Source organism: Arthrobacter koreensis, from assembly GCF_009193255.1.
Taxonomy (GTDB): domain Bacteria; phylum Actinomycetota; class Actinomycetes; order Actinomycetales; family Micrococcaceae; genus Arthrobacter_B; species Arthrobacter_B koreensis.
Genome location: NZ_WACG01000001.1, coordinates 287,903 through 343,724, shown reverse-complemented (window position 1 = coordinate 343,724; position 55,822 = coordinate 287,903). Strand labels below are relative to the sequence as shown.

Sequence of the window (55,822 nt, the reverse complement as noted above, 5' to 3'; positions counted from 1 at the left end):
CGAGGAAGTCGGGAGTGTCGACCAGCCGCGGACCACCCTCCGCGACCAGTGAGGAGCCCGCACCGCCAACGAAAGCAAGGCGCGCGCCGTTGGAGCGCGCGGAGTCGATCAACGCCGGGACATACGTTGTGAGGGGAGCACCGTCGACGTCGGCTCCGTGCACAGCCACAACGAGGACATCGGCGTCGGCCGCTGCTGCGGTGACCACGTCCGGGGAAGCCAGGGAACCGGTGCGGTACTCGACTCCGGGGAGCGGCTGTTCCGGTGCATTGCGGGAGTAGGAGATCACCTCGTGCCCTCGTGAGACCGCCTCTCGGGCGATGTTTCCGCCGGCATAACCGGTGCCGCCGAAGATAACTACTCGTGCCATGTGCGTTTCTCCTTGCAGTAGGGAGCCGGCGATGCCCCGGCGAAGATGGAACCTGCTGCGGATCCCGCCTATTCCCCGAACCCGGTATCGATCCGGCACCGTCCGCCCGGTGGGAACGCAGCCGGCCGCCGGCCCACCCCACCGGCCTTTGCAGTGAATGGGCCGGGCGATGCCGCAAACGGATTGCGTCCGGGACCGGGCAGCCGGACAATCGCTCCATGGGCTCCCTGACTTTCAGCTACAACGTCACCCTGGACGGCTGCGTAGACCATCAGGAGGGAATCGCCGACGACGAGACCCACACGCATTACACCCGGCTTTTGGACGAGTCCGGAGCCATGCTCTGGGGCCGCACCACGTACGAGCTGATGGAGAGCTACTGGCCGCTCGTTGCTCGGGGAGAGGTCGAGGCGCCGCCGACGATCCGCGAGTGGGCGCTGACGCTGGAGGACAAACCCAAATACGTAGCGTCGGCGACGCGCAGCGACTTCCCGTGGAACAACAGCCACCTGCTTGAAGGCGACCTGGGTGCGGCGGTGCAGGAGCTCAAGGACCAAACGCCCGACGGCGTCCTCCTCGGCAGCGGCAAACTCGCCTCGGCGCTGGACCGGCTGGACCTCATTGACGACTACAGGTTCCTGGTCCACCCGATGATCACCGGGCATGGCCCCACTCTCTATGGAGGCCTTCTCGACCGCACTCGCCGCCTGGAACTGATTTCTGCCGAACCGATGGGCAACGGGGCGGTCTCCGTACACTACCGCCGGGCTGCCTGAGCGGAGCGGCAGTAGCATAAGGAAGGGAAGAGTCCATGAGTGAACAACCCGGCGGCCCACCTCCGTTTACCGCCGATGATTTCGCGCAGCGGCTGCGGCGGGCGGCAGAAACAGCCGGCAGAGCCGGACTGGACGGCCTCCTGGTCACTCCGGGCCCGGACCTGCTGTACCTCACCGGGTATGCACCTGTTGCCATCACCGAGCGCATCACCATGCTGGTGGTACCGGCAGATGGTGAGCCCCGCCTGCTGGTTCCGAAGCTCGAACGGCCGGACGCGGAAGCGGCCCCCGCCGGCTCCAACCTTGGGATTGTGGACTGGACCGACGGAAGCGATCCCTACGCCGCAGCGGCCTCCCTCCTGGGCGGAGACGGCCGTTATGCGATCTCCGACTCTGCCTGGGCCATGCATCTGCTCGGGCTGCAGGACCACGTTCCCGGTGCATCGTATGTCTCCATGACCACGGCGCTGCCCATGCTTCGGGCCATCAAGGACGCTGATGAGATTGAACGGCTGGCTGCGGCGGGTGCGGCCGCTGATTTGGCCTATGAGGAGATCGTGAAACTGCAGTTCGCGGGGCGCAGCGAGAACGACGTCGGGGCGGAGCTGGCCCGGCTGCTCCGCCGGTTCGGCCACTCACAGGTGGATTTCACGGTTGTGGGTTCCGGGCCAAACGGCGCCAACCCGCACCACGAAATCGGCCCCCGGATCATTGAGGAGGGGGACATGGTGGTGCTCGATTTTGGCGGGCTCAAAGACGGCTACGGGTCGGACACCACACGCACCGTTCACGTCGGGGAGCCAACTGCCAAAGAACGGGAAGTACACGACGTCGTACGCCGGGCACAGCAGGCAGCATTCGAGGCCGTGCGTCCCGGCGTGGAATGCCAGGAGATCGACCGGGTTGCTCGGGCTGTCATCACTGAAGCCGGATACGGCGAGTACTTTATTCACCGCGTCGGGCATGGAATCGGACTGACGACGCACGAGCCGCCTTACATGGTCGAGGGAGAAACCCAGATCCTGGAACCCGGCATGTGCTTCTCGATCGAACCCGGAATCTACCTTCCGGGCCAGTTTGGCGTCCGTATCGAGGACATCGTGACCGTCGTCCCCGACGGTGGACGGCGGTTGAACCAGACTCCTCAGCGGATGCAGATCGTCCATTAGCTGACAATCGTCCCGCCTTACGGGCCGCACCCGTTTGACCCTGACAATCCGCTGCTGTGAGGATCAGGGAATGGGGGAAACAACAACGGCCGGCAGCATGAGCATTTTCTCGTTCCACCTCGCGCACCTGCCGCGGCTCACCGCCGCCGCAATCCTGCTGCGCCCGCCCAAAGTGCAGGGACTGGTTCACTGCGAGGTGTTCGCCGGCATGGAGCTGGGCGCACCAATCGTTTCGGCCCGCAGGATGCAGCTCAAGCGCACTGCGGTGTTCGCAGAGTGGGAAGACGAACAGTCCCTGATCGCTTTCCTGGCAGAGAATCCGCTGGGCCGCAAGCTCGAGAAAGGCTGGCACGTCAGAATGAGGTTCCTGCGCCGCTGGGGTGCGGTCAGCGAGTTCTCCGGCTTGCCGGAATCGGCAGAACCAGCCAACCCGCACGAGCCTGTAGTGGCAGTAACCCTCGCGCGGCTGCGCCTTCCAGAGCTGCCCCGCTTTATTCACTGGGGGCGGCCGGTGGAAAGCCAAATCCGTGACCACCCGGAAGCAGCGCTCGCCCTGGCGGGCATCCGCCTGCCACGGACTGTTTCCACGTTCTCCATCTGGACCAGCACCCGGGCCATGACCGGAATGGTGTCCGGCCGGGACGGCGGGAAAACGGGACGCCGCCACGCACGGGCGATGGCTGAACGCGAACGCCGGGACTTCCACCACGAGTTCACTACGCTGCGCTTTCGCCCTTTGTCCGAGCACGGAAGCTGGGAGGGCCGCTCGCGGTACATGCCGTCGGCCAACGGCACGGCAGACCCGCGGAAGAGTAGCCCGGCCGACTAGCCACCGCCCAGGCTCCAGTGCAGGTATGCCTCGGCAAGCTGCTCCGGTACACCGGGGGCAGCGCCGCGGATAGGGGAGACCTGGGGGCGGGTGATGGTCGCGACGGCAACAATCACGTCCAGCGCCGTAAGGTCCCCCCGAACAGCCCGGTGCCGCCTGAGTTCCGCAAGCACATTGTTGAGGGCATCCAGGGCAGGCTGCTGGACCTGTGCCAGGGGAGTGGAGTCCAGATCCCGGGCGGCGCCTGCCTGGAGCGCCAGCCCGTCCGTCAGCGCCCCCAGCTTCATTGACATCAGGCTGGACAGCAGGTTCTTCCAGGCGCCGGACGGGTCTGCATCCAGGCCTGTCCGGGCCCGGTCCACGGCGCGAATGATCTGTTCCACGATGTCCTGGACTACGGCCCGGACAAGGTCCTCCCGGGACGGGAAGTTCCGGTACAGGGTGGCGATGCCGACGCCGCCGGCAGCCGCCACCGCTTCGAGGGCGACGTCCCCGCCCCGTTCCGCGAAGACGTGCTTGGCGTGCTCAATGATGTTCTGCCTTCGGCGTGCGGCATCAGCCCTCATTCGTTCTCCTTCAATTTGACCTCCAGTCTAAACCGGAGGAATATCTTCCGGTAGAAGCGGAGGAAATTCCTCCGTAACAGAAGGATTCTCCATGACCGCCGAAACCCGGGAAACGGGCTCCCACCGCAAGCACGCAGCAATCTGGGCAGGCCTCACCGTCGGACTCTCCGTCATCCTCCTGGCCCTGCTGATGCTCTTCATCTCTCCCTCCCTCCTCTCCGGGCCCCGCGACTTGGGCCTGGGCGTGGTAGGCGCCGAGCATCAGGCCGAGTCGATTGCCGCAACCCTGGAAGAACAGTCCCCGGGTGCGTTCGTCGTCGAGCCCTATAACAGTGCTCCAGAGCTGGAACAGGCAATCCGCGAACGTAGCATTGTGGGAGGCATCGACTTCTCGCCGCCGGACATGAGGGTCTACGTGGCAAGTGCAGGATCAACTGCCGTCTCCGGAACCATCAGCAACGTTGGGACCGCCATCGCCGGAAGCACGGGCCGCAGCGCCGAGATCATCGACGTCGTGCCCCTGCCCTCGGCCGACCCGACCGGTGTTGGCATCGGCGGACTTGCCTTCCCGCTGGTGTTCGGCGGCATCGTGCCGGCAGTGGCGTTCCGCTCCATGCTCGCAGGCAAGCGCTGGTGGATTTTCGCGGGCCTCACCGGCTTTTCAGTCGCCGGCGGATTCGTCGTTGCGGCTGTCCTCAAATACCTCTTCGGCAGCATCGAAGGCCCGCTGGTCCCGGTTGCCGCCAGCGTCGCTCTCGGCATTGCTGCACTGGCACTGCCGCTGGCGGGCCTCAACGAGTGCTTCGGCACCAAGGGCTTTACCATTGCCGCCATGTCCATGATGTTTGTGGGCAATCCGTTTGCGGGCATAGCCACCAGCGCCCAGTGGCTCCCCGCCGGCGTCGCACTGATCGGACAGCTGCTCCCGCCGGGAGCCGCAGGCACGCTGGTCCGCTCGGTGGCTTATTTCGACGGCGCCGGCGGATCAGGCGCCGCCCTGACCTTGGCCGTATGGGTGCTCGCGGGGATCGCGCTGTGGTTCGCGGGCCCGCGTATTAAGGATGCGGGCCGGGAAAACACCGCTGCCGCAGTCGGCGGCGGCGGGCTAGGGACGCGGGCTGCGCGTGAGCTGGGAACAGGGGTCTGCCCCAAGCCAAGCGGGCCGCGCCCTACCCAGGCAGGCGCCAACCCAGGCAGGCGGGCTGCCTAACTGCTAACGCCCACGGCTTTGCCGATGGACGCCGGATCTTCGAGCAGGCCAAGCATGCATGCGGCCAGATCGGCGCGGGGAATCGAGCCGCGGAGGGTTCCGCTGTCCCCGGTTTCCAAGGCCTGCCAGGAACCGGCCGGTTCCTTGTCGGTCAGGCCCGTGGGCCGCACGATCGTCCAGTCCAGGCCGGAGCCCTGCACGGCCGCTTCCTGCTCGGTGTGGTCTGCGAGCGGCTTGGCCAATGCCACTTTCATCGCTATCCGAAGCGGGGCCGGCATAAGGGAACCGGAGTCCCCGGCACCCAGGGAAGACTGGACCATCAGCCGCTGCACGCCCTGCTCCTTCATGGCATCAATGACCGCGCGTGTGACGGCTGCCCGGTGCCGGGGGTTCCCTTTCGAGCTGCCCACCGTAACGACGACGGCGTCCGCACCGGCCACGGCTGCCGCCGCGGCGGCCGGACTTCCGGCGTCCCCGGTCAGCACGCGTACGTCTTTGGGGCCCTGACCACTGCGGGAAAGCACCGTAACTTCGTGACCCGCAGCCTGTGCCAGGGATGCCAGCTGGGCGCCGGTTCCCTTCGAGCCGCCAATAATCGTGAGCTTCACAAGAGTCCTCCGGGACGTGGATGGGGACGCGTTCATGTCCCAGCTGAAATTTTACCGCCCACTGAAAGCCCTTCCCGAGTGTGTGCGGGGGCACAATAGCGCCTTCAATAGCATCAGACCAGAGGAGTTGTCGTAATGATAATTTTCAGGTTGCAAACGTGTAACAACCGTGTCGCGTCGGGAACCAAGTTACGGGCCGGTAGCGGTCCGCGGTCTACTCTCTTAGTCATATGCGACGAGGCACGCAGGATCTGCGCTGTCCGTGATTCCGGTAATCCCGCCGGAGACAATGACGCACTGAGAAATAGGAGGCGGAATGCGTTTTGCACGTATTTCCAAAGCAGTGGGTGTGGCAGCTGTAGCTGCCCTCGCGCTGAGCGCCTGTGCAGCGAATCAGGGGACCACCGACGGCGGTTCAACTGACAGCGAGAGCACCGGCGGTTCTGTCCGCGTTGTGGAGGTTAACGCCTTCAGCTCGTTCAACAGCAACACGGCGAACGGCAACGTAGATATCAACGGCAAGATCGCGTACGCCACGCACTCCGGGTTCAACTACATCACCGATGAACTCAAGGTTGAGCCGCTGGAAGACTTCGGCACCTACGAAAAGGTTTCCGACGATCCCCTGACGGTCAAGTACACCGTCAATGAGGGCGTCAACTGGTCCGACGGCGAGCCTGTCGACGCCGATGACCTCATGCTCCTCTGGGCCGTCAACTCCGGCCACTTCAACGACGCCACCCTGAACGAAGAGGGCGAGACCGTTTCCGGTACCACCTACTTCGACTACGCGGGCGACACCTCAGGCCTGAGCCTGACCGACGTTCCCGAAATCGGCGACGACGGACGCTCCATCACCATGACCTACTCCGAGCCCTTCGCGGACTGGGAAATTGCCTTTGGTGCCATGACCGACGGCGGCGTCCAGACCCCGGCGCACGTTGTTGCCGAGAAGGCCGGACTGGCCGACGGCGACGCGCTGATCGAACTCATCCAGAACACGCCCGCGGGCGACCCGGCAAACCCGGCTCCCGTGAACGAAGAGCTGAAGGCTGTTGCCGACTTCTGGAACACCGGCTTCGACACGAAGTCCCTGCCCTCGGACGCTTCCCTGTACCTCTCCAACGGTCCGTTCATTGTCTCGGCGATCGATCCCGAGAACTCCATGACCCTGACCCGCAACGAGGACTACAACTGGGGTCCCGAGCCCAAGATCGACGAGATCATTGTCCGCTACATCGGCGATGCTCCCGCTCAGGTCCAGGCTCTGAAGAACGGTGAAGTGGACATCATTGCTCCGCAGGCCTCGGCCGACACCGTGGATCAGCTCGAAGCCATTGATGGTGTAACCATTAACTCCGGCAACCAGCTCTCCTACGACCACGTTGACCTTAACTACACCGGCGTCTTCGCTGACCAGAATGTGCGCACCGCGTTCATGAAGGTCATCCCGCGCCAGGCGATCGTTGACTCGATCGTGAAGAAGCTCAACCCGGATGCAGCCCCGCTGGACTCGGAGATCTTCCTCTCTGACCAGGACGGCTACGAAGACTCCGCAGCCAACAACGGCTCCTCCGAATTCGCCGAGGTTGACGTTGAAGGCGCCAAGGAACTGCTGGCTGGTGCCACCCCTGAAGTACGCATCATGTACAACAAGGACAACCCCAACCGCTCTGACGCCTACACCCTGATTGCACAGTCCGCCTCCGAGGCCGGCTTCAAGGTCGTCGACGGCGGCCTGGGCGCCTCTGACTGGGGCTCCGCCCTGGGCACCGGCACCTACGACGCATCCATCTTCGGCTGGATCAACTCGGGTGTTGGCGTGACCGGCGTTCCGCAGATCTTCAAGACCGGCGCTGCCTCCAACTACAACGGTTTCTCCAGCCCCGAAGCTGATGCCCTCATGGACCAGCTGATCCTGGAAACCGACGTCGAGAAGCAGAAGGAACTGCAGATCCAGATCGACAAGCTGATCTGGGACTCCTCCTACGGCCTGCCCCTGTTCCAGTCGCCGGGCGTTGATGCGCACAGCGACAAGATCGGCGGGATCAACTCCTACATGCCGAACCAGACCGGTGTCTGGTGGAACTTCTGGGAATGGGAAGTTCTGGACTAATCCTTAGCCGCAACAGCTAAGCATTACCCGCAGGGCGCCGGGGCCTTTACGGTCCCGGCGCCCTCGCCTTTCCCCCACCCCCCCACGGCAGCGGATAAGTGATTGGGATTAACCAAATTCCCCGCACTTATGACCTGCACTACACTTCAGCGAGTGCCGGGAGAACCCCCGGACCCGTTCTAATGAGGCTGACACTCTATGGTTACCTACATCGTCCGGCGGCTTTTGACCGCCGTGCTAATCCTCTTCGGGGCTTCGTTCCTGGTCTATCTCCTGACAGCGGCGTCAGGTGATCCCCTCCAAGACCTGCGCGAGAATCCCGCCCCCAACCGCGACGAACTGATCCGCGCCAGGAGCGAGCTCCTGAACCTTGATGTCCCGGCGCCGCTGCGCTACTTCTACTGGCTGGGCGGGGCCGTCAAGTGCCTCGCACCGTTCGCAGCCACCTGCGACCTTGGGCAGAGCATCCAGGGCGAGGCAGTCACCGACGCCCTCTCCCGGGCCATGGGCGCCACCATCCTGCTGGTCACCACCGCCACCCTCCTGGCCATCGTTGTGGGTATCTCCCTCGGCATCATCACGGCGCTGCGCCAGTACAGCTCCCTGGACTACGGCGTCACCTTCATGGCGTTCCTGTTCTTCTCCCTGCCGATCTTCTGGCTTGCTGTGCTGCTCAAGGAGTACGGCGCCATCGGCTTCAACAACTTCCTCGCGGACCCGCAGATACCGCTCTCCGTCGTCCTGTCCGTAGGAGCAGCGAGCGGCCTGATCTGGGTGGTCTTCGCCGGCGGTAACGCCCGCCGGAGGATCATCGCCTTCGTGGCAGGCTTCGCTGCCGCCGCGGGCCTGCTCTTCGTGCTGGGCAACACAGGCTGGTTCTCCACCCCGAGCCTCGGCCCGGTTGTCATAGCCGTGACCGGCGTAGCCATCGCCTACGGTGTGACCCTGCTCAGCGCAGGCCTGAAGAACCGCAAGGCCCTGTACTCCGCGCTGATCACCGTCGCGGTGGGCGTCATTGCCTACTACGCCGTCCAGCCCCTGCTGAACTCTGCCACCTGGCTCATGATCCTGCTGCTGGCCCTGGCCACCGTTGCCGTGGGCTGCCTCATTGGATACCTGATGGGCGGATACGACCGCGGGCAGAGCATGCGCGGTGCGGCCCTGACCGGCCTGCTGGTCGGAGGGCTCATTGTCCTGGACCGCTTTATGTACGCCTGGCCGGCCTACATGGACAACTCCCGGATCCGCGACCGGCCGATCGCGACGGTCGGTGCTTCCACCCCTGGCCTGAACGGCGATTTCTGGATCAGCGGCGTGGACACCTTCACGCACCTGCTGCTGCCGACCATCGCCCTTCTGCTCGCCTCCCTGGCCAGCTACAGCCGGTACTCCCGCGCTTCCATGCTGGAAATCATGAACATGGACTACATCCGCACCGCCCGTGCCAAGGGACTCTCCGAGCGCACCGTGGTCATGCGGCACGCGTTCCGCAACGCCCTCATTCCGCTTGCCACCATCGTCGCCTTCGATATCGGCGCGCTGATCGGCGGTGCGGTGATTACCGAACAGGTCTTCGCGTTCAGCGGCATGGGCCAGCTGTTCGTCCAGGCACTGCACCGGGTGGACCCCAACCCGATCATGGGCTTCTTCCTGGTCACCGGCATCCTGGCACTGGTCTTCAACCTGGTGGCCGACCTCGTTTATACCGTCCTTGATCCGCGCGTAAGGGTGAAGTCATGAGCACTACGTATTCCGCCGAAACTCCCTCCAACCCGCCCGGCACGGATCCGGAAACCACCGCAAAGGCCAAGACCAAGGGTCTTTCACAGGGACAGATTGTCCGCAAGCGCTTCTTCGACAACACCGCGGCCATCATTTCGCTGGTTGTCTTCGCGCTGATCTGCATCCTCGCGTTCACCTCCATCGGCTTCGCGGGCATCCCCGGCTGGTGGAAGTACGACTACCGGCAGTTCACCGAACAGATCAACGGCGGTGCACCCACCTTCGTGAACCTCTTCAACTGGGGCGAGCACCCGTTCGGCCAGGACCGCATTGGCCGTGACATGTTCGCCATGACCATGCGCGGCACCCAGCAGTCCATCATAGTAATGTTCCTGGTGGGCATCATCGCCTGCATCGTCGGCTCGGTAGTGGGCGCGGTAGCGGGCTACTTCCGCGGCTGGGTCGAAGCCGTCCTGATGCGCCTGACCGACGTCGTCATCATCATCCCGATCATCGTCATGGCCGCAGTCCTGGGCCAGATCGCCAACCGCCTGGTGGGTGAGGGAATCGGCGTCATCCTGCTGGGCATCTTCCTCGGCCTTGCAACCTGGACGTCGCTCGCGCGCCTGGTCCGCGGTGAGTTCCTGTCCCTGCGCGAGCGGGAGTTCGTCGACGCGGCCCGCATTGCCGGAGCCTCGAACAACCGCATCATCTTCAAGCACATCCTGCCCAACGCCGTCGGCGTGATCATCGTAAACACCACGCTGCTGATGTCAACGGCCATCCTGCTGGAAACCTCGCTCAGCTACATCGGTTTCGGCGTGCAGGCTCCGGATACTTCCCTTGGCCTGCTGATCAGCCAGAACCAGGAAGCATTCCAGACCCGCCCGTGGCTGTTCTGGTGGCCGGGCCTGTTCATCGTGGCGATCTGCCTGTGCATCAACTTCATTGGTGATGGCCTGCGCGATGCCTTTGACCCGCGGCAGAAGAAGTTCAATGCCAAGAAGGTCAAGACGAAGACGGCCGGCAACTAGTGGGACCGCTCTCCGCCGAAGCGGGGCTGGCCGTACTAGGCCAGCCCCGCCAGGGCGAACAGCACCGCGGCCGCCAGGGCCAGGCCCAGGAGCCAGCGCCAGTTGAAGCCAACCTCGGCGCGGGCAGCGTCCGTCTGGTCCGGATCGATCCGGCCGGCATTAACCAGGGCTTCCCAGCGTTCGCGGACCATGCGCGCAGCCTGTCCGGAGTCAGTGTTGCTCAGGTCTCCGGGACGGACCGAGCCACCGGCGCCGTACGTGGTGCCGGGAAGGTTCCGCAGGTGTTCGGGTTTGCCCGCATGGGTGCCCCAGACGCCTGGAGCGGGAGCCGCCCACGCCGTGTAGGCGCCCTTAGGGGTCACCAGCTTCAGGGCGAACTTGGTATCCACATGGATCAGGGCAGCCCAGGGAACCCGGATGGTGCGGAAGGGGTTGTCCAGCCGCACGCCCAGCTCCGAAACCCGGACACTGGGATACCAGAACAGCCAGGCAGCGAAGGCCGGAATCAGGAGCAGGGGAGCGGTGGCGAGCACACCGCCGGCCCCCGAGCTCAGGCCCGCGGAGACAATCCCGGCGGCCGTGAGGGCAACGGCAATACCCACGAACCACTTGGTGGTTCGAGGACGGAAGACTTCGGTTACGGGCTCGCTCTGCGGGTTCGGCATACCCCCATCGTTACAGCATTTTCAGGCGCCTCCGTAATCGGCCCGGTGATCCGGGGCCGGCGCGCAGCCTGGATGGAAGGAAACCACCGCCATGACTGAAACCATCAGCACAACGCAGGCGAACACCACCGCCCGGCCCCCGGTCCTGGAGGTCCGCGACCTCTCCGTGGACTTCGGCGTGGACAAGGAATGGGTGCCCGCCGCGATCGACCTGAACTACCACGTCAATGCCGGCGAAGTCCTGGCGATCGTGGGCGAGTCTGGTTCCGGCAAGAGTGCGAGCTCCATGGCCCTGCTGGGGCTGCTGCCCAAGAACTCCCGGGTTACCGGCGAAGTCCTGCTCGACGGCGAGCCGCTGCTGGGCCTGTCCCAGCACAAGCTGCGCCAGGTGCGCGGCAACGACGTCGCCGTGATTTTCCAAGAGCCCATGACGGCTCTCAACCCGGTGTACACCGTAGGGTTCCAGATCATGGAGACGCTGCGGCTGCACAATGAACTGTCTCCGGACGAAGCCCGCAGCCGTGCACTGAAGCTGCTGGCCATGGTGGAACTGCCGGATCCGGAGAAGGCCTTCAAGTCCTACCCGCACCAGCTCTCCGGCGGCCAGCGGCAGCGTGCCATGATTGCGCAGTCCCTCTCCTGCGATCCGAAACTGCTGATCGCTGACGAGCCCACTACTGCACTGGACGTCACGGTTCAGGCCGAGATCCTGGACCTGATGCGCAACCTGCGCAACAAGCTCAACTCGGCGATCGTCCTGATCACCCATGACATGGGCGTGGTTGCTGACCTCGCGGACCGCATCGCGGTGATGCGCCACGGCGTGATCGTGGAGACAGGCACGGCCAAGGAGATCTTCTCCAACCCCCAGCACCCCTACACCCAGGCGCTCCTCGACTCCGTTCCGCACCTGGGACAGGGCGCCGACGGCGACGGGGACGTCGACGTCGTTGCCGCCCTGGCAGCTGCCACGCACGTTGAGCTTGAATCCGTTGACCAGGCCGAACTCGAACGGCGCGAAGCAGAGGTCCTCTCCGGCCTGCGCACCGACGAGGCAGCCAAGGTTGACGAGGCAGGCGGCGAGCCCGTGCTGGTCCTCGAGAACGTGGCCATCGAATACCCCAAGCAGGGGCGGGTTGCCGCCTTCCGTGCGGTGGAGGGCGCGAACCTGCGTATCCTGCCCGGCCAGGTCATGGGACTTGTTGGCGAATCAGGCTCCGGTAAGACCACCATCGGACGTGCCGCCGTCGGGCTGCTGCCGGTAGCGGAGGGTGAGCTGCGTGTGGTGGGCACGGACATTTCCGAGCTCAAGCCCAACTCCAAGGCCATGCACGCTCTGCGGCGCCAGGTGGGAATGGTTTTCCAGGACCCGTCGTCCTCGCTGAACCCCCGGCTGCCCATCGGCGAGAGCATCGGTGAGCCGATGTTCCTGGCCGGAGAAGCAAAGGGAGCTGCCCTGCAGCAGCGGATCGAGGAGCTGCTGGACCAGGTTGAGCTGCCGCGCGCCTACCGGAACCGTTACCCCCACGAACTCTCCGGCGGCCAGAAGCAGCGAGTGGGCATTGCCCGCGCTCTCTCACTGAAGCCCAAGCTCATGGTGGCGGATGAGCCGACGTCTGCCCTTGACGTTTCAGTGCAGGCCAAGGTGCTGGAGCTGTTCCAGAACCTCCAGCGCGAACTCGGCTTCGCCTGCCTGTTCGTCACGCACGACCTCGCGGTGGTGGACGTCCTGGCCGACCACATCTGCGTGATGCGCAGCGGACGGATCGTGGAGCAGGGAACGCGTGACCAGATCCTGCGCAACCCGCAGGAGGAGTACACGCAGCGTCTCATTGCGGCGGTTCCGCTGCCGGATCCGGACAAGCAGCGTGAGCGCCGCGAACTCCGCGCGAAGCTGCTGTCTTCCTAGGCCGGTTCCCCGCACCACCAGTATTCAAACGGCAGAAGGACCCTCCTCGGAGGGTCCTTCTGCATATCCGATGTGATTTGTCTACGCTTTCGCGTGCTTGATCTAACATCGTCCTCGAATCGTTATATTCCGCAGAGCGTCTATATACTTTTTACACAGGGGGACAGGCTTCGAGAGCACCTGCACAACGGGTTGCTTCGGTGGGCATGTCCCCTTTTGGTTGCCCGGAAACCCCGGGGACCAAGACCATTTGCTGAGGTCTGAGGAAGAGTCATCTGGACCCTACCACCAGCTGCTGCCCGGACATCAGCGCCGGAAACTAGACACCGGCTTCCTTATCTATCCAGGAGGCGGAATGCGTTTACAACGCGTATCCAAGGTTGTCAGCGTGGCGGTGGTCGCCACCCTTGCGCTGGGAGCCTGCGGCGGAGGAAGTGGAAACTCAAACTCCGCTGCCAGCACTACGAGCATTACGGCCAACGGCACCGAGCCGCAGAATCCGCTGCTCCCGGCAAACACCAACGAGGTGGGCGGCGGGCGGATCATGGACCTTCTGTTCGAAGGCCTGCTGAGCTACGACGCCGACGGCAAGACCGTCAATGAAATCGCCGAGTCCATCGAGACCGATGACTCGCAGCACTACACGATCACCCTGAAGGACGGAAAGACCTTCTCCAACGGGGAACCTGTCACGGCGTCATCCTTCGTGGATGCCTGGAACTTCGGGGCTGCTGCCAAGAACGCGCAGCTGAACTCGTACTTCTTCGAGAGCATCGAAGGCTACGACGAGGTCAGCGCCGAGGGGGCAACCGCTGAGACCATGAGCGGACTGCAGGTCCTGGATGAGAAGACCTTTACCGTGACCCTCTCGCAGCCGGAATCCGACTGGCCGCTGCGCCTGGGCTACACAGCCTTCTATCCGCTGCCCGAAGAGGCCTTCGAGGATCCTGCGGCGTTCGGGGAGAACCCGGTGGGCAACGGCCCGTACATGCTGGCCGGTGACAACGCGTGGCAGCACGAGGTGCAGATCGACCTGGTAGCCAACCCCGATTACACGGGTACCCGGGTTCCGCAGAACACCGGTGTGACGTTCAAGTTCTACTCCTCCTACGATGCCGCGTACGCGGATCTCCAGGCGGACAACCTGGACGTGCTGGACCAGATGCCGGCCGCAGCCCAGAAGACCTTCACATCTGATCTGGGCGAGGGCCGCTACTCAGAGAAGCCGACGGCCCAGAACCAGACGATCACCATTCCCGAGTACCTCGATGAGTTCTCCGGGGAAGCCGGTGCGCTGCGCCGCCAGGCCATCTCCATGGCCATCAACCGCGAGGAAATTACCGACGTGATTTTCTCCGGAGCGCGGCAGCCTGCGGAGGAGTTCACCGCACCGGTCATTGAAGGGTTCAATGCAGAGCTTGCCGGTTCGGAGGTGCTTGACTACAACCCCGAGCGGGCCAAGGATCTCTGGGACGAAGCCGAAGCCATCTCGCCCTGGCCGGAGGGCAAGGCCTTCACCATTGGCTACAACGCCGACGGCGACCACAAGGAATGGGTAGACGCCGTCTGCAACTCGCTGAAGAACGTCCTCGGCGTGGATGCGCAGGGCAAGGCGTACTCCACGTTCAAGGAACTGCGTTCGGACGCCACGGCCAAGACCCTCAGCGGAGCGATCCCCACGGGTTGGCAGGCGGACTACCCGTCGCTGTACAACTTCCTCGGCCCGCTCTACGGAACCGGAGCCGGGTCCAACGACGGTGACTACTCGAACCAGGTGTTCGACGATCTGCTGGCACAGGGACTCGCGGCCACAACCGCCGAAGAAGGTGCTGCGATCTTCAACCAGGCCCAGGAAGTCCTGCTCCAGGACCTCCCGGTTGTTCCGCTGTGGTACCAGGTATCCCAGACCGGCTGGAGCAGCAACGTCACTGACGTGGAAACCGGCTGGAACGGCGTGCCTGTCTACTACAACATCGCACGCAAGTAGGCCCGGTCGGCGAGCCGGCGGCCGTTACCCGTTCCTGCGCACACCGCAGGAACGGGAAACGGCTCCGGCCGCCCGCCGTCAGAACAGGATGGTTTCCCATGTCCAAACCAGTCCTCCGAACTGACCAGGGCAGGTTCCGCTCATGACCAGATATATCGCCCGCCGGGTCCTGCAGATGATCCCGGTGTTCTTCGGGGCAACCCTGCTGGTCTATTTCCTGGTTTTTTCCCTTCCCGGAGACCCGATCGCCGCGCTGTTCGGGGACCGGCCGGTCAACGAAGTTGTCGCCGCGCAGCTGCGGGAACAGTACAACCTGGACCAGCCCTTCCTGGTGCAGTACCTCGAGTACCTGAAGAACCTGCTGACCTTTAACCTCGGCAACGACTTCTCCGGCCGTCCCGTGGCAGAAGTGCTGGCACAGATCTTCCCCGTCACCATGCGCCTGGCGGTGCTGGCACTGCTCTTTGAAGCAGTCTTCGGCATTGTCTTCGGGCTGATCGCGGGCCTGAAGAAAGGCCGCATCTTCGACGCCACGGTGCTCTTCGTTTCCCTCGTGGTCATTGCCATCCCCGTCTTCGTGCTGGGTTTCCTGCTGCAGTTCATCATTGGCGTCAAGCTCGGCTGGACCGCTCCCACGGTGGGAGCCAGTGCCGGCTGGACCGACCTGATACTTCCCGCCGTCGTGCTGGGCCTGGCCTCCTTCGCCTACGTGCTGCGGCTGACGCGGACTTCAGTTATCGAAAACATGAATGCCGACTACGTCCGCACCGCTACGGCGAAGGGGCTTTCCCGCCCGCGGGTGGTCACCGTGCACATCCTGCGCAACTCGCTGATCCCGGTGGTTACGTTCCTGGGAGCGGATTTGGGTGCCCTGATGGGCGGCGCAATTGTCACGGAAGGCATCTTCAACGTGCCCGGCGTCGGGCAGAAGCTCTACCAAGCCGTTATCCGCGGCGAAGGGCCCACCATCGTGTCGATCGTGAGCGTGCTCGTCCTCGTCTACGTGGTGGCGAACCTGCTGGTTGACCTCCTGTACGCCTGGCTGGACCCAAGGATCAGATATGAGTAAGAGTTCCCGGACCCAGGAGCACTTTGTGGCACCGGTGGATTCGGACGTCCTGCCGGAAACCGACGCCGTCCAGGACGGCCAGGCCCCGCTCAGCATGTGGGGGGAGGCCTGGCGGAACCTGCGGCGCAGGCCGCTGTTCATCATCTCCGCCCTGCTAATCCTGCTCATCATTGCCGTGGCGGCGTTCCCGCAGCTCTTCACCCAGACCCCTCCCGACGGCGCCTGCTACCTGGCGGACTCGAATGCCGGACCCCGTCCGGGCCATCCGCTCGGTTTTACGCTGCAGGGCTGCGACGTCTATGCCCGGCTGATCTACGGAACACGGGCCTCCGTGCTGGTGGGCATCATTACCACCGCCTGCGTCGTGCTGCTGGGCGGAACGCTTGGGGCGCTCGCCGGATACTACGGAGGATGGCTGGACGCCGTCATTGCCCGGCTTGGCGACATCTTCTTCGCCCTGCCGCTGATCCTGGGCGCCATCATCGTCATGCAGCTGCCGATGTTCCGCGAGAACCGCAACATCTGGACCGTGGTGCTGACACTTGTGGTCTTCGGCTGGCCCCAGATAGCGCGCATCACCCGCGGCGCGGTGATATCCGTGCGCAACGCCGACTTCGTCGTCGCCTCCCGTGCGCTGGGTGTCTCCCGGTTCCAGGCCCTGGTTAAGCACGTCCTGCCCAACGCCCTGGCACCGGTGATAGTCACGGCCACCATCTCCCTGGGCACCTTCATCGTGGCCGAAGCCACGCTGTCCTTCCTGGGGATCGGGCTGCCGCCGGACATCATGTCCTGGGGCAATGACATCTCCGCAGCCCAGACCTCGCTGCGCGCCAATCCCGCGGCACTGCTGTGGCCGGCCGGAGCGTTGTCCGTCACCGTCCTCAGTTTCATCATGCTCGGCGACGCCGTGCGTGATGCCCTCGACCCGAAAGCCCGCAAGCTATGACATCCACTGCACAGAGCCCGGCCACCGAGCCGGCGCCGCTGCTGGACATCCGCTCGCTCGCGATTTCCTTCACCACGTCCAACGGCATCGTCAACGCCGTGCAGGACGCCAACCTGACTGTCCTTCCCGGAGAAACCGTTGCCATTGTGGGGGAGTCAGGTTCGGGAAAGTCGACGACGGCGCTCGCAGCCATCGGTCTCCTGCCAGGCAACGGGCAGGTCAGCGCCGGCCAGATTCTTTTCGACGGCGAAGACATCACCCGTGCCAGTGCCAAGCGGATTGTCGAACTGCGCGGCAACTCCATCGGCATGGTGCCGCAGGACCCGATGTCCAACCTCAACCCGGTGTGGAAGATCGGTTTCCAGGTGCGGGAAACGCTGAAGGCCAACGGTCAGCCCGCCACTGATGCGGATGTGGCCCGGGTGCTGGGCCAGGCAGGCCTGCCCGACGCCGCCTCCCGGGCCGGGCAGTATCCGCACGAGTTTTCCGGCGGGATGCGCCAGCGCGCCCTGATCGCCATCGGCCTCTCCTGTTCTCCGCGGCTGCTCATCGCCGACGAGCCGACCTCGGCCCTGGACGTCACCGTGCAGCGCCAGATCCTGGACCACCTTGGAACCCTGACCCGGGAAATGGGTACGGCGGTCCTGCTGATCACGCATGACCTCGGCCTGGCGGCCGAACGGGCCCAGCGCGTAGTAGTGATGTACAAAGGCCGGGTAGTGGAGTCCGGTCCAGCCCTGGAGATCCTCCGTAATCCGCGCCATCCCTACACACAGCGGCTGGTGAAATCCGCGCCGTCGCTCGCATCCAAGCGGATCGACTCGGTCCGTGACAGGGGGCTGGAGCTGCCGGAAGGATCCGGAACCCACTCCGGGCAGGGATCCGGCGCGCCGGACGTTATTGAAGTCCGCAACCTCACCAAGGTCTTCAAGCTGCGCAGCGGGCTGGGCCGGCACACCGATTTCACGGCCGTGGACAACATGTCCTTTTCCGTGCCGCGCGGCACCACCACCGCCGTCGTCGGTGAATCAGGTTCCGGCAAGTCCACCGTTGCCCGGATGGTGCTGAACCTGGAGAAACCGACCAGCGGCAGCATCCTCTTTGACGGAACGGATGTGACAACCCTTGGCAGGAAGGACCTGTTTGCCTTCCGGCGCCGGGTGCAGCCGATCTTCCAGGACCCCTATGGGTCGCTTGACCCGATGTACAACATCTTCCACACGATTGAAGAGCCGCTGCGGGTCCACGGCATTGGGGACGCGGCAGGCCGGGCCGCGAAGGTCCGAAGACTGCTGGACCAGGTGGCGCTGCCGCAGTCCGTGATGCGGCGCTTCCCCAACGAGCTCTCCGGGGGACAGCGCCAGCGCGTGGCAGTGGCCCGGGCCCTGGCCCTTGATCCGGAGGTGGTGATCTGTGATGAGGCTGTGTCCGCACTGGACGTCCTGGTGCAGGCGCAGATCCTGAACCTGCTGGCCGAACTGCAGGCAGACCTCGGGCTGAGCTACCTCTTCATTACGCATGACCTCGCGGTGGTCCGGCAGATCGCGGACGATGTCTGCGTGATGCAGATGGGAAAGGTGGTGGAAACCGGAACCACGGACGAAGTCTTCTCCAAGCCGCAGCAGGACTACACCAGGGCGCTGCTCGCAGCCATCCCCGGAGCAGGACTTGAACTGCCCCCGGAAGCTGCCTGAGCGGCGGGGGAGCGGGACCGTTCCAGGAGCGCATTAGGGAACCTTTGGCAAAACGACTAGAATAGTACGGTGCCCGCTGACGGCGGCCTCTCGGTGACTTCTTACACGTGTGTTCCAACGCAGCATTTGTACAGAACTGCCGGATTCTCCGGATCGATTCCGGACCACTGTGAATTATCCCCGAACTGTTACCAATGAATTGAGTCTTCACGCATGTCAGAAACCAACACGGCTGTGAACAGCGCAGTGCGTAGCGATCTCCGCAACGTCGCTATTGTGGCCCACGTTGACCACGGCAAAACGACCCTCGTCGACGCCATGCTCAAGCAGACGAACTCCTTTGCTTCGCACGGAGATGTCGAAGAACGCGTGATGGACTCAGGTGACCTGGAACGTGAAAAGGGCATCACCATCCTGGCCAAGAACACCACCGTGTTCTACAACGGTCCGGCTGCGAACGGCGAAACCATCACCATCAACGTGATCGACACTCCCGGCCACGCCGACTTCGGCGGTGAGGTCGAGCGCGGCCTGTCCATGGTCGACGGCGTCGTGCTGCTCGTGGACGCCTCCGAAGGCCCGCTGCCGCAGACCCGCTTCGTGCTGCGCAAGGCCCTGGCAGCCAAGCTCCCCGTCGTCCTGCTTGTCAACAAGACCGACCGCCCCGACGCCCGCATCGACGAGGTTGTCAGCGAATCCATGGACCTGCTCCTTGGCCTGGCCTCCGACCTTGCGGACGAAGTTCCGGATCTTGACCTCGACCTGGTCCTAAACGTCCCCGTGGTTTACGCCGCTGCCCGCGTGGGTGCTGCTTCCCTGGAGCAGCCCGCCGACGGCCAGGCACCGGACAATGACAACCTTGAGCCGCTGTTCAAGACGATCATCGACCACATCCCGGCTCCGACGTACGATCCCGAAGGCGTCCTCCAGGCGCACGTCACCAACCTGGATGCTTCCCCCTTCCTGGGCCGCCTCGCGCTGCTGCGCATCTTCAACGGCACCCTCCGCAAGGGCCAGCAGGTTGCCTGGGCCCGCCACGACGGCAGCCTGAAGACCGTGAAGATCACCGAACTGCTGGCCACCAAGGCCCTTGAGCGTGTTCCGGCCGAGTCCGCCGGGCCCGGCGAAATTGTCGCCGTCGCCGGCATCGAGGACATCACCATCGGCGAAACCCTCACGGACGTCGAGAACCCGAAGCCGCTGCCGCTGATCACCGTGGACGATCCCGCGATCTCCATGACCATCGGTATCAACACCTCCCCGCTGGCCGGCAAGGTCAAGGGTGCGAAGGTCACCGCCCGCCAGGTGAAGGACCGCCTCGACAAGGAACTGATCGGTAACGTTTCCCTGCGGGTCCTGCCCACCGAGCGTCCGGATGCCTGGGAAGTCCAGGGCCGCGGTGAGCTCGCCCTGGCCATCCTCGTGGAGCAGATGCGCCGCGAAGGCTTCGAGCTGACCGTCGGCAAGCCGCAGGTTGTCACGAAGGTCGTTGACGGCAAGGTCCACGAGCCGATGGAGCACATGACCATCGACGTGCCCGAGGAATACCTTGGCGCCGTGACCCAGCTGCTGGCAGCCCGCAAGGGCCGCATGGTCAACATGGCCAACCACGGCACCGGCTGGGTCCGCATGGAATTCATCGTCCCCGCCCGCGGCCTGATCGGCTTCCGCACCCGCTTCCTGACGGAAACCCGCGGCGCAGGCATCTCCGCTTCCATCTCCGAGGGCTACGAGCCGTGGGCCGGTCCGATCGAATACCGTACCAACGGTTCGATGATCGCTGACCGCGCCGGCGTCGTTACCCCGTTCGCCATGATCAACCTGCAGGAACGCGGCTCCTTCTTCGTGGAGCCCACCTCCGAGGTTTACGAAGGCATGATCGTCGGCGAGAACTCCCGCGCCGATGACATGGACGTGAACATCACCAAGGAAAAGAAGCTCACCAACATGCGTGCAGCTTCCTCGGACACCTTCGAGAACCTGACCCCGCCGCGCAAGCTGACGCTGGAGGAATCCCTCGAGTTCGCCCGCGAGGACGAGTGCGTGGAGGTCACCCCGGAGGCAATCCGTATCCGCAAGCTCATCCTGGACGCCAACGAGCGTGCCAAGGCCAACCGCGCCCGCGCGAAGGCCTAGTCCAATCGCTGCGTTCCAGGCACCAGGTCACAGGGTCCCGCGCTGGCGGGGCCCTGTGGCCGTGGTGCTTGGTGCCCTGGCTGCGGGCATCCTGGGAACGTCACTGCATGCCCAGGTGCTCTACGCGGGGGAGACCCCGCTGCCCCTTGGTGCGCTCGGAGCGCTGGTCCTCAGCGCCGCCGTCGCCGTCTTTGCCGGGCTGTGGGCACGCTCCGTGGCTGTCAGTGCGGCCACCGGCATCCTGACTTACGTCCTGCTCGGTGCCTTCTCCCTTGATATCTTCAGCGGTCCGCTGATCGTCACCGGAACCGATTCCGGGCTGGACCTGCCGGTCATTACTGCCGGGCTTATGTGGCTGTTCGGGCAGTCGCTGGCCACGGTAGCGGCCGTGATGGTTACCGCCGTCGCGCTTCGGCGCGAAGCGCGCTACGAGCGGGAAACCCTGCAGGCGCCGGTCCTGCCCTACGGGACCGACCCCGGCTACCGGCAGGGCCCCGAAACCCGCAGCTAGTCCAGCCGTTCGCTGGTGCGGTCCAGGTGATGGGCGAGCATCAGGGACGTAGGCGTGCCGTCCGGATCCGGTCCGCGCAGTGCATAGTCGTCGAAAACCGCCCGCAGCTTGTCCATCAGGATGCGGCGGTTTTCTTCGTTAAGGTTCAGCCCCATCCGCACCACCTCGATGTCGGACGGGGGAAGGCCCTCGATTTCCTGCAGGAACGTCTCAATGAAGACCATGTTGGCGCTCTCCGGCAGTGAGGTCTTCCAGCTCAGACCGGTGGCGCGGTAGGGAATTTCCTTGGCGCCGCGGTTACCGGTGCGGGGCGTGCCGGCAGCAAGGAAACCCGTGGCCAGCAATGTCCGCACGTGGTGCAGGGCCGTGGCCGGATTCAGGTCCAGCGCCTCGGCAATCTCTTTGTTGGTCCGCTCGGCATGCAGGCACAAACGCAGGATCCGCAGCCGCACGGGAGAGCTCAGCGCTCGTCCACGGGCTTGGATCATTTCATCGTTTGGCATCAAACCAGCATACGCCGGGCCCGGCGGTGGCCTTATCCCGAGGGCCTGGGCCTGGAGCTGCCGCGCCGCTCCGGGGCAGGAGGAACCGGTTTGCCCGCGGTCACGAGGTCCCAGGGAATACGTACCTCACCAGTGCGGGTAGCGAGGGTGCACCCGGCGTCGTCGAGCGCCGTGATGGTTCCCAGCGCGTCCGTGAGGCCGCCGTCAATGCGGTAACGCACCACGGCGCGCTGGCCTGTGCCCGCGGCACGGAGGCGTTCCTCGGGGGATGGGGTTGTCACCGTTACATAGTACGCGGCACCCTCCCGGCTGGGAGATAATGGAACGGACTACTAACGTGGAAGCATTACCGCGTGGAGATCTGCCGCGACGCGGAAATCCGCACACCAAGGAAGGCAAAGGGACGTGACGTACGTAATTGCGCAGCCATGCGTGGATGTTAAAGACAAGGCATGCATCGAAGAATGCCCCGTGGACTGCATCTACGAAGGTGAACGCTCCCTCTACATCCACCCGGACGAGTGCGTGGACTGCGGCGCCTGTGAACCGGTTTGCCCGGTTGAGGCCATCTACTACGAGGATGACACTCCCGAGGAATGGGCCGACTACTACAAGGCAAACGTCGAGTTCTTTGATGACCTGGGATCCCCCGGCGGAGCCGCCAAGCTCGGCAACACGCACAAGGATCACCCGCTGATCGCCGCACTTCCGCCGCAGAACCAGGGATGAGCGCCAAAGCCTCCGGCGGCTTTGGCCTGAACCTGCCGGAGTACCCGTGGGAGGCCATGGCACCGTACGTGGAGCAGGCCTCCCGGCATGCCGACGGCGCCGTGAACCTTTCAATCGGAACCCCGGTTGATCCCACGCCTGACTTCATCCAGGCCGCGCTGGCAGCGGCAGCGGATGCGCCGGGATACCCCACCACGCACGGAACTGCCGCGCTGCGGCAGGGAATCGCGGATTGGTTCTCCCGCCGCCGGTCGGTTCCGGGCCTGGACCCGCAGGACATTATGCCGACGGTGGGCTCCAAGGAACTGGTGGCCTGGCTGCCGCTGCTGCTGGGCCTGGGTGCCGGCGACGTCGTCGTGCGCCCTACGGTCGCGTACCCAACGTATGACATGGGTGCCGTGCTCGCCGGGGCAACCCCCGTCGCCGCGGACAGCCTGGACGAACTCGATGAGCAGACCCGCTCCCGGGTCCGGCTGGTCTGGATTAACTCCCCGGGCAACCCGACCGGAAGCGTCCGGGACGCCGAGTCCATGGCCGCACTGGTGGAGCAGGCACGTTCCCTGGGCGCCGTCGTGGCATCGGACGAATGCTATGCCGAACTCGGCTGGGGCGAATGGGACACGGCACGCGGCGGAGCCCCGGTTCCGTCCGTCCTCGACCCGCGGGTTAGCGGCGGCAGCAATGACTCCCTGCTCGCGGTCTACTCGATGAGCAAGCAATCCAACCTCGCCGGGTACCGCGCGGCCTTTGTGGCGGGGGATGGGGCCATCATCGCGAACCTGGTCAACAGCCGCAAACATGCCGGGATGATAGTTCCGGCGCCGGTTCAGGCCGCCATGCTGGCAGCCCTGTCCGATGACGCGCACGTAGCCGAGCAGAAGGACCGGTACCGGGCGCGGCGCGAACTACTTGTTCCGGCACTGGAAGCCTTTGGGCTGAAGATTTCGAGCTCCGAAGCTGGCCTGTACCTCTGGGCGACGGCCGGCGAGGACACCTGGACCACGGTGCAGCGGTTCGCTGCCCTGGGCATTGTTGTGGGTCCCGGTGTTATCTACGGGGATGCGGGTGCCGGTTATGTCCGGGTTGCGCTGACCGGAAGCGACGAGCGCGTCGCAGCGGCGGCCCGGCGGCTGGAAGCGGCGGCGGGCTGAATCGGCGGTGGTGTCATGTAGTCATGTTGCGCTTGCACAACAACATGGCTGCCGATTAGTTGTATCGCCCCGTAACCCGGTAGCGTTTTAGCGAAATAGATAAAAGCACGAATGTGTACTATGGGCGCTCTTCTCACGAGGACGCGGGCCCGTAGCAGTGGGTTCTTCAAACTCCTGAAGGAGAAAAATGACTGAGCGACCAAGTGCCGAACTGCACTATGGGACCGACCCTGCGGACAAGCTTGAGCTGCCCCGCATCGCTGCCAATGAAGGCAACGACGGCTTCGACGTATCGAAGCTGCTGAAGCAGACCGGCACCGTTACTTTCGACCCCGGTTTCATGAACACCGCGGCCACCACATCGGCGATCACCTACATCGACGGCGACGCCGGAATCCTGCGCTACCGCGGATACCCGATCGAGCAGCTGGCCAAGCACTCGAGCTTCCTCGAAACCTCCTACCTGCTGATCTACGGCAACCTGCCCACGCCGGCAGAGCTCGAGGCCTTTGACCACCGCATCCGCCGGCACACGCTGCTCCATGAGGACCTCAAGGGCTTCTTCGGCGGCTTCCCGCGCGATGCGCACCCGATGCCGGTGCTTTCCTCAGCCGTCAGCGCCCTCTCCACCTTCTACCAGGACTCCCTGGATCCCTTTGACGAGGAGCAGGTGGAGCTCTCCACCGTCCGCCTCATGGCGAAGCTCCCGGTGATCGCGGCCTACGCGCACAAGAAGAGCATTGGCCAGCCCATGCTCTACCCGGACAACTCCATGAACCTGGTGGAGAACTTCATGCGGCTTTCCTTCGGCCTGCCGGCCGAGCCGTACGAGCTGAACCCGAAGCTGGTCAAGGCTTTGGACCTGCTGCTGATCCTGCACGCGGACCACGAGCAGAACTGCTCCACCTCCACTGTCCGACTGGTCGGCAGCTCCAATGCCAACATGTTCGCTTCCATCTCCGCCGGCATCAGCGCCCTCTTCGGTCCGCTGCACGGCGGCGCCAACGAGGCCGTGCTGAACATGCTGCGGGACATCCAGTCCACGGGCATGCAGCCTGAAGCCTTCATGGAGAAGGTCAAGAACAAGGAAGACGGCGTGAAGCTCATGGGCTTCGGGCACCGCGTCTACAAGAACTACGATCCGCGCGCCAAGATCGTCAAGGCCACCGCACACGAGATCCTCGCGGACCTGGGCGGCAACGACGAGCTGCTGGACATTGCCATGCGCCTGGAAGAAAAGGCCCTGGCGGACGACTACTTCATTGAGCGCAAGCTCTACCCGAACGTAGACTTCTACACCGGCCTGATCTACAAGGCCATGGGCTTCCCGGAGAAGATGTTCACCGTCCTCTTCGCCATCGGCCGCCTCCCGGGCTGGATTGCCCAGTGGCGCGAAATGATGCAGGATCCGCAGACCAAGATTGGCCGCCCGCGCCAGCTGTACACGGGTCTTCCGGAGCGCAGCTTCCCGGAGCGCTAGAACATCAAGGAAGGGCCCGCATCCTCAGGATGCGGGCCCTTCCTTGATGTTGCCCACCCGGATATGTACCTCCCCACCCCCGAGAGGCCAGATACGGCTGTTTTGACGCGTCAAACGGGCCGTAACTGGCCTCTCGGCGGCCTCGGGCTCACGCGGGCTCGGAGGCTCGGGGCGGGGAGACGGGGGAGGGCTAGGCCTGGGAGGCGTAGCCCTGCGGGTTCTGCTTCTGCCAGTTCCAGTGGTCCCGGCACATGTCTTCGAGGGAACGGATGGCGGTCCAGCCCAGGTCGGCCTTGGCAGCAGCGGGGTCGGCGTAGCTTACGGCAGCGTCTCCGGGACGCCTCGGCGCCAGTTCGTAGGGAACGTCCTTGCCTGCTGCCTTGGAGAAGGCTGCCAGGACCTCCAGCACCGAGGAACCGTTGCCGGTGCCAAGGTTCCAGCGCTTGACCCCCTTGCGGGCGGCAATGTAGTCAAGGGCAGCGAGGTGACCGGCAGCCAGGTCCATGACGTGGATGTAATCGCGCACGCCCGTGCCGTCGGGAGTGGGGTAATCGCCGCCGAAGACCATGACCTTTTCCCGGCGCCCGACGGCGACCTGGGCCACGAACGGCAGCAGGTTGTTGGGCACGCCGGTGGGATCTTCGCCGATGCGTCCGGATTCGTGCGCGCCAACCGGATTGAAGTAGCGCAGCAGCGCAATGCTCCAGCGCTCGTCAGAAGCACCGAGGTCCGCAAGGATGTCCTCGATCTGCTCCTTGGTGCGGCCGTAGGGGTTCACGGCGTCCATGGGCATGTGCTCTGCCAGCGGCACCTCTTCCGATGCCCCGTACACGGTGGCCGAGGAACTGAAGACGATGGTCCGGACGTCATGGCGGTCCATGGCATCAAGCAGGTTCAGGGTGCCGGCAACATTGTTCCGGTAGTAGTGCAGCGGCTTTGCCACCGATTCACCGACCGCCTTGAGCCCGGCGAAGTGGATGACGGCCTCGGGGGAGTGCTCGGTGAAGATCTGCTCCAGGGCAGCTGGGTCAAGGAGATCAGCCTGTACAAAAGCGGCGGTGCGTCCGGTGAGTTCCTGGACCCGGGCCAGGGATGCAGTGCTGGAGTTTGCCAGGTTGTCCATGACAACGACGTCGTGGCCGGCCTGCAGCAGCTCGAGCGTGGTGTGGGACCCGATGTAGCCGGTTCCTCCGGTGACTAGTATTCGCATGGTTTCCAGCCTAACGGATTCGCCATCCGGCCCGGCCCAGCGCTATCCCGAACCGGCCGGTGCCGGTGCAGTCTTGATGGCCACCTGGGCCGCCGGAGCATCCGATTCGCTCCAGGCACCGCTGCCGCGGGTCCAGGTCCTGGAGTCATAGGAAACGTCGTTGATGTTCAGTGCCTTGGCGTTGGCTACTGCCCACTGCGCCAGGGACCAGCCGTATTCGCCGGAGGCGCCCACCACCAGCACCTCTCCGAGGATCATTGCCTGCTGTTCCCCATAGAGCGCGGACATCGCGGCCAGGACCGTGTCCGGATCGCCGGCGGCCTCTGCGGGACCCAGCGTGCAGCCCAGTGCCGCAGGCGTCTGGCCGGTCAGGGCGGAGGCGAAGGCCCTGCCTTCGGATTCGTGGTCCGCGTAGGCATCGGGGAACGCGCTGCGCTGGACGGTCTGGGCGGCAACGGTGAGGGGAAGGTCCTGGTACCCGGGGACCTCGACGAGGGCGTCATAAAAAGCGTTGGCCGCATAAACCGGATCCATGACCTGCTCCTGCGCGCCCCAGCCCTGGGACGGACGCTGCTGGAACAGTCCGCGTGAATCCGGCCCGGCGTCGTCTCCGTAATTCAGGTTCCGGAGACCGGACTCCTGGACGGCCGTGGCCAGCGCGATCGACGCCGCCCGCGGCGGAAGGCCACGGGCGACGGCGACTGCCGTAATGGTGGAGGCGTTGACCGCCTGGTCCGGGTTCAGGGACCAGGAAGCTCCGCTGACCGTTGCGGTACAGCGTTCGCGCACCGGACGCACCTCGTCACGTCCGGATGCCATGACCAGGAGGTAAAGCAGCAGCGCGGCTGCTGCCGCGGCACCAAGAAGCAGCACGCTGCTGCTGCTGCGTCTGCGCCGTACCGGCGGAATGCTGCGGGCCACTGCCCTTCTCTCCCGGACCGGACCCTAGTTGGCGTGCAGCGCTTCGTTCAGTTCGACGGTGCGGGCCAGCCGGGGCAGGGCTTCCACAGCGCCGGTGGTTGAATTGCGGCGGAACAGCAGGCCGGGAACGCCGGAGAGATCCGCGGCCTTGACCGTGCGGACGTCGTTCGTTTCGGGGTCGGTGACATTCACGCGGGTACCCGCAGTGACATACAGGCCGGCCTCGACGACGCTGTCATCGCCGATGCTGATGCCCACGCCGGAGTTGGCGCCCAGCAGCACCCGCTCGCCCACGGTGATGCGTTCCTTGCCGCCGCCGGAGAGTGTGCCCATGATGGACGCGCCGCCTCCGACGTCGGAACCGTTGCCCACGACGACGCCTGCCGAGATGCGGCCCTCCACCATGGAGGTGCCGAGGGTGCCGGCGTTGAAGTTGACGAATCCTTCGTGCATGACAGTGGTGCCTTCGGCCAGGTGCGCGCCGAGACGCACGCGGTCCGCATCCGCGATGCGCACGCCGGAGGGCAGCACGTAATCCACCATGCGCGGGAACTTGTCCACGCCGTAGACAGTCACTGCGCCGCGGGCACGCAGGCCAATCCGGACTTCGTCGAAGCCGGCCACCTGGCACGGACCGAAGTTGGTCCAGACAACGTTGGGAAGGACACCGAAGATGCCGTCCAGGTTGATGGTGTTGGGAGCTGCGAGGCGGGCGGAGAGAACGTGCAGGCGGAGGTAGGCGTCAGCGGTGCCGGCAGGGGCAGCATCGAGGTCGATCTGCGTTTCCAGGATCTCTCCGCGGGTTCCGCGGACTTCGTCAGCCATGGCGTCCGCTGCCTTCGCGAGCTCTGCTGCCAGCGCTGCGTCGTTCTCCAGGGGAGCAAGGGCCGGGCGGGGATACCAGACGTCCAGTACCGTGCCGTCTGCGGCTACGGTGGCCAGTCCAAGACCGGACGCGGTGCGTGGGGTGGGGGCTGAGGAAGAGCTTGAAGTCATGGCTTCTACTCTACCGAGCGGTACTGTGGACCGGTGACCGTATTACCTGCCAAACCCCTGAACCTGCTCGACGACGTCGCTGACCTTACGGCGGCACTGATGGACATCGAGAGTGTGTCCGGAAACGAAGCGGCCATTGCCGATGCAGTGGAGGCTGCCCTGAAGGGCCTCGATCACCTGGAAGTGGTGCGCGACGGCGATTCGATCATGGCCCGCACGAGGCTTGGACGCAGCGAACGCGTCATCCTCGCGGGACACCTGGACACCGTGCCGCTGCCCTCGGTTCCCGGCTCGCGGGGAACCGTGCCGTCGACCCGTAACGGGGACGTCATTTACGGCCGGGGTGCCACCGACATGAAGGGCGGCGTGGCCGTGCAGCTGGCGCTGGCTGCGAAACTCACCAATCCGAACCGGGACATCACCTTCGTCTTCTACGACCACGAGGAAGTCGACGCCTCCCTCAGCGGCCTGGGCAGGCTGGAAAAGTCCTTTCCCGAATGGATGAAGGCTGACTTCGCGATCCTGCTGGAACCCACGGACGGCACGGTGGAGGGCGGATGCAACGGGACCATGCGCTTCCAGGCCCGAACAACCGGCAAAGCGGCGCACTCGGCCCGTGCCTGGATGGGTGAGAACGCCATTCACGCAGCCGCCGAGATCCTGGTGCGGCTGCGCGACCACGAGCCGGCGACGGTCCGGGTTGAAGGCCTGGACTACCGGGAGTCCCTCAATGCGGTGAAGATCCACGGCGGCACGGCAGGCAACGTCATTCCCGATTCCGCCGTTGTGGAGATCAATTACCGGTTCGCGCCGGACAAGAGTCCTGCACAGGCGGAGGCCTATGTACGGGAGCTGCTGGACGGCTTCGACCTGGTGCTCACCGACTCCTCCGCCGGTGCCCGTCCCGGCTTGGACCGTCCGGCAGCAGCCAGTTTCGTGGCAGCCGTGGGAGCCGAGCCGAAGCCCAAGTATGGCTGGACCGACGTCGCCCGTTTCAGTGCCCTGGGAATTCCTGCCGTCAACTTTGGGCCGGGGGATGCGCTGCTGGCACATTCGGACAACGAGCATGTGAGCGCGGAGGCGATCCGCCGTTGCCTCGCGGCGCTTCAGGCCTGGCTCGCGAACTAGCACCGCATCCACATGACAGAAAGTGCCCTTTAGAAGCTTCTAAAGGGCACTTTCTGTCATCTGGATGTGCGGACTACTTGGTCGGTGCAGGCACGCCTTCAGGTTCGACGGCGTCTTCGGCCTTGAGCAGGTTTCCTGCCCGGGCGCCGAGCCTGCGCGAGAGGCGCTGCGCGGCGAACGTCAGGAGCATGTTCAGGACAATGAAGATCGCTGCCGTGACCAGCAGGGCCGGCAGGATGTTGCCTTCGCCTGCGGCAAGCCTGCGGGCGAAGACGAGCAGTTCGCTGTAGCCGATGAAGGCACCCAGGGCGGAGTCCTTCAGGATCACCACGAACTGGCTCAGCAGGGCCGGCAGCATGGCAACCAGTGCCTGCGGAACCTCGATCACCCGCAGTGACTGGCTGCGGGTCAGGCCGATGGCGAGCCCGGCTTCGCGCTGTCCCTTGGGCAGCCCGAAGACGCCGGAGCGCACCAGCTCGGCGATGACTGCGCCGTTGTACAGGGTCAGCGCCAGCACCACGGCTACGAACGGAACATCCGCCGGCGGAACCGGAGTGGCCTTCGAGAGGAACTGGTAGAAGAAGATCATCATCAGCAGCACGGGTACTGCGCGGAAGAACTCCACGATGATGCCGGCAACCCAGCTGATGGCCTTGATCGAGGACAGGCGTCCCAGACCGAAAATCAGGCCAAAGACGATGGACGTCACGATGGCGACGGCGGCTGCGCGGAGCGTGGCCATCAGGCCCGGGAGCATGTTGTACTGCCAGGTGTCAGCCTCAAGGAACGGCGTCCACTTGGCCGCTTCGAACTGGCCCTTTTCCGCCAGTCCGTTCACGACGATGGCGAGCAGGCCCAGGATGAAGAGCACCCCGAGGATGTTGGCAATAAGGATGCGCCGCCGTGCGCGCGGCCCGGGGGCATCAAACAGGACACTTTGGCTCATCGTGCCACCGCCAGCTTCTTCGAGGCCCAGGTAGTGAGCAGGCCAATGGGAATCACAATAAGCACGAAGCCCATCGCGAAGGTGAGGAAGATCTGCGTCATCAGATCCGGCCGGAACTCAATCATCGTCTTCATCAGCCCGGATGCTTCGGCAACACTGGCCACCGCAGCGACGGTGGTGTTCTTCGCCAGCGCGATCAGCACGTTGCCCAGCGGCGCCACGGCCCCGCGGAATGCCTGCGGCAGAATGATCAGCCAGGCCGCGGGCAGGAAGGACAGCCCGATGGAGCGGGCGGCTTCAGCCTGTCCCAGCGGGACGGTGTTCACGCCGCTTCGAATCGCCTCGCAAACGAATGCCGCGTGGTAGACCGACAGGGACAGAACAGCGAGCCGGAAGAAGTTGAGCTGGAAGTCTGAGGAGAGGTTTACCTGCAGCTGGGACCACAAGGCCAGAGTGCCGAAAACCATGATGATGGTCAGCGGGGTGTTCCTGAAGATGTTCACGTACGCAGTACCGAACCAGCGAAGGCTGGCGATCGGCGAAATACGCATCACGGCCAGGATGGTGCCGAGCACCAGGGACCAGAGACCGGCCCAGAACGTGAGTTGGATGTTGACCCAGAAGGCCCCGACGACGTCGTATTCGCCGAAGAGTTCGAGGAAACCTTCCATATGTCACCTCTTCCGTAAAAAAATATGTGGAGCGGAGTTCGGGGCAGGGCCTAGGCCCTGCCCCGAACGTTGCCGCCGAAATCGAGGCGGAAGCGGGCCGCTTAGGCGCAGGCGTCCATGGTCGGCGGGTTCAGCTCGGCGTTGAACGTGTAGTCAGCGCCTTCGGTGTTCTTCTTGATGGCTTCTTCCCACGCGCCGTCTTCGATCATCTTTTCGATGGCAGCGTTGATGTCTTCACACTTGTCGCTGCCCTTCTGGATGCCGACGCCGTACTTCTCTTCGGAGAAGGTGTTGCCAACAACCTTGAACTGGCCCTTGTTGGCATCCGTCGAGGCCAGGCCGGCCAGGATGATGTCATCAGTGGTGACGGCGTCAATCGAGCCGCCCTGCATGGCGGTGACGCACTCGGCGTAGCTGGGCTGCTCAACCAGGTTCACGTCATTGGCGATGCCGTCCTTGACCTTCTGGGCGGACGTGGAGCCGGTGACCGAGCACAGGGTCTTGCCGTTCAGGTCTTCGGGACCGGTGATGTCGGAGTCGGAGCGGACCAGCAGGTCCTGGCCGGCCACGAAGTACGGTCCGGCGAAGGAGACCTTTTCCTTGCGTGTATCCGTGATGGAGTAGGTCGCGAAGATCATGTCGACCTGGTCGTTCTCGAGCATGTTCTCGCGCTGGGCGGACGGGGTCTCGATGAACTCGATCTGGTCTTCGCTGTAGCCCAGTTCGTTGGCTACGTACTTGGCCACATCCACGTCGAAGCCGGAGTAATCGCCTGATTCCGCGAAGCCCAGGCCCGGCTGGTCAAACTTGATGCCGATGCGGATGTTCTCTCCATCGCCGGACGCTGCCGAGTCGGAGCCGGAGTCGCCGCCGCAGGCGGACAGGGTCAGTGCGGCAGCTGCGGCCATGGCGGCGGCTGCGTAACGGGTCTTGCGCATTTTTTCTCCTTGCATTGCGGCCTGGGTCCGTGGGGACCGAAGCCTTGCCTCAAAGGGTGGATGAAAAGCTGGTGCTGCTTGAGTGGCGCGCTAGTGGGCGAGGATCTTGCCGAGGAAGTCCTTGGCCCGGTCGCTCTTCGGATTGGTGAAGAATTCTTCCGGTGCGGCCTGCTCAACGATCTGACCGTCCGCCATGAAGATCACGCGGTCTGCCGCCTTGCGGGCGAAGCCCATTTCGTGGGTCACCACGATCATGGTCATGCCCTCCTGGGCGAGTTCCACCATGGTGTCCAGGACCTCGTTGATCATTTCCGGGTCCAGGGCAGAGGTGGGCTCGTCGAAGAGCATGACCTTGGGCTTCATGGCGAGCGCCCGCGCAATGGCGACGCGCTGCTGCTGGCCGCCGGAGAGCTGGGCCGGGAGCTTGTTGGCCTGGTTGTCCACGCCAACCCGCTTCAGCAGCGCCATGGCCTTTTCCTTGGCTTCGGCGGTCTTGGTCCGCTTAACCTTGATGGGGCCCAGGGCCACGTTGTCCAGGATGGACTTGTGCGCGAACAGGTTGAAGGACTGGAAGACCATTCCGACGTCGGCACGCAGCTTGGCCAGTGCCTTGCCCTCCGCGGGCAGGGCCTTGCCGTCGATGGTGATTTCACCGTCGTCGATCGTTTCCAGGCGGTTGATGGCGCGGCACAGTGTTGACTTGCCGGACCCGGAGGGGCCGATCACCACCACCACTTCGCCGCGCGCCACATCAAGGTTGATGTCCCGCAGCACGTGGAGGTCCCCGAAGTGCTTGTTTACGTTCTTCAGCGAGACGAGGGGTGCTGCTTGCTCAGGCACCGGCTGCCCTGATGTTGTGTCACTGGTCATAGGTAGAAGATAGCGAACAAATCAACCCCCGGTGTTCCCGATCACTCTGACGTGGACAAATCGTGACTCAAGAGAAACCAAATCACCCCGGGCCGGGGACGCGGCGGTGGGGTGTGCGTCACGTCGGTGACGCTAGCCTTGGTAGATGGCTATCAGCGACGAAGAACGCTTCAACAGTCCGGCATCCGCCAAGCGGCGCGGTCCGGTGGAACTGCGCCGCGGGCAGGCCCGGGTGCCGCAGTCGGACCGGTTCCTCCTGGACACCGCGGACGGAACGAGTTTCACCCACACTGACCCGTGGCGCGTGCTGCGCATCCAGAGCGAGTTCGTAGAGGGATTCGGGACCCTTTCGGAACTGGGGCCCGCAGTCAGCGTGTTCGGCTCCGCGCGCAGCCTGCCGGGGTCCCGCTGGTACCAGACGGGTGAGGCCGTAGGCAGGCTTCTTTCGGAAGCAGGCCTGGCGGTCATCACGGGAGGCGGCCCCGGTTCAATGGAGGCAGCAAACAAGGGCGCTGTTGAAGCCGGGGGAGTGTCCGTTGGCCTGGGAATTGAACTGCCCTTCGAAACGGGCCTCAATGACTGGGTGGACCTGGGCATCAACTTCCGCTATTTCTTTGTCCGCAAGACAATGTTCGTAAAGTACGCACAGGGATTTATTGTGCTTCCGGGCGGCTTTGGCACGCTGGATGAACTCTTCGAGGCCATGACGCTGGTCCAGACGCAGAAAGTCACCTCATTCCCCATAGTCCTCATTGGCACCGAATTCTGGAAGCCGCTGCTTGATTGGGTGCGGGGAACACTGCTGGAAGAAGGCATGATCTCCGCTAAGGACCTGGACCTTGTCCACCTGGTGGATGACCCGGCCGAGGCCGTGAAGCTCATCATCGCCGACAGTGCGGGGCACCGCTCCCTCTGACTGCACGGCCGCGGATCTGCGACGATGGACCGGTGATGATCCTGCTTGCATTCCTGGCAATAGCCGCCGTAGGTGCCGCAGCACTTTTCGCTGCCGGCCGGACCGGCCCGCGCCGGGGAGGAACCACTGCAGCCCTGCGCATCCCGGATCTGGCAGCTGTCCCCGGGGAACCCGATCCGCGTCTGCCGCCGGTGCTCCTGCCGGATCACCCGGACGCCGCCGACATAGCCGACCTTAGGTTCTCAGTAGCGCTGCGCGGTTACCGCATGGATGAGGTGGACGAAGTCCTGGCCCGGCTGGCCCAGGCGCTGCTGGAACGGGATGCCGCCCTGGCGCAGCTTCGGGAACCGGAAGCCGGTATCCGGCCCGAAACGGGCCGGCATGCCCTTGGGGAGCCCAACCGGCGCTCAGACCGGCTGGACCCGTGAGCGCACTCTCCGGGCCTGACGGCCGACTTCGCTGCCCCTGGTCCGTGGCCAGTGAGGATTACCTGGCGTACCACGACACCGAATGGGGCCGTCCCGTCCACGGCGAATCCGCCCTGTTTGAGCGGCTGTGCCTAGAGGGGTTCCAGTCCGGGTTGAGCTGGATCACCATCCTGCGGAAAAGGGAGGCTTTCCGTGAGGCGTTCAAGGGCTTCGATCCGCACACGGTAGCTGCTTTCGGTGAGGAGGACGTGGCCTCGCTGATGGGTAACGCGGGCATTGTCCGCAACGAGTCGAAAATCCGCGCCACGATCGGCAATGCGCGCGCACTGCTGGCCCTGCCGGAGGGTGAATCGCTGGCACTGATCCTGGAGAGGCACCGGCCTCCGGAGGAGCCCGCACCGCAGTTCCTGGCGGACGTTCCGGCTCAGACGGCGGAATCCCGCGGCCTCTCCCGGGAGCTGCGGCGGCACGGGTTCCGGTTCGTTGGGCCGGTGACGGCCTATGCGATGCTGCAGGCAACCGGATATGTGAACGATCATCTGGCCGGGTGTGAATTCAGGACAGTTTCCTAACCTCCGCGCACAGAGTGGATGTGTCCCCAGACACACCGAAATTTCGCCTGCTTACGGTTTGTGCGGAATAATGGCACCAATTGCGGCTCGGCACCCTAACAACAATGGGGGCCCGGCAGCAGCGGGAACGGTGACTACTCGGGGAATAACCCCGCAGTGCACTTTTGAAAGGGGAACTTCAATATGGCTGCGATGAAACCGCGTACGGGTGATGGACCCATGGAGGTCACCAAGGAAGGGCGCAGCCTGATCCTGCGGGTGCCCATCGACGGCGGCGGCCGGCTGGTCGTTGAACTCAACGCAGAAGAAGCAGGCAAGCTCAAGGAATGCCTCCTCGGCGTCACCAGCTAGGCTTGGTGCATGCGTCCCAACAGGCAGAACCCAAGGCCTGCAGGAGCCTCAAAGGCTACCCGCAGGATGACAACGGTAACCGGGCTCGCTCCGTTGGCGGAGCGCCCCGGCGCCCCGGCCGAAGGCAGCGGGCTCCAGCCGCTCCCGGCTGAGGGCGTGGATGTTCTTGCCGTAGCCATTGCTCCTGGTCCGCCCGGTGACCGCACGGTCCCCGAGCCCCGGCGCGGGGCCGTGGAAGCTGCGGTGCGCTACGGAATCGATGTGGCTTCCCGCGCCGAAGCGGCAGGTATCACCGGCAAGGCCGGTGAGCACCTGGTAGTAGAGGCGCCGCGGGGATCGGATGATCTTCCCGCCAAGCTCATCTATCTCGGAGTCGGCGACGAGTCCCACCAAAGCCTGCGGCGGGCCGGCGCGAGCCTGGCGCGGGCAACGTTTGGCGCCCGCCGGATTCGCATGAGCGTCATCGATTCACTGACTGCCCAGGCGCAGCAGGCGTTCCTCGAAGGGTTTTTCCTCGGCGGATACCGGGCACCCCGGACCGGGCAGAAGGGGCCCGGAGAACCGATGGCAGCGGAAATGGAAGTCACCGGACTGCTGCCCCAGGCCCTGGAACCCGCAGAGACCGCGGCCCGCGCCGCCTGGCTCGCCCGGGACCTGACCAACGCCCCGCCGGACACCGCCACACCAGAGTGGATGGCTGCCCAGGCGGCTGCCGTGGCTTCCGCCTCCGGCCTGGACATTGAAGTCTGGGATCCGCAGCGGCTGCAGGCCGAAGGCTTCGGGGGGCTCACTGCCGTTGGTTCCGGCTCGGCACACGGCCCCCGCCTGGTGCGGGTGACGTACCGGCCCGCTTCGGCTGCCGCCGGCGAGAGCGTTGTCCTTGTAGGCAAAGGCATCACCTTCGATTCAGGCGGTATCTCGCTGAAGCCCCGTGAGTCCATGCCGGCGATGAAAATGGACATGGCGGGTTCCGCCGTCGTCCTGGCGGCCGTCCAGGCTGCTGCCGAGCTGCAGGTACCGTTCGAAGTGACGGCGCTGCTCGCCCTTGCCGAGAACGCACTGGGTGCCGCGTCCTACCGTCCCGGCGACATTGTGCGCACTTACAACGGCACCACGGTGGAAATCGGCAACACGGACGCTGAAGGACGCATGGTCCTTGCCGATGCGCTGGCCTACGCCGTGAAGGAGCTCAACCCCTCGGCGCTGATCGACGTCGCAACCCTTACCGGTGCGGCGATGCTCGGACTGGGCAAGCGGCACGCGGCGCTCTTCGGCAACGACCCCCAGCTGCTGACCGCGATGGAAGCTGCGGCGAGCAGCAGCGGCGAGCCGCTCTGGCAGCTGCCGCTGGTACCCGAATACGACTATTTGCTTGATTCGACCTCCGCGGACCTGGCGCATGTTGCGCCAGTGGGTGCCAAGGCGGGCGGCGGGGCGATCCTGGGCGCACTGTTCCTGGAGAAGTTCGTGGACGGGACGCCCTGGATCCACCTGGACATCGCAGGTCCCATGGAAGTGGGCGCGGATACCCACGAATACGCGAAGGGAGCCACGGGCTTCGGGGCCCGGCTGCTGATCGCATTCCTGCGGGCCCGGGCTGCCCGGCTTAGGGCGCAGGCCGCCTAGCGGCCGTCTTGACGGCCAGCTGCAGGCCGTCGCCGGTGGGCAGGAGCGCGGAAACCAGGGAATCGTTATCCCGGATGAACCGCCCCACCTGCCGCATTGTCACCGTCAGCTGGTCCCGGGCAGCGGGATCCGCAACTCTTCCGTTGTCCAGGGCGCCGTTGATGATCATCAGGCCCCCGGGCTTGAGGAGCCGGACTGCCTGTTCGGTGTACAGGAGGAAGGACGGCTTATCCGCGTCGATGAAGACGAGGTCGTAGGCGTTGTCCGTCAGCCGGGGCAGCACCTGGGCCGCCCGGCCTGAAATGGTGCGGGTCCGGTTGCCGGGAATGCCCGCTTCCGAATACGCCTGGCGTGCGGCGCGGAGATGGTCCACATCCGAATCAATGGTGGTCAGCACTGAGCCGGTGCCCAGGCCCCGGAGCAGACAGACGCCGGAGACACCGGCACCGGTCCCTACCTCTACTACGGTCTGCGCCTTCGATGACGCCGCGAGCACGGTGAGCGCAGCCCCAACCCCGGTGCTGACCGCGCTCACGCCGAGTTCGTGTGACCGTTCGCGTGCGCGGAGCAGCACTTCGTCCTCAAACGGCAGCGCTTCCGTGTAGGACCACGTGCTCTGCTTGTCGGCGCTCATGGGTGTACTGTCTCTTTCGCTCAAATAATCCAGGGGTTCCGCATCCCGGCGGTACATGTCCGGGAATTCCGGCCGACAGCTGCCAAGTGCTGCGTAGTGCCGCGGCGGGCACCACGGCATTACAAGCTTAAGGCCACCGCGTTCCGATTCCCGCCAGGTGCGGTGCGCGGCGCGCACCCGCGGCCCGGGTATTATCCGGGACCTGCTTGTCTCCATCCATGAGGCGTGCTAACAGCGAACTCCCAGAAATATGCGCAAACATGGATGGTGAACCTGATGACGATCGCCAGCCCGTTCCGTGCCGAGCCGCACGGCGCCGGGGGCAGAAACACGTTGCGAAGGGAGGAAGACCGTGACGGGGACACTTGACGGCACTGCTGAAGCATCCGCGGTAACTGACTGGGTGCGTCCGACCTGGCAGGAAGTGGTGGAGACCCACTCTGCCAAGGTGTACCGGCTTGCTTACCGGCTGACCGGCAATAAGCACGACGCCGAGGACCTCACCCAGGAGGTGTTCGTCCGGGTTTTCCGCTCCCTGGCAAAGTTCCAGCCCGGCACCCTGGACGGGTGGCTGCACCGCATCACCACTAATCTTTTCCTGGACCAGGCCCGCCGGCGCAGCCGTATCCGCTTCGACGGCATGAGTGAAGAAGCCGAGAGCAGGCTGCCCTCCCCGGGTCCCGGACCGGAGCGCAGCTTCGAGTTCAACAACCTGGATGTGGACATCCAGCGCGCACTGGAGGAATTGCCCCCGGACTTCCGTGCCGCCGTCGTGCTCTGTGACCTGGAGGGGCTCTCCTACGACGAAGTGGCGCATGCGCTTGGCGTGAAGCTGGGTACTGTCCGCTCCCGCATCCACCGGGGACGCAGCATGCTCAAGGAGAAGCTCGCCCACCGCGATCCGGCGCAGCGCCGCACCCCCTCGGTCAGCCTGAAGCTTCCGCGCGTGGCAGGAGCCGGCTAGAGCATATGCGCCACCCTAAACGTCATCTTCGTGCGTTCCTGGACGAGGAATTACCGGCCCGCCGGCGTGCCGCCGTACAGACCCACCTCTCACGCTGCGCTGCGTGCCGCTGCGCGGTGGAGGAGGAACGACGCCTCCGCAGCCGCCTTCGGGCCTTGAAGGTCCCTGCCCCGCGGGAAGACCTTGCCAGCCGGATCGTCGCAGACAGTGCGAGCCGTCCGCAGCCCGCGCCCGGACCGGGCCGCGGACGCTACGCCGTGGCAATTGGCGGGATCCTCACGATGGTCTCGGGCTTTGTCCTGGCCGGCGCCTACATTCTTGGATCGATTGCGGACGAACCACTTTCGGCACCCCAGCAGGCGCATCTGCTGGCCGGGTGGAACCAGCTGGCGGAACAGCGTTCCGGGGGCCTCTCCGCCGAGGACGTGCAGGACCTGCGCAATGCCGGGTGGTCCTGCCCGGAACTTGACGGACTTGGCTTTACGCTGGCCTCGGCCCGGACCCTGCAGGTGGCCGGCCACCCCGCCGTCGCCATGGAGCTGACCCGCAACGGCGAAACGCTCACGGTCTATGAACAGCGCCCGCGGGAAGGCGACACCAATCCGGAGGTGCTGCACGCCGTCAGCGGCCGTCCGATAGCCGAAGAGGGTTTTCACGCTGTTACCAGGACCGCTGAAACTGCTCCGCGGGTCTGGAGGGATGAGACCCGCCCCGGTGAGGCTGTGCTCTCTGCGCGCAATGTTACTTATACGCTGAGGTCCTCAGTCCCGGAGGAAACCCTGTCCTCCGTAGTGGGCGAACTCTCCCTCAGCGAGTCGGCCCGCCTGCTGGTGCCTGCAAGGGACCCGGACTCCGGGGCTGTGGACCGCGTCCTGAACGGGCTGGCGCTGCTCTCCGGCGCAGGGCGATCACTTTGACCCCAGTCCCAAAGTGGCCCCAATCCCGCGGGAAAAGGTAACCTTCAAAAGTGTTCGGAATTAACGGCTATGAGCTGATCATCCTGGCGGTCCTCGCCGTGGCCATTCTCGGCCCCGAACGCCTGCCGGAATACGCTTCCCAGCTGGCCCGCCTGGTCCGCGAACTTCGCCGGATGGCAACGGGCGCCCGTGAGCAGCTGCGCGAAGAAGTGGGCCCCGAAATCGACGAGGTGGACTGGCGGAAGCTGGATCCGCGGCAGTACGACCCCCGGCGGATTATCAAGGAAGCTCTGCTCGACGACGTCGAAGAGGCGGTGCGGCCGGCAGCCGGGCGCAGTAACGGAGCTGTCCGCCCAGCCGCAGCGCGTCCCGGAGCTGTTCCTGCGGCACCCGCCAGGCCGGCGGTGGCTCCGGCTGCACCGTCACCGGTCCAGCGGATAGAGCGCCTGGGTGCAGGCGAGCCCGCACCGTTCGACGCCGAGGCCACCTAGCCCCAGGCTCTTAGCGCGGGGTGACCGAAAGGTTCAGCCCGGACAGCCCGCGCGGCCGTCCGGCGAGCGCCGCAGCGATCCGGCGGAGTTCCCCGCCCGCAGTATCCGGCCCGGCTGCGGACTCATCGAGCACCACCGGAAGCCCGGCGTCCCCTCCCTCGCGCAGCCGCACATCCAGCGGAATGCTGCCCAGCAGCGGAACGTCGTAGCCCAGGACGGATCCTAGCCGCCCGGAAACCAGCGCTCCGCCGCCTGAGCCGAAGAGCTCCATCCGTTCCCCGGTGGGCAGCGCCAGCCAGGACATGTTTTCGATGACGCCGGCAACCTTCTGCCCGGTCTGCGCCGCCACGGTTCCGGCGCGTTCGGCAACCTCTGCCGCAGCCGCCTGCGGTGTGGTCACCACCAGGATCTCCGAGGAGGGGAGCAGCTGGCCCACCGAAATCGCTATGTCGCCGGTGCCCGGGGGAAGATCCAGCAGCAGCACGTCCAGGTCCCCGAAATACACGTCAGTGAGGAACTGCTCCAGCGCCCGGTGGAGCATGGGCCCGCGCCAGGCAACCGGCTGGTTCTTGTCCAGGAACATGCCGATCGAAATTGTCTTGATGCCGTGCGCCACGGGCGGCAGGATCATCTCGTCTACCCGTGTGGGTGGCGCCGTGATGCCCAGCAGGCCCGGAACGGAGAAGCCGTGCACGTCGGCGTCGACCACCCCAACGCGCAGGCCGGAGGCAGCCATGGCCGCCGCAAGGTTCACGGTCACGGTGGACTTGCCCACACCGCCCTTGCCGCTGGCAACGGCATACACCTTCGTCAGGGATCCCGGACGGCTGAACGGGACGCCCCGGGCACCGCCGGGTCCGCGCAGCTTTTCCTTGAGCTCCTCTCGCTGGGCCTGGGTCATGACGTCCAGGTCCACGTCCACGGAGGTGATGCCGGGAACGCCGGCAAGCTCCCGCTCGACGTCGGCTGTAATGGTTCCGCGCAGGGGACAGCCGGCAATGGTGAGCAGGACGCCGATGCGGGCGCTGCCGGCGTCGTCCACCTCCACGCTGCGCAGCATGCCGAGCTCGGTGATGGGGCGGCGCAGTTCAGGGTCAATGACCCGTTCCATGGCCGCGCGGGCCAGTTCTGCCAGGTGTTCGTTTGTTTCGGGCACTGCCTAGTCTTCTCCTGCACCCTGGATAGCTTTGGACGGCGGCGTCGGGCTGCCGTCCTGGCCGCGGCGGCGGGTGCCGCGCCGCTGGCCCTCGGCGTCGTTGGCCTCGAGGAGTTCCTCGAGCAGGCCGCGTATTTCGGAACGGACATAGTCGCGGGTGGCGACTTCCCGCAGCGCGATACGCAGTTCGGCGATCTCGCGGGTGAGGTACTCGGTGTCCAGCAGGTTCCGTTCGGCCCGTTCGCGGTCCTGGCGCATCGAGACCCGGTCCCTGTCATCCTGGCGGTTCTGCGCCAGCAGGAGCAGTGGAGCCGCGTAGGAGGCCTGCAGCGAGAGCATCAGGGTCAGGAGCGTGAACCCCAGCGCCACGCTGTCGAACCGCAGGGATTCCGGGCCCCAGGTGTTCCAGCCGAGCCACACAACGCAAAACACCGTCATGTAGAGCAGGAACTGCGGGGTGCCCATGAACCGGGCGAAGTTCTCCGTGGCATGGCCAAAGGCATCAGGGTTGGGAGAAAGCCGCGGGAACCATCTGGTCCTGGCGGTGCGCGGGGTATCGAGGCCGTCAGTGCGGGGGCGGTTCTTCTCAGCCATTCTTCCTTCCCTGCCACGTTATGGGGCCGGTGTCTTCGGAGGCACGCCAGTCATCCGGGAGCAGGTGGTCCAGGACGTCGTCGACTGTCACTGCGCCCACCAGACGTCCGCTGTCATTGACCACCGGCAGCGAGTTCAGGTTGTAGGTTGCCAGCATTCGGGAAATTTCGGCGATGTTCGCGTAGTCCCGCACCGGCTCAAGATCCGTGTCGAGGATGTTGCCGAGCGCTTCCGGGGGAGCTGTGCGCAGCAGCTGCTGGATGTGCACGACGCCGAGGTAACGGCCCGTGGGTGTCTCCAGCGGCGGCCGGCAGACGTAGATGGAAGACGCGAGGGCCGGGGTCAGTTCCTCACGGCGCACGTGTGCCAGGGCTTCGGCGACCGTCGCTTCCGGAGGAAGGATGACCGGGACAGGAGTCATCAGCGAGCCGGCCGTGTCTTCCTCGTACTGCATGAGGCGCCGGACGTCACGGGCATCCTCGGGTTCCATGAGCTGCAGCAGCTCTTCCTTCTGCTCCTCGGGAAGCTCGTTGAGCAGGTCGGCGGCGTCGTCGGGATCCATTTCCTCCAGCACGTCCGCCGCGCGCTCAACGTCCAGTGACTGCAGGATCTGAACCTGGTCGTCGTCCGGCAGCTCCTGGAGCACGTCTGCCAGGCGCTCGTCCTGCAGCTCGCTCGCCACCTCGATTCGGCGCTTGCCGCTCATTTCGTGCAGCGCCTCAGCGAAGTCGGCGGGCTTGAGGTCATCATGCTGCGCCACGAACTGCGTGGCGGCCTGCGGACCGGTGATGTCCCAGTGGCCTACCTCGGGCCACTCGATGATCAGCAGCTCGCCCTTGCGGCGCAGGCTGCGCAGGCGTGAACCGCCTCCGCCGCGGCGCACGAAGAGACTTGAAACATGCCAGTCTCCGGCTCGGTTCTGCTCAATGGCGATGTCTTCCACGGTTGCCTCGCCGCTTCCGTCCGCCAGGACCACTCGGCTGTCGAAGAGTTCAGCAACCACGAGCATCTCCGCCCCGCGCTGCTGGAACCGGCGCAGGTTCACCAGCCCGGTGCAGATGATCTGGCCCGCGTCCATGGACGTGATGCGGGTGATGGGCACAAAGACGCGTTTCTTGCCGGGAACCTCGACGACGATGCCCACGGCCTGGGGCGGGCGGCCTGCCCCGCGGTCCAGCACCACGGCATCCCGAAGGCGGCCAAGCCTGTCCCCGAGGGGGTCGAAGACATCCAGGCCCAGCAGCCGTGCAATGAAGACGCGCGTAGGATTAGTGCTCACCTTACTTAGGCTACTTGGCGGCGGCCCCATAGGCGCATTCGAACGGCCGCACTCGCGTGGCAGCGTTCACTGCCAGCGATACATTGGCCCACAATCGCTGTATCTGCGAAAGAATAGGGGAATGTCGAACCTATTTGGCGCCTCATCGCAGCGGGACCCCGGACGAACTCTCCCCAAGGGTGAGCTGGTGGGCCGGTACACGGCTTACCTGGATGCCCAGAAGGCGGTCGACTACCTGGCGGACTCCAAGTTCCCCGTGCATCTGGTGAGCATCGTGGGCAATGAGCTGAAGTCCGTCGAGCGGGTCACCGGCCGCCTGACCTATCCCCGTGTCGCCATGTCCAGCGCCGCCACCGGTGCGTGGTTCGGTCTGTTCGTGGGCCTGGCACTGATGCTGTTCGGCGGCGGCGACTCCTACCTGTCGCTGATTCCGTCCATGGCGCTGGGCGCCATTTTCTGGCTGCTGTTTGGTGTCCTTGCGTACGCGTTCCAGCGTGGACGCCGCGACTTCACCTCCACCAGCCAGGTGATCGCCACGAGCTACGACGTGATCGTGGCCCCCGAAGCTGCCAACGAAGCGCGGCGGCTGCTTTCCCAGCTGCCGATGGTGGGGCAGAGCGGACACCCGGCGCCGCCGTCGGGCCAGCCCCCCTTCCAGCCCCCGTACCAGCAGCAGCCCCCGTACTCCGGGCAGGCCCCCGAGCGGCCGTCGTCGTGGTCCGATCCCTACGGAACCCGCGGTGCGGGGCGGCCCGACTCCGCGCCTGCTGCAGGACCCGCAGCCCCCGGCGCGCATGCCGCCCCCGGCCAGGCTGACGGTCAGCCGGCAGCCGGACCGGTGCAGCAGCCGTCGCCCCAGCCGTCCAACGCAGAAGGCACCCCGCGCGGACAGTTCCCCGACCTGCCCGACGGTCGGCCCCGCTACGGCGTGCGGCTTCCTGCCGCCCAGCAGGCTCCGGCCCCGCAGGGCCAGCAGCAAGCCGGACCGGCTCCGGAACCGGCTCCGCAGGCCGGAGCTGCCGAGCAGCAGCCGGATACTCCTGCAGCGCCCCAAGCGGACGAAAGCCCTGCCGGCGAGGACACCCCGCGTACCCCGGGTGAAGGCCGCTAGCCTTCCCGGTTCACATCCCGAACATACAGAAACTGCCCGTTTGGAGCTCCAAACGGGCAGTTTCTGTCATCTCGATGGGGGAGGCTAGGAGGCGTAGATTCCCGCCATCCAGTCCTCGACGTCGGAGGGATCACGCGGCAGTGCAGCGCTGAGGTTTTCGGCGCCGTCGGCCGTGATCAGGACATCGTCCTCGATCCGCACGCCGATCCCGCGGTACTCCTCCGGGATGGTGAGGTCCTCTTCCTTGAAGTAGAGGCCCGGCTCGATCGTGAAGACCATGCCTTCTTCGATAATGCCGTCCAGGTAGAGGTCGCGGCGGGCCTGCGCGCAGTCGTGTACGTCCAGGCCCAGGTGGTGGCTGGTGCCGTGCGGCATCCAGCGGCGGTGCTGCTGGCCGTTGTCGGAGAGGGCTTCTTCCAGCGGAACCGGCAGGAGCCCCCAGTCCTGCAGGCGCTCTGCCAGGACACGGACGGCTGCGGCGTGCACGTCGCGGAACTTGTTGCCCGGCTTGGCGGCCGCGAAGCCGGCGTCTGCGGCGTCGAGCACTGCCTGGTACACGCGGCGCTGGACCTCGGAAAAGGTGCCGTTGACCGGCAGCGTGCGGGTGATGTCGGCAGTGTAGAGGCTGTCAGCTTCCACGCCGGCGTCCAGCAGGAGCAGATCCCCGGCCTTGACCTCGCCGTTGTTGCGGATCCAGTGCAGCACGGTGGCGTTGTTGCCTGCCGCGGCGATGGTGTCATAACCCAGGTCGTTGCCCTCTTCGCGGGCACGGGCGAAGAAGGCGCCTTCGACCACGCGCTCACCGCGGGGGTGGCTGATGGCGCGGGGGAGGATCTTCACGACTTCCGTGAATCCGTTGACGGTGGCCGCCACGGCTTCCTTCATCTGCTCGATTTCCCAGGCATCCTTCACCAGGCGCAGCTCAGAGAGTGCCTCGGTGAGTTCTTCATCCTTGGCGTCCAGGGCGCTGAAGTCCATGTTGTCCGGGTCCATTGCCGTGTTGTAGCGGACGGTGTCCACCAGGGCGTCAACCATCTCATCAACCTTGCGCAGCAGGCGGACGGAGATGCCACCGAACTGCGGGTCGCCCACGTTGGACGTGATAGCGGTTTCGGCCTCGGAGAGGTCCCGTGTCCGCAGCCCGACCAGGGCGCTGACCTGTTCCAGGTTCAGGCGGGAACCTATCCAGAACGCACCGTAGCGGGCGTTGGAGTAGAACTCCTCGCTGTCGGTGCCGGCGAGCGGACGGAAGTAAAGCGTGGCAGTGTGGTGGCCGCCGTCGTCGCCGGTTCCCTCTTCCACGGGTTCCATGACCAGGACCGCGTCCGGCTCATGGTCCAGACCGAGGCCGGTGAGGTGGGCGAACCCGGAGTGGGGGCGGAACCGGTAATCGGTGTCATTGGAACGGACCTTCAGCGGGCCGGCCGGAATGACCAGGCGTTCAGACGTGAAACGCTCGGAGAGCGCCCGGCGGCGGGCGGCAGCGTGCGGAGCCACCGCGGACTGTTCCGGGAGTTCATCGGACGCAGAGGCCCAGCCGGATGACATAAAGTCCTTGAACGCCTGCGACGTGGGGCGCTGGGAACGGTTGTTCACCCGGTCCTCAAGCGGCTGCCCCTCGGACAGTTCCTCAAGGCCGGAATCGGCGGGGTTCATTGAATTGGCTTCAGTACTCACCCGTCTATGCTCTCACCGGCAGTTAACAGGGCCAAACATCCCCCGGCGGCTGCGGAGCGCCAGCGCCGGATCGGCGCGGGGAACCACGTAGATTGGAGGGGTGAGAATCGACCTGCATACCCACTCCAACGTCTCCGACGGCACTGAAGCCCCAGGAGCTGTCATGGCGTCCGCAGCGGCCGCCGGGCTGGACGCCGTGGCGCTGACGGACCACGACTCCACTGCCGGGTGGGGTGAGGCAGCCGAAGCGGCCCGCGCCCTGGGCCTCACGTTTGTACCGGGCATGGAAGTTTCCTGCCGCACCGATAACGGCATCAGCGTGCATGTGCTGTCCTACCTCCATGACCCGGCCCATCCCGGGTTGCTGGCGGAGATCGCCAAGTCCCGTTCGGCCCGGGTGAGCCGGGCCGAACGCATGGTGGAACGCCTTGCCGAGGACTATCCCATCAGCTGGGCTGACGTGCAGGAGCAGGTTGCACCAGGGGCCACCATAGGCCGGCCGCACATCGCCGACGCGCTGGTTGCCGCCGGTGTGGTTCCATCGCGGTCGGCTGCATTTGCCGGGATCCTGACCGGACGTTCCCGCTACTTCGTGGCGCATTACGCCCCGGATCCCGCGCACGCGGTGCGCCTGATCCGCGACGCCGGCGGGGTGCCCGTTTTCGCCCACCCGGAGGCATCCGCCCGCGGACGCGTGGTGGGCGAACAGACCTACCTGGAAATGATCGACGCCGGGCTGGCCGGCCTGGAGATTGAGCACCGGGACAACCCGGAGGACGGCCGTACGTACCTGCGCCGGCTGGCCGCGGAGCATTCGCTGCTGGTGACCGGTTCCAGCGACTATCACGGAACCGGCAAACCGAACCTGCTGGGGGAGAACACCACCAGTGCCGAGGTCCTGGAGCGTATCGCCGAAGTCGGTACCGGCACGCCGGTTGTCCGGCCATGACCGTCCGGCCATGACCGTCCGGCCATGACCGTCCGGCTTTAGCCATCCGGTACCGGCTGGCTAAAGCGCCGCGGGCGTCTGCCCCGGGTCCACGGACCCTGCGGGCGGGGCCGGGGGAGACGCAGTCTTCGGCGCGGCGGTTCGCGGGGGAGCGGTTCGCCGGGTCCGTACGCGTTTGGGCTTGGCGGGCACCAGTACCTGGGCGGTATGCCCCAGCCGGCGCTCCATGACCTCGATTGCCTGCGGATTGGCGTCCACGCACACGAAGCGGCGGCCGAGCTTCCCGGCCACTGCGCCCAGGGTTCCAGAGCCGGCGAAGAAGTCCAGCACCCAGTCGCCCTCGCGGCTGGAAGCGGCTACGGCACGGCGCAGCAGGCCTTCCGGTTTCTGTGTGGGGTAACCGGTCTTTTCCTTCCCCGTGGGGGAAACGATGGTGTGCCACCAGACATCGGTGGGCAGCTTGCCAAGCGCCACTTTCTCCGGTGTCACCAGTCCCGGCGCCATGTACGGCTCCCGGTCCACCTCGGCGTTGTCGAAGTGGTAGGCAACGGGGTTCTTTACGTAGACCAGGATGTTGTCATGCTTGGCAGGCCAGCGGTTCTTGGCCCGTCCGCCGTAGTCGTAGGCCCAGATAATCTCGTTCAGGAAGCAGTCCCTCCCGAAGAGGGCGTCCAGCATCACCTTCACGTAGTGCACCTCGCGGTAGTCAAGGTGCACGTACAGGGTGCCGTCGTCTGCCAGGAGACGCCACGCCTCTGCCATCCGGGGTTCAAGGAACGCCCAGTAGTCCTCGAACGCGTCGTCGTAGCTGGAGAGCAGTCCCTTGACCGTGGTGTAGCTGCGGCCCTTGAACCCCGTCCGGTCGCCGGTGCCCTCGGTGCTTCGGACCATGGTGGTCTGCTGCCGGCGCTGTGCACGCCCGGTATTGAACGGAGGGTCGACGTAGATCAGGGTAAAGGAGCCGTCCGGCAGGGTCGGCAGATAATCCGCATTGTCTGCGTGGACTATCAGTGACCCGCCGTCCGGCGTCCAGTTAGGTGTGCTCATCCGTATGGAGGGGATCCCGGCCTATTCGGCGGCGGGGGCCTTGCTGACTACCTCACCGTTGCGGCGGCGGGTACGGCTGCGGTTACGGCGGGGGCGGTCGGCCTTGGCACTCTCGCCGGACGCGGGGGCAGGTGCCTCGGCGGCCTTCTCAGGGCTGCGGCGGGCGCCTTCGCGGGACCCTTCCCGGGAGCTGCGGCCTCCGGCACCGGATCCGCGCCCTCCGCGGTCGGAGCTGCGGCCGCCGGAGCGCTGGCCCGAGTCGGAGCGGGGTGCGCGGCGTCCGCCGGACTTGCCGGTCTCGCCCAGGTCCTCGAGCTTTTCAGCGTCGATACCGGCCAGCACGCGCTTGTTGCGGGGCAGCCGTCCCTTGGTTCCTTCGGGGATGTCGAGGTCCGTGTACAGGTGCGGTGAAGAGGAGTAGGTCTCAAGCGGTTCGGCCTGGTCCATGCCCAGCGCCTTGTTGATGAGGCCCCAGCGCGGGACATCGTCCCAGTCCACAAACGTGACGGCGGTACCCTTGTTGCCCGCACGGCCGGTACGGCCAACGCGGTGCAGGTAGGTCTTCTCGTCTTCGGGGCACTGGTAGTTGATGACGTGCGTGACGTCGTCGACGTCGATGCCGCGGGCGGCGACGTCGGTGGCTACGAGGACGTCGACCTTCTCGTTGCGGAAGGCTCGCATGGCCTGCTCACGGGCGCCCTGGCCCAGGTCGCCGTGGATTGCTGCGGCAGCGAAGCCGCGGTCCACGAGTTCCTCGGACAGCTTGGCAGCGGTGCGCTTGGTCTTGGTGAAGATGATGGTGCGGCCGCGTCCGCGGGCCTGCAGGATGCGGGCCACGACTTCGCTCTTGTCCAGGTTGTGCGCCCGGTAGACAACCTGGCGGATGTCCTTCTTGGTCAGGCCCTCGTCTTCGGGGTCGGCGGCGCGGATGTGCGTCGGCTTGGTCATGTAGCGGCGTGCCATGGCGACGACAGGGCCGGGCATGGTCGCGGAGAAGAGCAGCGTCTGGCGGGCTGCCGGGGTGGCTGCCATCAGGGTTTCGACGTCGGGCAGGAAGCCGAGGTCCAGCATTTCGTCGGCTTCGTCGAGCACGACGATGCGGACGTTCTTGAGGGAAAGCTGGCGGCGGTTGTGAAGGTCGATCAGGCGCCCGGGGGTGCCGACGACGATTTCCACGCCGGCTTCGAGGGCCTCGATCTGCGGTTCGTAGGCACGGCCGCCGTAGATGGTAACGATGCGCGCGCCGCGGCGGCGCGCCGCCGTCGTCAGGTCGCTGGCTACCTGGACCGCGAGTTCACGGGTAGGGACGACGATCAGGGCCTGCGGTGCGCCCGGAGCGGGAAGCGACTCATACTCGTCGTCCGCCGGGACAATCACGCGCTGCAGGGCAGGGATGCCGAAGCCGAGGGTCTTTCCGGTACCGGTCTTGGCCTGGCCAATGATGTCGTGGCCGCCGAGTGCCACCGGCAGGGTCATGGACTGGATGGGGAAGGGGTGTGTGATGCCGGCTTCCGCGAGTGAATCCACGATCTCGGCGCGGACACCGAAATCAGCGAACGTGAGTTCGGGGATTTCAGCTGCGGCTTCCGTTGTGGCGAGGGTCTCGGTGACTTCCAGTTCTTCGTTGCTGTCATCTGCGGTCAGCTGCGCATCGCTGACCTGGGAAAGTTCAGTGTTCAATTACATACCGTTCAGTTAGGCATTCTGCGGTACCGCGCTCGACGAGAGGGCATAGGGCCCATCCCGGAGCGGATGGCGCGCAGGTGATGCGTCCAGCGGAAGCCGATCGCGGGCTAAGGACTGCTGGCCACTCCAACTGCATTCGGCAAAGGCAGCGGCCGGAAAATATCAAGTTCGCGTAGGTACTGCGGGTCTCACAGCCGGCTGGATAGTGTCTCCAACCGGCAATTCATGAAGGGTTTCAGGAACGTGGGAACGACCGGGCATCCATTTACTACCATCCCAGTCTACCCGGTGCAGCCGCCGCGGGCCGCATTGGCCTATCCAGCGAGTTGGCTGGCGCCCGGTGGCGGGTACAGCCGCGGGGAACGGAGCCGCAACGGCAGCTGGCCAGTCCGCTGAGAGCCCGGACACACCGGTACGCTGGGCGTATGAGTGAGAACAACGCAGCTTCGGCTACAGGGCACGCAACGGACCCCGGTGCGGCGGACGCATACCGGCAGTTCCTTTCGGACCTGCTCGGTGTCATCGCCTATGGCGAACTGTCCGCCTTTGAGCGGATGTCATCGGACGCACGCTTCTCGCCGAGTCTCCGGGACCGTGCCGCGCTGGGACGGCTGGCGGTGCGCGAATACGAGAACTTCGAGCGGGTGGCCGCGCACCTTGAGTCGATGGGCCTTAACGCCGAGGACGCCATGGCCCCCTTCCAGCAGTCGGTGGATGCCTTCCATGACCGAACCCGCCCGGGGGACTGGTACGAGTCCCTGATGAAGTTCTATGTCACTGATGCGATTTCAGACGACTTCTACGCCGCGCTCGGGTCCCTGCTCGATCCGGATAGCTCGGCGCTGATCGCCTCCCTGCAGGAGACCGGCAGCGAAGCGGCAGGGGAGGTCCTTTTTGTGCGTCTGCAGGAGTCCTTGAAGGACGATCCGAGGCTGGCCTCGCGGCTGGCACTCTGGGGACGCCGGCTGGTGGGCGAGGCCCTGACCCAGGCCCAGCGCGTGGTGATCGAACGTGCAATGCCGGCGGAGCTGGACGGGTTCCTCAGCCGTGAGGAGCTCGACGCGCAGATCCGGGATCTCTTCAGCCAGCTGACCCGCAACCATTCACGGCGGATGTCCCTCCTGGGGCTCACCGCCTAGGCACGCCGGGGGCCGGGCGCGGCGCCGGATCCTGCAGCCGGCCTCTTACGCCTGTAGCGTTGAAGCGGTACCGGATACATTCGACGGTCCAGCAGAGATTCGGTGGGGGAGCAGTATGGGTTCGACGTCCAGCGCTGTGAGGCGCCGGATGCTCTGTGCGGCGGCAGCAGCTGCCGTGGCGGTTGTATCGGCCTGCGGGGCGCTTCCGGCGCAGCAGCCGCTGCCGGCGGCGCCGGCCCCGGCGCCGCCTTCAACGGGCGCCGGCCTTCCCCTCCAGCCCCCGCCGCCGCAGGGAGTTCCGGCTGCCGCCTGGGATGCCCTGGGGGAATTCGAGCAGGCCCGCGCGGACAGCGGCCGTCCGCTGACCGAACCGTCTGAGGCTCCGGTCTGTACCCTGCCCGGCTCCGGCTGCTATTTCTCCTATGGAGCGGAAACCCTGGTGTGGAGTGCGCAGACCGGCCTGCGTGCCCTGCGCACGGAAGTCTTTGATCGGTGGAAGTCCTCGATCCGGGCCCTCGGCTGGCCGGTGACGTCCGAATACACCTTCGGCGGAGACCGGAGGACCGACTTCCAGAAGGGCACGCTGATGTACTCCCCGCGGCTGGGAAGGATCATGTCCTACGACCCCGCGGTAGGAAGCGCGGCAGTGGTGATCGGAGACTCTCAGGCAGGCCGTGACACCTGGGTGGGCAGGGGCCTGGCCTCGCTGGGGTTCAACCCGCTGGTCCTGGGGGCCGGGGGAACCGGCTACACCAGGGGCAACGGCGAGGTGCATAACTATCCGGAGGCCCTGGAAGCAGAGGAGTGGCTGCTGCCGTGGGGCAAACCCGCGCTGGTGGTGCTCCAGGGCGGCGGCAACGATGCCTACGGTCCGCGCAACGCGGACATCCGGCACAACGCCGTGCAGCTGATCCGGGAACTCAAACGCACGTATCCGGAAACCCGGATAGTCATGGTTGGCGTCATTGGAGACGGCAAGGGGCGCCGGGCGGAGATCGACGATCTCCTGGCCGGCGTCGCTGCCGAACAGGGACTTGATTTCCTCAGCCCCAAGGACTGGTGGAAGCGCTACTCCCTGGGGTCGAAACTGGACGACGGCCTGCACTTGGGCAAGGCGGGGCACGACGCCGCCACTCCCGTTTTCGCGCGGGAGCTGAAGGCGGTCCTGGACCGGGGCTAGCGCCCTAAAGCTTGAGGATGCGCTCGCGTTCAGCGTTGTCCCGCGGCAGTCGCCGGGAGACTGTGGCCAGCGCCGCTGCAACGGCAGCGGCAGGGCCTGTGAGGACGGTAACCGCCCAGGAGAGCCAGGAGAATCCAGCGCTGGTTACCACCGGCGTGAACTGCAGGATGATCCAGATGCTGAGTCCTGCTGCGAGGGAAATCCCGGGCAGCAGGAGGACGCCGTAGGTACTTCGGCGCGGGTCCGCGCCCCGGACGATGAAACCTGCTGCCGCCAGTGCGGCGGCAGCAAGCAGCACTTCGCCCATGACGAGCTAGAGGGCGCCGAACCCGACGCGGCGGACTTCTTCGGCACCGATCTCAACGTAGCCGATGACGCCGGCGGGAACGATGATGAGGCGTCCCTTTTCATCGGTGAGACGCAGTTCCTTGGAACCGTTGATGGCTTCGGCAACGGTGTCCGCGACCTGGTCCGCACTCTGGCCGGACTCGAACACGATCTCGCGTCCGACGTTCTGGATACCGATCTTTACTTCCACCGTGGTGCCTCCTGTTTATGTGAACTCAGTGGGGATGAATCTACTCTAGATTTCCTTGGGGAACCGGCTGATTCCGCGCCAAGCTAAACGGTAGACCAGCTCGCTGGCCGCATCGATGTCCAGGTCCCCGTCCGTCTCAAGCCAGTAGCGGGCGCTGACCTGCGCCATGCCGGCCATGGCCCGGCCAAGCAGGGTAGCCTCGATGTGGGAGAGCTTGGTGTCTTCGGCGATGACGTCCGCAATATCGCTGGCGAAACGCGCGTTGAACTCTTCGATCCGGGAGCTGACTTCGTCGTCGCTGGTGAGATCGGATTCAAAGACCAGCCGGTGGCCCTGGCTGTCCTGCGCCACGAAGCGGAAGTAGGCCCGCATGGTTTCGCGGACTCGGAGCTTGTTGTCGGTTGTGGAGGTGAGGGCCGTCTGGAGGAACTGGGTCAGCGTGTCCAGGTGGTCATCAAGCAGCGCAAGGTAGAGCTCGCGCTTGCCGGGAAAGTGCTGGTACAGCACCGGCTTGCTGACCTGGGCCGTGTCTGCGATTTCGTCCATGGCGGCGCCGTGGAAACCGCGGCTGACGAAGACTTCCTGCGCAGCGCGCATCAGCTGCCGGCGCCGTTCTTCCCGGGGGAGCCGGGTGGACTTGCCGGCGGGCTGGTTGCTCACGTGTTTAGGGACCTCTCCTGCTTCGCCCGGGCACCTGGTCCGGGTCCGGAACAACAGTTTACCCGGGGGTAACACTGAAGGAAGGCAACCTCGGGCTCCCAGCTCCGTCGGGGACCTCGAACCACGGCGCCCGGAGGCATAGATTGGTTCCCATGAGCATTGAGACGGCCGCATCGCTGCCACCCCTCACCGAGCCGGCCTCCGGGCTGGAGCGCGGTGAAAAGGAACGGTACTCCCGGCACCTGATCCTTCCCGGTTTCGGGGAAGAAGGGCAGCTGCGCCTGAAGAATGCCAGGGTCCTGGTGATCGGTGCAGGAGGTCTTGGGTCCCCTGCACTGCTGTACCTCGCTGCGGCCGGGGTGGGAACGCTTGGCATCGTGGATGACGATGCCGTGGACACGTCTAACCTGCAGCGCCAGGTCATCCACTCGGTGCACGACGTCGGAACCTCCAAGGCGCGTTCGGCGCGGGACAGCGTGCTTGCCCTGAACCCCCTGGTGAACGTGGTCCTCCACGAGGTCCGGCTGGATGCGAAGAACGCACTGGACGTGTTTTCCGGCTATGACCTGATCCTGGACGGAACGGATAACTTTGCCACCCGCTACCTCGTCAGCGATGCCGCGGAAATCCTGGGCAAGCCGTGCGTCTGGGGATCCATCCTCAGGTTCGACGGGCAGGTGAGTGTCTTCTGGTCAGCGCATGGCCCGACGTACCGTGACCTCTATCCGGAGCCCCCGGCACCGGGGTCCGTTCCCTCCTGTGCGGAGGGCGGCGTTCTCGGTGTCCTGTGCGCCCAGATCGGTTCGGTCATGGTCAACGAAGCCATCAAGCTGATTACCGGGACCGGACGGACCCTGCTGGGACGCCTGCTGGTGTTCAACGCCCAGGACATGAGCTGGCGTGAGGTGGGCCTGCGCCGTGATCCGGAACGGGAGCCGGTCACGAAGCTGGTGGATTACCAGGCGTTCTGCGGAACCGTGCCTGGCCCCGGGCCCGCAGTTCCGGGTATCGGAGCGGTTGAACTTGCCGCCCTGCTGCGGCAGCGCGACGCCGGAGAAGCTGATTTCGACCTGATTGATGTCCGTGAACCCGGCGAATACCGGATTGTGAACATAGCCGGCGCGCGGCTGGTCCCGCGGGCTGCCATCCTGGCCGGGGAAGGCCTGCCGGAGCCGGGGCGGACGGTGTACGTGCACTGCAAGTCGGGCGGCCGCTCAGCCGAGGTGACGGCCTTCCTGCGCTCGCAGGGATATGACCGCGCGTTCACTGTGGATGGCGGGATCCTCGAGTGGGTCCGCCGGGTGGAACCGGACAAGCCGGTCTACTAGCCGGGAGAGGAATGTCCGGAACCGCGAAGGTGCTGTGCGGCGAAGGGAATCAGGCGGACTGCGCGGTGTCCGCTGAACCGTCTTCGGGCTTTTCCTGCGGTGGATCCACCGTGATGCCGTAGATCGCTTCGAGGCCGCGGATGTAATCTTCCTGCTGGCCGCTGGCGGCCAGCTCACGGGCGCGCACGGCAGGAACGTGGAGCAGGGCCTTGACCATGCGCCGCATGGCGAATTCGACTTCCTCTGCCGCGCCGGTGCAGCCGTGCTGGGCCCGGACCTTGTCGAGTTCCTTGTCGAGGACTCCCAGGGTGTGCCGACGCAGCGCAACAATCGCGGAATCGAGTTCCCGGCTCAGCTGGGCCTCGGAGAAAGCCTGTGCCGCATCGGTGACAATCCGGTTGGCCTGCTGGAGTGATTCCGCCTGCTCGGCGGGTGCTGCCAGGCGAACGGATTCGAGCGTGATCAGGTCAACGCCGTCGAGCTCCCGGACTGCGGGATCAAAGTCGTGGGTGAGGGCCAGGTCAACGATGACCAGCGGCTTCCCGGAGCCCGCGCGCACGCGGCGGATGTCCTCCGCGCTGACCTGGTTCTCCGAACCGGAACAGCCGATGACGACGTCGGCGCGGGCAACGGCCTCGCCGAGGGAGTCCCGGTCCAGTGCGGTTCCGCCGCGGGTAGCTGTGAAGGATTCTGCCCGGCCCGAGGAGGAGTAGACCGAAACGTCGGTGCAGCCGCGCTCCTTGAGCAGCGCCATGGTTGCCCCGGCGTAGGCGCCGGTACCAAACACGACCACGGCTTTCTTCCGCCAGTCAATGTCCTCGGAAAGGTCGGTGGCCAGTTCGAGTGCGACCGACACGATGGACAGTCCGCGCTTGCCCAGCGCGGTCAGGGCGCCAACGTCCTTGGCGGTGCGGGAGGCGGTCTGGAACAGGCGGGTCAGGGTTCCGCTGGCGGTTCCCTTGTCCTGGGCTTCGATCAGTGCCCGGCGGACCTGGCCGGCGATTTCCCGTTCCCCGACTACCGCGGAGTCCAGGCCTGCGCCGACGGCGAAAAGGTGTTTGGCGACGTCCTGGCCCGTATTGGTCGTGAAGGACCGGGAGACGACGTCTTCCTCCAGTCCGGAGTGACGGCTGATCTCCGCGATGGCGGCAGAGCGGGCGGCTTCGACATCCGCCTCGGAGCGGGCTTCGCAGTACACCTCAAAGCGGTTGCAGGTGGCCAGGACTACAGCCCCGGCAACGGCCGGGCCGTTTTCCAGCAGGGAGGAAGGGACCTTGGGCGCGCCGGCACTAAGCCGGGCGACAGTTTCCAGGTCTACGTCAGAATGGGTCGCGATGAGGGATAAGAGAACCACAGTGGCTTAATACTAGCCACTCGCGAGGGAAACGGTGCTATTCGCGACGGCGGTCACAGGTGATTTGGGCCGCATCTTCCGGTTTGGGGAGCGGGCCCATGCGCCTGGCGGGTGCCCGGTTATCCTTCAGGGCAAAATTTGGGGAGAATCTATATATGACTCTCAGCGCCTCTCATCCGCTCATGGATGGCCGCACGGCCGATTCCCCGCTTATTGCCGCCTACCGTGGCAAGACACCGTCCCGGCGTCCCGTTTGGTTCATGCGCCAGGCGGGCCGGTCGCTGCCGGAATACCGCAGGGTCCGGGAGGGAGTCGGCATGCTCGAATCATGCCTGCTGCCCGAACTCGCGTCCGAGATCACCCTC

General features: G+C 65.4%; 56 protein-coding genes (2 of these 56 cut by a window edge). 32 read left to right on the top strand and 24 right to left on the bottom strand.

The window, feature by feature from the left end:
* A protein-coding gene (locus GD628_RS01530; protein ID WP_091602898.1) for an NAD(P)-dependent oxidoreductase crosses the window boundary here: on the bottom strand, positions 1–370 show its 5' portion. 275 nt of this gene lie to the left of the window's left edge; the window shows 370 of its 645 coding nt (coding positions 1–370); it begins with the start codon at positions 368–370; its stop codon lies off the left edge, out of view.
* A 218-nt stretch (positions 371–588) separates the two neighbouring features.
* Between GD628_RS01530 and GD628_RS01525 the strand changes: the two genes are divergently transcribed.
* The 3 genes from GD628_RS01525 (at position 589) to GD628_RS01515 (ending at position 3,144) form a co-directional block, all read left to right on the top strand.
* Positions 589–1,146, top strand: coding sequence for a dihydrofolate reductase family protein (locus GD628_RS01525; protein ID WP_152273630.1), 558 nt, complete (start codon positions 589–591; stop codon positions 1,144–1,146).
* A gap of 35 nt (positions 1,147–1,181) precedes the next feature.
* Entirely contained in the window at positions 1,182–2,315 is a 1,134-nt protein-coding gene (locus GD628_RS01520) for a M24 family metallopeptidase (protein WP_152273629.1), read from the top strand.
* Positions 2,316–2,385: 70 nt separating this feature from the next.
* Complete coding sequence (locus GD628_RS01515) at positions 2,386–3,144, top strand: hypothetical protein (RefSeq protein ID WP_226802293.1); 759 nt, start codon at positions 2,386–2,388, stop codon at positions 3,142–3,144.
* Here GD628_RS01515 and GD628_RS01510 read toward each other — a convergent pair.
* A complete protein-coding gene (locus GD628_RS01510) occupies positions 3,141–3,710 on the bottom strand; it encodes a TetR/AcrR family transcriptional regulator (protein ID WP_091602907.1) in 570 nt (189 codons plus the stop codon). The two genes, GD628_RS01515 and GD628_RS01510, sit on opposite strands and share 4 nt — an antisense overlap.
* 91 nt (positions 3,711–3,801) lie before the next feature.
* Here GD628_RS01510 and GD628_RS01505 point away from each other — a divergent pair, with 91 nt between their 5' ends.
* Positions 3,802–4,920, top strand: a complete 1,119-nt coding sequence (locus GD628_RS01505) for an ABC transporter permease (RefSeq protein ID WP_152273628.1) — start codon at positions 3,802–3,804, stop codon at positions 4,918–4,920.
* Here the strand turns inward: GD628_RS01505 and GD628_RS01500 are convergent.
* Complete coding sequence (locus tag GD628_RS01500) at positions 4,917–5,564, bottom strand: NAD(P)-dependent oxidoreductase (RefSeq protein WP_152273627.1); 648 nt, start codon at positions 5,562–5,564, stop codon at positions 4,917–4,919. The genes GD628_RS01505 and GD628_RS01500 overlap by 4 nt on opposite strands.
* A gap of 280 nt (positions 5,565–5,844) precedes the next feature.
* On the opposite strand from GD628_RS01500, the gene GD628_RS01495 reads away from it, so the two are divergent.
* The 3 genes from GD628_RS01495 to GD628_RS01485 all read left to right on the top strand — a co-directional run bounded on the left by GD628_RS01495 (position 5,845) and on the right by GD628_RS01485 (position 10,400).
* Positions 5,845–7,644, top strand: a complete 1,800-nt coding sequence (locus tag GD628_RS01495) for an ABC transporter family substrate-binding protein (protein ID WP_091602916.1) — start codon at positions 5,845–5,847, stop codon at positions 7,642–7,644.
* Between the two features lie 198 nt (positions 7,645–7,842).
* Positions 7,843–9,384 (top strand): ABC transporter permease, encoded by a 1,542-nt coding sequence (locus GD628_RS01490; RefSeq protein WP_091602919.1) that lies wholly within the window; start codon positions 7,843–7,845, stop codon positions 9,382–9,384.
* Positions 9,381–10,400, top strand: coding sequence for an ABC transporter permease (locus GD628_RS01485; RefSeq protein ID WP_091602922.1), 1,020 nt, complete (start codon positions 9,381–9,383; stop codon positions 10,398–10,400). The genes GD628_RS01490 and GD628_RS01485 overlap by 4 nt, the downstream gene beginning before the upstream one ends.
* A gap of 35 nt (positions 10,401–10,435) precedes the next feature.
* Here GD628_RS01485 and GD628_RS01480 read toward each other — a convergent pair whose 3' ends face one another.
* Positions 10,436–11,065: a PH domain-containing protein gene (locus GD628_RS01480; protein WP_091602925.1), complete on the bottom strand. Its 630-nt coding sequence runs from the start codon at positions 11,063–11,065 to the stop codon at positions 10,436–10,438.
* 91 nt (positions 11,066–11,156) lie between these two features.
* Between GD628_RS01480 and GD628_RS01475 the strand changes: the two genes are divergently transcribed.
* From GD628_RS01475 to GD628_RS01445, 7 genes are all read left to right on the top strand, one after another.
* Positions 11,157–12,974, top strand: a complete 1,818-nt coding sequence (locus GD628_RS01475) for an ABC transporter ATP-binding protein (RefSeq protein WP_152273626.1) — start codon at positions 11,157–11,159, stop codon at positions 12,972–12,974.
* 355 nt (positions 12,975–13,329) lie between these two features.
* Positions 13,330–14,961, top strand: a complete 1,632-nt coding sequence (locus GD628_RS01470) for a peptide ABC transporter substrate-binding protein (protein ID WP_152273625.1) — start codon at positions 13,330–13,332, stop codon at positions 14,959–14,961.
* A 142-nt stretch (positions 14,962–15,103) separates the two neighbouring features.
* Entirely contained in the window at positions 15,104–16,030 is a 927-nt protein-coding gene (locus tag GD628_RS01465; protein WP_152273624.1) for an ABC transporter permease, read from the top strand.
* On the top strand, positions 16,023–16,976 hold the full coding sequence (locus GD628_RS01460) for an ABC transporter permease (protein ID WP_152273623.1): 954 nt from the start codon (positions 16,023–16,025) through the stop codon (positions 16,974–16,976). The genes GD628_RS01465 and GD628_RS01460 overlap by 8 nt, the downstream gene beginning before the upstream one ends.
* Positions 16,973–18,670 carry a dipeptide ABC transporter ATP-binding protein gene (locus GD628_RS01455; RefSeq protein ID WP_152273622.1) on the top strand — a complete coding sequence of 566 codons (1,698 nt, stop codon included), beginning with the start codon at positions 16,973–16,975 and terminating at the stop codon, positions 18,668–18,670. The genes GD628_RS01460 and GD628_RS01455 overlap by 4 nt, the downstream gene beginning before the upstream one ends.
* Before the next feature lie 213 nt (positions 18,671–18,883).
* Positions 18,884–20,806, top strand: coding sequence for a translational GTPase TypA (gene typA, locus GD628_RS01450; protein WP_091602942.1), 1,923 nt, complete (start codon positions 18,884–18,886; stop codon positions 20,804–20,806).
* A gap of 55 nt (positions 20,807–20,861) precedes the next feature.
* On the top strand, positions 20,862–21,317 hold the full coding sequence (locus GD628_RS01445; protein WP_152273621.1) for a hypothetical protein: 456 nt from the start codon (positions 20,862–20,864) through the stop codon (positions 21,315–21,317).
* On the opposite strand, the gene GD628_RS01440 is transcribed toward GD628_RS01445, so the two are convergent.
* Both GD628_RS01440 and GD628_RS01435 read right to left on the bottom strand, forming a co-directional pair.
* On the bottom strand, positions 21,314–21,820 hold the full coding sequence (locus tag GD628_RS01440; protein ID WP_091602948.1) for an ArsR/SmtB family transcription factor: 507 nt from the start codon (positions 21,818–21,820) through the stop codon (positions 21,314–21,316). The genes GD628_RS01445 and GD628_RS01440 overlap by 4 nt on opposite strands.
* 32 nt (positions 21,821–21,852) lie before the next feature.
* Positions 21,853–22,101, bottom strand: a complete 249-nt coding sequence (locus GD628_RS01435) for a hypothetical protein (protein ID WP_152273620.1) — start codon at positions 22,099–22,101, stop codon at positions 21,853–21,855.
* A 124-nt stretch (positions 22,102–22,225) separates the two neighbouring features.
* Here GD628_RS01435 and fdxA point away from each other — a divergent pair, with 124 nt between their 5' ends.
* The 3 genes from fdxA to GD628_RS01420 all read left to right on the top strand — a co-directional run bounded on the left by fdxA (position 22,226) and on the right by GD628_RS01420 (position 25,180).
* Complete coding sequence (fdxA, locus tag GD628_RS01430; RefSeq protein ID WP_091602954.1) at positions 22,226–22,549, top strand: ferredoxin; 324 nt, start codon at positions 22,226–22,228, stop codon at positions 22,547–22,549.
* Positions 22,546–23,700, top strand: a complete 1,155-nt coding sequence (gene dapC, locus GD628_RS01425) for a succinyldiaminopimelate transaminase (RefSeq protein ID WP_152273619.1) — start codon at positions 22,546–22,548, stop codon at positions 23,698–23,700. Before fdxA ends, dapC begins: the two co-directional genes overlap by 4 nt.
* Before the next feature lie 187 nt (positions 23,701–23,887).
* Positions 23,888–25,180, top strand: a complete 1,293-nt coding sequence (locus tag GD628_RS01420) for a citrate synthase (RefSeq protein ID WP_091602960.1) — start codon at positions 23,888–23,890, stop codon at positions 25,178–25,180.
* Between the two features lie 190 nt (positions 25,181–25,370).
* Here the strand turns inward: GD628_RS01420 and galE are convergent, their stop codons facing one another.
* From galE to dapD, 3 genes are all read right to left on the bottom strand, one after another.
* Positions 25,371–26,390 carry a UDP-glucose 4-epimerase GalE gene (galE, locus tag GD628_RS01415; protein ID WP_152273618.1) on the bottom strand — a complete coding sequence of 340 codons (1,020 nt, stop codon included), beginning with the start codon at positions 26,388–26,390 and terminating at the stop codon, positions 25,371–25,373.
* Between the two features lie 42 nt (positions 26,391–26,432).
* The gene (locus tag GD628_RS01410; protein ID WP_420837567.1) at positions 26,433–27,209 is read right to left on the bottom strand and encodes a hypothetical protein; all 777 of its coding nucleotides are present in this window, start codon (positions 27,207–27,209) and stop codon (positions 26,433–26,435) included.
* Between the two features lie 126 nt (positions 27,210–27,335).
* The gene (dapD, locus tag GD628_RS01405) at positions 27,336–28,307 is read right to left on the bottom strand and encodes a 2,3,4,5-tetrahydropyridine-2,6-dicarboxylate N-succinyltransferase (protein ID WP_152273616.1); all 972 of its coding nucleotides are present in this window, start codon (positions 28,305–28,307) and stop codon (positions 27,336–27,338) included.
* Between the two features lie 33 nt (positions 28,308–28,340).
* On the opposite strand from dapD, the gene dapE reads away from it, so the two are divergent.
* The gene (gene dapE / locus GD628_RS01400; RefSeq protein ID WP_152273615.1) at positions 28,341–29,435 is read left to right on the top strand and encodes a succinyl-diaminopimelate desuccinylase; all 1,095 of its coding nucleotides are present in this window, start codon (positions 28,341–28,343) and stop codon (positions 29,433–29,435) included.
* Positions 29,436–29,508: 73 nt separating this feature from the next.
* On the opposite strand, the gene GD628_RS01395 is transcribed toward dapE, so the two are convergent.
* From GD628_RS01395 to GD628_RS01380, 4 genes are all read right to left on the bottom strand, one after another.
* On the bottom strand, positions 29,509–30,381 hold the full coding sequence (locus GD628_RS01395) for an amino acid ABC transporter permease (RefSeq protein WP_152273614.1): 873 nt from the start codon (positions 30,379–30,381) through the stop codon (positions 29,509–29,511).
* A complete protein-coding gene (locus GD628_RS01390) occupies positions 30,378–31,052 on the bottom strand; it encodes an amino acid ABC transporter permease (RefSeq protein ID WP_091602978.1) in 675 nt (224 codons plus the stop codon). Before GD628_RS01390 ends, GD628_RS01395 begins: the two co-directional genes overlap by 4 nt.
* A 101-nt stretch (positions 31,053–31,153) precedes the next feature.
* Positions 31,154–31,990: a glutamate ABC transporter substrate-binding protein gene (locus tag GD628_RS01385; RefSeq protein ID WP_091602981.1), complete on the bottom strand. Its 837-nt coding sequence runs from the start codon at positions 31,988–31,990 to the stop codon at positions 31,154–31,156.
* Positions 31,991–32,080: 90 nt separating this feature from the next.
* Positions 32,081–32,830: an amino acid ABC transporter ATP-binding protein gene (locus GD628_RS01380; RefSeq protein ID WP_377955638.1), complete on the bottom strand. Its 750-nt coding sequence runs from the start codon at positions 32,828–32,830 to the stop codon at positions 32,081–32,083.
* Between the two features lie 175 nt (positions 32,831–33,005).
* On the opposite strand from GD628_RS01380, the gene GD628_RS01375 reads away from it, so the two are divergent.
* The 5 genes from GD628_RS01375 to GD628_RS01355 all read left to right on the top strand — a co-directional run bounded on the left by GD628_RS01375 (position 33,006) and on the right by GD628_RS01355 (position 36,753).
* Complete coding sequence (locus tag GD628_RS01375; protein WP_091602986.1) at positions 33,006–33,776, top strand: LOG family protein; 771 nt, start codon at positions 33,006–33,008, stop codon at positions 33,774–33,776.
* A 35-nt stretch (positions 33,777–33,811) separates the two neighbouring features.
* Complete coding sequence (locus GD628_RS01370; RefSeq protein WP_091602989.1) at positions 33,812–34,204, top strand: DivIVA domain-containing protein; 393 nt, start codon at positions 33,812–33,814, stop codon at positions 34,202–34,204.
* Complete coding sequence (locus tag GD628_RS01365; protein ID WP_152273613.1) at positions 34,201–34,776, top strand: DNA-3-methyladenine glycosylase I; 576 nt, start codon at positions 34,201–34,203, stop codon at positions 34,774–34,776. Before GD628_RS01370 ends, GD628_RS01365 begins: the two co-directional genes overlap by 4 nt.
* Before the next feature lie 183 nt (positions 34,777–34,959).
* Positions 34,960–35,127: a DUF3117 domain-containing protein gene (locus GD628_RS01360; RefSeq protein ID WP_082413265.1), complete on the top strand. Its 168-nt coding sequence runs from the start codon at positions 34,960–34,962 to the stop codon at positions 35,125–35,127.
* A 66-nt stretch (positions 35,128–35,193) separates the two neighbouring features.
* On the top strand, positions 35,194–36,753 hold the full coding sequence (locus tag GD628_RS01355) for a leucyl aminopeptidase family protein (protein WP_176697544.1): 1,560 nt from the start codon (positions 35,194–35,196) through the stop codon (positions 36,751–36,753).
* Here GD628_RS01355 and GD628_RS01350 read toward each other — a convergent pair.
* Complete coding sequence (locus GD628_RS01350; protein WP_091602998.1) at positions 36,734–37,387, bottom strand: O-methyltransferase; 654 nt, start codon at positions 37,385–37,387, stop codon at positions 36,734–36,736. The two genes, GD628_RS01355 and GD628_RS01350, sit on opposite strands and share 20 nt — an antisense overlap.
* 352 nt (positions 37,388–37,739) lie before the next feature.
* Between GD628_RS01350 and sigE the strand changes: the two genes are divergently transcribed.
* From sigE to GD628_RS01335, 3 genes are read left to right on the top strand one after another with little or no spacing between them, the layout of a single operon-like run.
* Positions 37,740–38,351: an RNA polymerase sigma factor SigE gene (sigE, locus tag GD628_RS01345; RefSeq protein ID WP_091603001.1), complete on the top strand. Its 612-nt coding sequence runs from the start codon at positions 37,740–37,742 to the stop codon at positions 38,349–38,351.
* A 5-nt stretch (positions 38,352–38,356) separates the two neighbouring features.
* On the top strand, positions 38,357–39,268 hold the full coding sequence (locus GD628_RS01340; RefSeq protein ID WP_152273611.1) for a zf-HC2 domain-containing protein: 912 nt from the start codon (positions 38,357–38,359) through the stop codon (positions 39,266–39,268).
* A 50-nt stretch (positions 39,269–39,318) separates the two neighbouring features.
* Positions 39,319–39,759 (top strand): twin-arginine translocase TatA/TatE family subunit, encoded by a 441-nt coding sequence (locus tag GD628_RS01335; RefSeq protein WP_152273610.1) that lies wholly within the window; start codon positions 39,319–39,321, stop codon positions 39,757–39,759.
* 10 nt (positions 39,760–39,769) lie between these two features.
* Here the strand turns inward: GD628_RS01335 and GD628_RS01330 are convergent, their stop codons facing one another.
* The 3 genes from GD628_RS01330 to GD628_RS01320 are packed head-to-tail and all read right to left on the bottom strand — an operon-like array spanning position 39,770 to position 42,788.
* Positions 39,770–40,870: a P-loop NTPase gene (locus tag GD628_RS01330; protein WP_091603769.1), complete on the bottom strand. Its 1,101-nt coding sequence runs from the start codon at positions 40,868–40,870 to the stop codon at positions 39,770–39,772.
* 48 nt (positions 40,871–40,918) lie between these two features.
* A complete protein-coding gene (locus tag GD628_RS01325) occupies positions 40,919–41,509 on the bottom strand; it encodes a DUF1003 domain-containing protein (RefSeq protein WP_152273609.1) in 591 nt (196 codons plus the stop codon).
* Positions 41,502–42,788, bottom strand: coding sequence for a magnesium transporter MgtE N-terminal domain-containing protein (locus GD628_RS01320; protein WP_091603013.1), 1,287 nt, complete (start codon positions 42,786–42,788; stop codon positions 41,502–41,504). Before GD628_RS01320 ends, GD628_RS01325 begins: the two co-directional genes overlap by 8 nt.
* A gap of 121 nt (positions 42,789–42,909) precedes the next feature.
* Between GD628_RS01320 and GD628_RS01315 the strand changes: the two genes are divergently transcribed.
* Positions 42,910–43,899: a general stress protein gene (locus tag GD628_RS01315; RefSeq protein WP_176697546.1), complete on the top strand. Its 990-nt coding sequence runs from the start codon at positions 42,910–42,912 to the stop codon at positions 43,897–43,899.
* A gap of 84 nt (positions 43,900–43,983) precedes the next feature.
* Here the strand turns inward: GD628_RS01315 and GD628_RS01310 are convergent, their stop codons facing one another.
* Positions 43,984–45,555, bottom strand: a complete 1,572-nt coding sequence (locus GD628_RS01310) for an aminopeptidase P family protein (RefSeq protein WP_152274200.1) — start codon at positions 45,553–45,555, stop codon at positions 43,984–43,986.
* 121 nt (positions 45,556–45,676) lie between these two features.
* On the opposite strand from GD628_RS01310, the gene GD628_RS01305 reads away from it, so the two are divergent.
* Positions 45,677–46,525 (top strand): PHP domain-containing protein, encoded by an 849-nt coding sequence (locus GD628_RS01305; protein WP_152273608.1) that lies wholly within the window; start codon positions 45,677–45,679, stop codon positions 46,523–46,525.
* A gap of 60 nt (positions 46,526–46,585) precedes the next feature.
* On the opposite strand, the gene GD628_RS01300 is transcribed toward GD628_RS01305, so the two are convergent.
* Both GD628_RS01300 and GD628_RS01295 read right to left on the bottom strand, forming a co-directional pair.
* On the bottom strand, positions 46,586–47,572 hold the full coding sequence (locus GD628_RS01300; RefSeq protein WP_152273607.1) for a DNA-methyltransferase: 987 nt from the start codon (positions 47,570–47,572) through the stop codon (positions 46,586–46,588).
* A gap of 21 nt (positions 47,573–47,593) precedes the next feature.
* Positions 47,594–49,252 carry a DEAD/DEAH box helicase gene (locus tag GD628_RS01295; RefSeq protein ID WP_091603024.1) on the bottom strand — a complete coding sequence of 553 codons (1,659 nt, stop codon included), beginning with the start codon at positions 49,250–49,252 and terminating at the stop codon, positions 47,594–47,596.
* 431 nt (positions 49,253–49,683) lie between these two features.
* Here GD628_RS01295 and GD628_RS01290 point away from each other — a divergent pair, with 431 nt between their 5' ends.
* On the top strand, positions 49,684–50,397 hold the full coding sequence (locus tag GD628_RS01290; protein ID WP_152273606.1) for a ferritin-like fold-containing protein: 714 nt from the start codon (positions 49,684–49,686) through the stop codon (positions 50,395–50,397).
* Positions 50,398–50,512: 115 nt separating this feature from the next.
* The gene (locus GD628_RS01285) at positions 50,513–51,577 is read left to right on the top strand and encodes an SGNH/GDSL hydrolase family protein (RefSeq protein WP_152273605.1); all 1,065 of its coding nucleotides are present in this window, start codon (positions 50,513–50,515) and stop codon (positions 51,575–51,577) included.
* 4 nt (positions 51,578–51,581) lie between these two features.
* Here GD628_RS01285 and GD628_RS01280 read toward each other — a convergent pair whose 3' ends face one another.
* The 3 genes from GD628_RS01280 to GD628_RS01270 are packed head-to-tail and all read right to left on the bottom strand — an operon-like array spanning position 51,582 to position 52,775.
* A complete protein-coding gene (locus GD628_RS01280) occupies positions 51,582–51,884 on the bottom strand; it encodes a hypothetical protein (RefSeq protein ID WP_152273604.1) in 303 nt (100 codons plus the stop codon).
* 6 nt (positions 51,885–51,890) lie between these two features.
* Entirely contained in the window at positions 51,891–52,115 is a 225-nt protein-coding gene (locus GD628_RS01275) for a DUF3107 domain-containing protein (RefSeq protein ID WP_152273603.1), read from the bottom strand.
* A 45-nt stretch (positions 52,116–52,160) separates the two neighbouring features.
* Complete coding sequence (locus GD628_RS01270) at positions 52,161–52,775, bottom strand: TetR/AcrR family transcriptional regulator (protein ID WP_226802292.1); 615 nt, start codon at positions 52,773–52,775, stop codon at positions 52,161–52,163.
* A gap of 152 nt (positions 52,776–52,927) precedes the next feature.
* Between GD628_RS01270 and moeB the strand changes: the two genes are divergently transcribed.
* A complete protein-coding gene (moeB, locus tag GD628_RS01265; RefSeq protein ID WP_152273601.1) occupies positions 52,928–54,103 on the top strand; it encodes a molybdopterin-synthase adenylyltransferase MoeB in 1,176 nt (391 codons plus the stop codon).
* A gap of 49 nt (positions 54,104–54,152) precedes the next feature.
* Here moeB and GD628_RS01260 read toward each other — a convergent pair whose 3' ends face one another.
* Positions 54,153–55,457, bottom strand: a complete 1,305-nt coding sequence (locus tag GD628_RS01260) for a glutamyl-tRNA reductase (RefSeq protein ID WP_091603042.1) — start codon at positions 55,455–55,457, stop codon at positions 54,153–54,155.
* Between the two features lie 155 nt (positions 55,458–55,612).
* Here GD628_RS01260 and hemE point away from each other — a divergent pair, with 155 nt between their 5' ends.
* On the top strand, positions 55,613–55,822 hold the 5' portion of the coding sequence (hemE, locus tag GD628_RS01255) for a uroporphyrinogen decarboxylase (protein WP_091603044.1). Its footprint extends 852 nt past the window's final position; 210 of the gene's 1,062 nt are visible here — the first part of the coding sequence; its start codon is at positions 55,613–55,615; its stop codon lies off the right edge, out of view.

Excerpts from the sequence above, each read along its gene's own strand:
- GD628_RS01500 (WP_152273627.1), bottom strand. The coding sequence starts at position 5,564 with ATGAACGCGTCCCCATCCACGTCCCGGAGGACTCTTGTGAAGCTCACG.
- GD628_RS01475 (WP_152273626.1), top strand. The coding sequence starts at position 11,157 with ATGACTGAAACCATCAGCACAACGCAGGCGAACACCACCGCCCGGCCC.
- GD628_RS01330 (WP_091603769.1), bottom strand. The coding sequence starts at position 40,870 with ATGGAACGGGTCATTGACCCTGAACTGCGCCGCCCCATCACCGAGCTC.
- GD628_RS01355 (WP_176697544.1), top strand. The coding sequence starts at position 35,194 with ATGACAACGGTAACCGGGCTCGCTCCGTTGGCGGAGCGCCCCGGCGCC.
- GD628_RS01465 (WP_152273624.1), top strand. The coding sequence starts at position 15,104 with ATGACCAGATATATCGCCCGCCGGGTCCTGCAGATGATCCCGGTGTTC.
- dapC (WP_152273619.1), top strand. The coding sequence starts at position 22,546 with ATGAGCGCCAAAGCCTCCGGCGGCTTTGGCCTGAACCTGCCGGAGTAC.
- GD628_RS01370 (WP_091602989.1), top strand. The coding sequence starts at position 33,812 with ATGATCCTGCTTGCATTCCTGGCAATAGCCGCCGTAGGTGCCGCAGCA.
- GD628_RS01375 (WP_091602986.1), top strand. The coding sequence starts at position 33,006 with ATGGCTATCAGCGACGAAGAACGCTTCAACAGTCCGGCATCCGCCAAG.
- GD628_RS01505 (WP_152273628.1), top strand. The coding sequence starts at position 3,802 with ATGACCGCCGAAACCCGGGAAACGGGCTCCCACCGCAAGCACGCAGCA.
- GD628_RS01340 (WP_152273611.1), top strand. The coding sequence starts at position 38,357 with ATGCGCCACCCTAAACGTCATCTTCGTGCGTTCCTGGACGAGGAATTA.
- GD628_RS01315 (WP_176697546.1), top strand. The coding sequence starts at position 42,910 with ATGTCGAACCTATTTGGCGCCTCATCGCAGCGGGACCCCGGACGAACT.
- GD628_RS01495 (WP_091602916.1), top strand. The coding sequence starts at position 5,845 with ATGCGTTTTGCACGTATTTCCAAAGCAGTGGGTGTGGCAGCTGTAGCT.
- GD628_RS01410 (WP_420837567.1), bottom strand. The coding sequence starts at position 27,209 with ATGGCATCCGGACGTGACGAGGTGCGTCCGGTGCGCGAACGCTGTACC.
- galE (WP_152273618.1), bottom strand. The coding sequence starts at position 26,390 with ATGCGAATACTAGTCACCGGAGGAACCGGCTACATCGGGTCCCACACC.
- dapD (WP_152273616.1), bottom strand. The coding sequence starts at position 28,307 with ATGACTTCAAGCTCTTCCTCAGCCCCCACCCCACGCACCGCGTCCGGT.
- GD628_RS01510 (WP_091602907.1), bottom strand. The coding sequence starts at position 3,710 with ATGAGGGCTGATGCCGCACGCCGAAGGCAGAACATCATTGAGCACGCC.
- GD628_RS01490 (WP_091602919.1), top strand. The coding sequence starts at position 7,843 with ATGGTTACCTACATCGTCCGGCGGCTTTTGACCGCCGTGCTAATCCTC.
- moeB (WP_152273601.1), top strand. The coding sequence starts at position 52,928 with ATGAGCATTGAGACGGCCGCATCGCTGCCACCCCTCACCGAGCCGGCC.
- GD628_RS01390 (WP_091602978.1), bottom strand. The coding sequence starts at position 31,052 with ATGGAAGGTTTCCTCGAACTCTTCGGCGAATACGACGTCGTCGGGGCC.
- GD628_RS01360 (WP_082413265.1), top strand. The coding sequence starts at position 34,960 with ATGGCTGCGATGAAACCGCGTACGGGTGATGGACCCATGGAGGTCACC.
- GD628_RS01290 (WP_152273606.1), top strand. The coding sequence starts at position 49,684 with ATGAGTGAGAACAACGCAGCTTCGGCTACAGGGCACGCAACGGACCCC.
- GD628_RS01520 (WP_152273629.1), top strand. The coding sequence starts at position 1,182 with ATGAGTGAACAACCCGGCGGCCCACCTCCGTTTACCGCCGATGATTTC.
- GD628_RS01515 (WP_226802293.1), top strand. The coding sequence starts at position 2,386 with ATGGGGGAAACAACAACGGCCGGCAGCATGAGCATTTTCTCGTTCCAC.
- GD628_RS01285 (WP_152273605.1), top strand. The coding sequence starts at position 50,513 with ATGGGTTCGACGTCCAGCGCTGTGAGGCGCCGGATGCTCTGTGCGGCG.
- GD628_RS01460 (WP_152273623.1), top strand. The coding sequence starts at position 16,023 with ATGAGTAAGAGTTCCCGGACCCAGGAGCACTTTGTGGCACCGGTGGAT.
- GD628_RS01350 (WP_091602998.1), bottom strand. The coding sequence starts at position 37,387 with ATGAGCGCCGACAAGCAGAGCACGTGGTCCTACACGGAAGCGCTGCCG.
- GD628_RS01470 (WP_152273625.1), top strand. The coding sequence starts at position 13,330 with ATGCGTTTACAACGCGTATCCAAGGTTGTCAGCGTGGCGGTGGTCGCC.
- GD628_RS01480 (WP_091602925.1), bottom strand. The coding sequence starts at position 11,065 with ATGCCGAACCCGCAGAGCGAGCCCGTAACCGAAGTCTTCCGTCCTCGA.
- GD628_RS01395 (WP_152273614.1), bottom strand. The coding sequence starts at position 30,381 with ATGAGCCAAAGTGTCCTGTTTGATGCCCCCGGGCCGCGCGCACGGCGG.
- GD628_RS01280 (WP_152273604.1), bottom strand. The coding sequence starts at position 51,884 with ATGGGCGAAGTGCTGCTTGCTGCCGCCGCACTGGCGGCAGCAGGTTTC.
- GD628_RS01525 (WP_152273630.1), top strand. The coding sequence starts at position 589 with ATGGGCTCCCTGACTTTCAGCTACAACGTCACCCTGGACGGCTGCGTA.
- typA (WP_091602942.1), top strand. The coding sequence starts at position 18,884 with ATGTCAGAAACCAACACGGCTGTGAACAGCGCAGTGCGTAGCGATCTC.
- GD628_RS01310 (WP_152274200.1), bottom strand. The coding sequence starts at position 45,555 with ATGAACCCCGCCGATTCCGGCCTTGAGGAACTGTCCGAGGGGCAGCCG.
- GD628_RS01420 (WP_091602960.1), top strand. The coding sequence starts at position 23,888 with ATGACTGAGCGACCAAGTGCCGAACTGCACTATGGGACCGACCCTGCG.
- GD628_RS01440 (WP_091602948.1), bottom strand. The coding sequence starts at position 21,820 with ATGCCAAACGATGAAATGATCCAAGCCCGTGGACGAGCGCTGAGCTCT.
- GD628_RS01300 (WP_152273607.1), bottom strand. The coding sequence starts at position 47,572 with ATGAGCACACCTAACTGGACGCCGGACGGCGGGTCACTGATAGTCCAC.
- GD628_RS01325 (WP_152273609.1), bottom strand. The coding sequence starts at position 41,509 with ATGGCTGAGAAGAACCGCCCCCGCACTGACGGCCTCGATACCCCGCGC.
- GD628_RS01455 (WP_152273622.1), top strand. The coding sequence starts at position 16,973 with ATGACATCCACTGCACAGAGCCCGGCCACCGAGCCGGCGCCGCTGCTG.
- GD628_RS01485 (WP_091602922.1), top strand. The coding sequence starts at position 9,381 with ATGAGCACTACGTATTCCGCCGAAACTCCCTCCAACCCGCCCGGCACG.
- GD628_RS01385 (WP_091602981.1), bottom strand. The coding sequence starts at position 31,990 with ATGCGCAAGACCCGTTACGCAGCCGCCGCCATGGCCGCAGCTGCCGCA.